General features: G+C 39.1%; 50 protein-coding genes and 2 pseudogenes. 39 read left to right on the plus strand and 13 right to left on the minus strand.

Features of this window, described 5'->3' with window-relative positions; genetic code table 11:
- The first annotated feature begins 227 nt into the window (after positions 1–227).
- The 6 genes and pseudogenes from glk (at position 228) to P20652_RS08750 (ending at position 7456) form a co-directional block, all read left to right on the plus strand.
- Positions 228–1220 (plus strand): glucokinase, encoded by a 993-nt coding sequence (glk, locus tag P20652_RS08770; RefSeq protein WP_008168958.1) that lies wholly within the window; start codon positions 228–230, stop codon positions 1218–1220.
- Between the two features lie 36 nt (positions 1221–1256).
- Positions 1257–2270 (plus strand): LacI family DNA-binding transcriptional regulator, encoded by a 1014-nt coding sequence (locus P20652_RS08765; protein WP_008168961.1) that lies wholly within the window; start codon positions 1257–1259, stop codon positions 2268–2270.
- Between the two features lie 336 nt (positions 2271–2606).
- Positions 2607–4458 (plus strand): annotated as a pseudogene (gene edd / locus P20652_RS18135) (phosphogluconate dehydratase).
- Between the two features lie 33 nt (positions 4459–4491).
- Positions 4492–5112: a bifunctional 4-hydroxy-2-oxoglutarate aldolase/2-dehydro-3-deoxy-phosphogluconate aldolase gene (gene eda / locus P20652_RS08760; protein WP_002959756.1), complete on the plus strand. Its 621-nt coding sequence runs from the start codon at positions 4492–4494 to the stop codon at positions 5110–5112.
- Positions 5113–5121: 9 nt separating this feature from the next.
- Positions 5122–6126 (plus strand): type I glyceraldehyde-3-phosphate dehydrogenase, encoded by a 1005-nt coding sequence (gene gap, locus P20652_RS08755; protein WP_008168964.1) that lies wholly within the window; start codon positions 5122–5124, stop codon positions 6124–6126.
- A gap of 205 nt (positions 6127–6331) precedes the next feature.
- A complete protein-coding gene (locus P20652_RS08750) occupies positions 6332–7456 on the plus strand; it encodes a sterol desaturase family protein (protein WP_008168965.1) in 1125 nt (374 codons plus the stop codon).
- 79 nt (positions 7457–7535) lie between these two features.
- Here the strand turns inward: P20652_RS08750 and P20652_RS08745 are convergent, their stop codons facing one another.
- The 6 genes from P20652_RS08745 to P20652_RS08730 all read right to left on the minus strand — a co-directional run bounded on the left by P20652_RS08745 (position 7536) and on the right by P20652_RS08730 (position 17538).
- On the minus strand, positions 7536–8822 hold the full coding sequence (locus tag P20652_RS08745) for a leucine-rich repeat-containing protein kinase family protein (protein ID WP_008168966.1): 1287 nt from the start codon (positions 8820–8822) through the stop codon (positions 7536–7538).
- A 79-nt stretch (positions 8823–8901) separates the two neighbouring features.
- Positions 8902–9615: a YebC/PmpR family DNA-binding transcriptional regulator gene (locus P20652_RS08740; RefSeq protein WP_008168967.1), complete on the minus strand. Its 714-nt coding sequence runs from the start codon at positions 9613–9615 to the stop codon at positions 8902–8904.
- A gap of 199 nt (positions 9616–9814) precedes the next feature.
- Complete coding sequence (locus tag P20652_RS08735) at positions 9815–11893, minus strand: M13 family metallopeptidase (protein ID WP_008168968.1); 2079 nt, start codon at positions 11891–11893, stop codon at positions 9815–9817.
- 396 nt (positions 11894–12289) lie between these two features.
- Positions 12290–14605, minus strand: coding sequence for a TonB-dependent receptor (locus tag P20652_RS18140; protein ID WP_008168972.1), 2316 nt, complete (start codon positions 14603–14605; stop codon positions 12290–12292).
- A gap of 15 nt (positions 14606–14620) precedes the next feature.
- Positions 14621–15325, minus strand: a complete 705-nt coding sequence (locus P20652_RS19515; RefSeq protein ID WP_008168974.1) for a carboxypeptidase-like regulatory domain-containing protein — start codon at positions 15323–15325, stop codon at positions 14621–14623.
- 431 nt (positions 15326–15756) lie between these two features.
- Positions 15757–17538 (minus strand): ABC transporter ATP-binding protein/permease, encoded by a 1782-nt coding sequence (locus tag P20652_RS08730; protein WP_008168976.1) that lies wholly within the window; start codon positions 17536–17538, stop codon positions 15757–15759.
- Between the two features lie 122 nt (positions 17539–17660).
- Here P20652_RS08730 and P20652_RS08725 point away from each other — a divergent pair, with 122 nt between their 5' ends.
- From P20652_RS08725 to P20652_RS18155, 7 genes are all read left to right on the plus strand, one after another.
- On the plus strand, positions 17661–18122 hold the full coding sequence (locus P20652_RS08725) for a hypothetical protein (protein ID WP_008168977.1): 462 nt from the start codon (positions 17661–17663) through the stop codon (positions 18120–18122).
- Positions 18123–18230: 108 nt separating this feature from the next.
- A complete protein-coding gene (gene secD, locus P20652_RS08720) occupies positions 18231–20069 on the plus strand; it encodes a protein translocase subunit SecD (RefSeq protein WP_008168979.1) in 1839 nt (612 codons plus the stop codon).
- Positions 20062–21006 (plus strand): protein translocase subunit SecF, encoded by a 945-nt coding sequence (gene secF / locus P20652_RS08715; protein WP_008168980.1) that lies wholly within the window; start codon positions 20062–20064, stop codon positions 21004–21006. The genes secD and secF overlap by 8 nt, the downstream gene beginning before the upstream one ends.
- A 181-nt stretch (positions 21007–21187) precedes the next feature.
- The gene (locus tag P20652_RS08710) at positions 21188–21664 is read left to right on the plus strand and encodes a GreA/GreB family elongation factor (RefSeq protein WP_007582643.1); all 477 of its coding nucleotides are present in this window, start codon (positions 21188–21190) and stop codon (positions 21662–21664) included.
- Positions 21665–21987: 323 nt separating this feature from the next.
- A complete protein-coding gene (locus tag P20652_RS18145; RefSeq protein WP_010555056.1) occupies positions 21988–22245 on the plus strand; it encodes a type II toxin-antitoxin system Phd/YefM family antitoxin in 258 nt (85 codons plus the stop codon).
- Positions 22233–22550: a type II toxin-antitoxin system RelE/ParE family toxin gene (locus tag P20652_RS18150; RefSeq protein WP_033017506.1), complete on the plus strand. Its 318-nt coding sequence runs from the start codon at positions 22233–22235 to the stop codon at positions 22548–22550. The genes P20652_RS18145 and P20652_RS18150 overlap by 13 nt, the downstream gene beginning before the upstream one ends.
- Before the next feature lie 197 nt (positions 22551–22747).
- On the plus strand, positions 22748–22957 hold the full coding sequence (locus P20652_RS18155) for a zinc ribbon domain-containing protein (protein ID WP_033017507.1): 210 nt from the start codon (positions 22748–22750) through the stop codon (positions 22955–22957).
- A gap of 273 nt (positions 22958–23230) precedes the next feature.
- On the opposite strand, the gene P20652_RS08705 is transcribed toward P20652_RS18155, so the two are convergent.
- On the minus strand, positions 23231–23569 hold the full coding sequence (locus P20652_RS08705) for a zinc ribbon domain-containing protein YjdM (protein ID WP_008168984.1): 339 nt from the start codon (positions 23567–23569) through the stop codon (positions 23231–23233).
- Between the two features lie 303 nt (positions 23570–23872).
- Between P20652_RS08705 and P20652_RS08700 the strand changes: the two genes are divergently transcribed.
- From P20652_RS08700 to P20652_RS08690, 3 genes are read left to right on the plus strand one after another with little or no spacing between them, the layout of a single operon-like run.
- Positions 23873–25267, plus strand: a complete 1395-nt coding sequence (locus P20652_RS08700) for a RimK family protein (RefSeq protein WP_008168986.1) — start codon at positions 23873–23875, stop codon at positions 25265–25267.
- A 4-nt stretch (positions 25268–25271) separates the two neighbouring features.
- Positions 25272–26384, plus strand: a complete 1113-nt coding sequence (locus P20652_RS08695; RefSeq protein ID WP_008168988.1) for a GNAT family N-acetyltransferase/peptidase C39 family protein — start codon at positions 25272–25274, stop codon at positions 26382–26384.
- Between the two features lie 8 nt (positions 26385–26392).
- Positions 26393–26905: an MgtC/SapB family protein gene (locus P20652_RS08690; protein WP_002960746.1), complete on the plus strand. Its 513-nt coding sequence runs from the start codon at positions 26393–26395 to the stop codon at positions 26903–26905.
- A gap of 54 nt (positions 26906–26959) precedes the next feature.
- Here P20652_RS08690 and P20652_RS08685 read toward each other — a convergent pair whose 3' ends face one another.
- Positions 26960–27970 (minus strand): GlxA family transcriptional regulator, encoded by a 1011-nt coding sequence (locus P20652_RS08685; RefSeq protein ID WP_008168989.1) that lies wholly within the window; start codon positions 27968–27970, stop codon positions 26960–26962.
- Positions 27971–28096: 126 nt separating this feature from the next.
- On the opposite strand from P20652_RS08685, the gene P20652_RS08680 reads away from it, so the two are divergent.
- Together P20652_RS08680 and P20652_RS08675 are read left to right on the plus strand one after the other, a co-directional pair.
- A complete protein-coding gene (locus P20652_RS08680; protein ID WP_008168991.1) occupies positions 28097–30004 on the plus strand; it encodes a beta-ketoacyl synthase in 1908 nt (635 codons plus the stop codon).
- Positions 30005–30185: 181 nt separating this feature from the next.
- On the plus strand, positions 30186–31211 hold the full coding sequence (locus P20652_RS08675; protein WP_008168993.1) for an energy transducer TonB: 1026 nt from the start codon (positions 30186–30188) through the stop codon (positions 31209–31211).
- A gap of 107 nt (positions 31212–31318) precedes the next feature.
- Here the strand turns inward: P20652_RS08675 and P20652_RS08670 are convergent, their stop codons facing one another.
- Entirely contained in the window at positions 31319–31735 is a 417-nt protein-coding gene (locus P20652_RS08670) for an MgtC/SapB family protein (protein ID WP_033017512.1), read from the minus strand.
- Positions 31736–32148: 413 nt separating this feature from the next.
- Between P20652_RS08670 and P20652_RS21355 the strand changes: the two genes are divergently transcribed.
- From P20652_RS21355 to P20652_RS08660, 3 genes are all read left to right on the plus strand, one after another.
- Positions 32149–32739 carry a BCCT family transporter gene (locus tag P20652_RS21355; RefSeq protein ID WP_008168997.1) on the plus strand — a complete coding sequence of 197 codons (591 nt, stop codon included), beginning with the start codon at positions 32149–32151 and terminating at the stop codon, positions 32737–32739.
- Positions 32740–32792: 53 nt separating this feature from the next.
- Positions 32793–33473 carry a BCCT family transporter gene (locus P20652_RS21360; RefSeq protein ID WP_008168998.1) on the plus strand — a complete coding sequence of 227 codons (681 nt, stop codon included), beginning with the start codon at positions 32793–32795 and terminating at the stop codon, positions 33471–33473.
- A gap of 105 nt (positions 33474–33578) precedes the next feature.
- Entirely contained in the window at positions 33579–33917 is a 339-nt protein-coding gene (locus P20652_RS08660) for a hypothetical protein (protein WP_008168999.1), read from the plus strand.
- Here P20652_RS08660 and fghA read toward each other — a convergent pair.
- Positions 33871–34713: an S-formylglutathione hydrolase gene (gene fghA / locus P20652_RS08655; RefSeq protein ID WP_008169001.1), complete on the minus strand. Its 843-nt coding sequence runs from the start codon at positions 34711–34713 to the stop codon at positions 33871–33873. The two genes, P20652_RS08660 and fghA, sit on opposite strands and share 47 nt — an antisense overlap.
- A gap of 66 nt (positions 34714–34779) precedes the next feature.
- On the minus strand, positions 34780–35901 hold the full coding sequence (locus tag P20652_RS08650) for an S-(hydroxymethyl)glutathione dehydrogenase/class III alcohol dehydrogenase (RefSeq protein ID WP_008169003.1): 1122 nt from the start codon (positions 35899–35901) through the stop codon (positions 34780–34782).
- Between the two features lie 135 nt (positions 35902–36036).
- On the opposite strand from P20652_RS08650, the gene P20652_RS08645 reads away from it, so the two are divergent.
- The 7 genes and pseudogenes from P20652_RS08645 to hflX all read left to right on the plus strand — a co-directional run bounded on the left by P20652_RS08645 (position 36037) and on the right by hflX (position 42840).
- Positions 36037–36909 (plus strand): LysR family transcriptional regulator, encoded by an 873-nt coding sequence (locus P20652_RS08645; protein ID WP_008169005.1) that lies wholly within the window; start codon positions 36037–36039, stop codon positions 36907–36909.
- A gap of 147 nt (positions 36910–37056) precedes the next feature.
- A pseudogene (locus P20652_RS18165) lies at positions 37057–38275 on the plus strand (lipoprotein-releasing ABC transporter permease subunit).
- The gene (gene lolD, locus P20652_RS08640; RefSeq protein WP_008169011.1) at positions 38268–38966 is read left to right on the plus strand and encodes a lipoprotein-releasing ABC transporter ATP-binding protein LolD; all 699 of its coding nucleotides are present in this window, start codon (positions 38268–38270) and stop codon (positions 38964–38966) included. Before P20652_RS18165 ends, lolD begins: the two are co-directional and overlap by 8 nt.
- Positions 38956–40200, plus strand: a complete 1245-nt coding sequence (locus P20652_RS08635; protein ID WP_008169013.1) for a lipoprotein-releasing ABC transporter permease subunit — start codon at positions 38956–38958, stop codon at positions 40198–40200. Before lolD ends, P20652_RS08635 begins: the two co-directional genes overlap by 11 nt.
- Before the next feature lie 14 nt (positions 40201–40214).
- The gene (locus P20652_RS08630) at positions 40215–40607 is read left to right on the plus strand and encodes a hypothetical protein (RefSeq protein WP_008169014.1); all 393 of its coding nucleotides are present in this window, start codon (positions 40215–40217) and stop codon (positions 40605–40607) included.
- A gap of 110 nt (positions 40608–40717) precedes the next feature.
- Positions 40718–41191 carry a DUF1456 family protein gene (locus P20652_RS08625; RefSeq protein WP_002960721.1) on the plus strand — a complete coding sequence of 158 codons (474 nt, stop codon included), beginning with the start codon at positions 40718–40720 and terminating at the stop codon, positions 41189–41191.
- A gap of 290 nt (positions 41192–41481) precedes the next feature.
- Positions 41482–42840 (plus strand): GTPase HflX, encoded by a 1359-nt coding sequence (hflX, locus tag P20652_RS08620; protein ID WP_008169016.1) that lies wholly within the window; start codon positions 41482–41484, stop codon positions 42838–42840.
- Between the two features lie 87 nt (positions 42841–42927).
- On the opposite strand, the gene P20652_RS08615 is transcribed toward hflX, so the two are convergent.
- Positions 42928–43374, minus strand: coding sequence for a DUF3010 family protein (locus P20652_RS08615; protein WP_002960715.1), 447 nt, complete (start codon positions 43372–43374; stop codon positions 42928–42930).
- A 352-nt stretch (positions 43375–43726) separates the two neighbouring features.
- Between P20652_RS08615 and thrS the strand changes: the two genes are divergently transcribed.
- The 10 genes from thrS (at position 43727) to P20652_RS08570 (ending at position 54273) form a co-directional block, all read left to right on the plus strand.
- A complete protein-coding gene (gene thrS / locus P20652_RS08610) occupies positions 43727–45637 on the plus strand; it encodes a threonine--tRNA ligase (RefSeq protein WP_008169018.1) in 1911 nt (636 codons plus the stop codon).
- 59 nt (positions 45638–45696) lie between these two features.
- Entirely contained in the window at positions 45697–46257 is a 561-nt protein-coding gene (infC, locus tag P20652_RS08605) for a translation initiation factor IF-3 (RefSeq protein WP_008169020.1), read from the plus strand.
- Between the two features lie 211 nt (positions 46258–46468).
- Positions 46469–46669, plus strand: a complete 201-nt coding sequence (gene rpmI / locus P20652_RS18170; RefSeq protein ID WP_002960713.1) for a 50S ribosomal protein L35 — start codon at positions 46469–46471, stop codon at positions 46667–46669.
- Positions 46670–46684: 15 nt separating this feature from the next.
- Positions 46685–47044 (plus strand): 50S ribosomal protein L20, encoded by a 360-nt coding sequence (rplT, locus tag P20652_RS08600; RefSeq protein WP_002960711.1) that lies wholly within the window; start codon positions 46685–46687, stop codon positions 47042–47044.
- Positions 47045–47419: 375 nt separating this feature from the next.
- Positions 47420–49237, plus strand: a complete 1818-nt coding sequence (locus P20652_RS08595; protein ID WP_008169022.1) for a M14 family metallopeptidase — start codon at positions 47420–47422, stop codon at positions 49235–49237.
- A 1-nt stretch (position 49238) separates the two neighbouring features.
- Positions 49239–49880 carry an MBL fold metallo-hydrolase gene (locus tag P20652_RS08590; RefSeq protein WP_008169024.1) on the plus strand — a complete coding sequence of 214 codons (642 nt, stop codon included), beginning with the start codon at positions 49239–49241 and terminating at the stop codon, positions 49878–49880.
- 107 nt (positions 49881–49987) lie between these two features.
- On the plus strand, positions 49988–50446 hold the full coding sequence (locus P20652_RS08585) for an Lrp/AsnC family transcriptional regulator (protein WP_007375323.1): 459 nt from the start codon (positions 49988–49990) through the stop codon (positions 50444–50446).
- A gap of 126 nt (positions 50447–50572) precedes the next feature.
- Complete coding sequence (locus P20652_RS08580) at positions 50573–52129, plus strand: SulP family inorganic anion transporter (protein ID WP_008169027.1); 1557 nt, start codon at positions 50573–50575, stop codon at positions 52127–52129.
- Positions 52130–52379: 250 nt separating this feature from the next.
- The gene (locus tag P20652_RS08575; RefSeq protein WP_008169028.1) at positions 52380–53456 is read left to right on the plus strand and encodes a sensor histidine kinase; all 1077 of its coding nucleotides are present in this window, start codon (positions 52380–52382) and stop codon (positions 53454–53456) included.
- Positions 53449–54273: a LytTR family DNA-binding domain-containing protein gene (locus tag P20652_RS08570; protein ID WP_008169031.1), complete on the plus strand. Its 825-nt coding sequence runs from the start codon at positions 53449–53451 to the stop codon at positions 54271–54273. The genes P20652_RS08575 and P20652_RS08570 overlap by 8 nt, the downstream gene beginning before the upstream one ends.
- Before the next feature lie 150 nt (positions 54274–54423).
- Here P20652_RS08570 and pyk read toward each other — a convergent pair whose 3' ends face one another.
- Positions 54424–55860 (minus strand): pyruvate kinase, encoded by a 1437-nt coding sequence (gene pyk / locus P20652_RS08565; RefSeq protein WP_008169033.1) that lies wholly within the window; start codon positions 55858–55860, stop codon positions 54424–54426.
- Positions 55861–56237: 377 nt separating this feature from the next.
- Between pyk and gndA the strand changes: the two genes are divergently transcribed.
- Positions 56238–57611, plus strand: a complete 1374-nt coding sequence (gene gndA / locus P20652_RS08560; protein WP_008169035.1) for an NADP-dependent phosphogluconate dehydrogenase — start codon at positions 56238–56240, stop codon at positions 57609–57611.
- Positions 57612–57671: the final 60 nt, after the last annotated feature.

Here is a 57671-nt window from a genome sequence, read left to right on the forward strand (position 1 = left end):
TTTTTGTGTAAATTAACGTATATTTTTATTGATAAATTTATGACACCGGTGTCATAATGTAAATGTTTTATCATTTTGTTGTCAAAACGTATTCGCTGTTTATATATTTTATAGGCAGCATTTTTTACTGTTATAGCTACTTTGAGGTGATAGCTCAAAGTATAAATAACAATGGTATACCATTGTAAAATAATAAGCACGAGTCGCTTAACAAAAGAGATAATACTATGAGCCCAAACGATTCTGTCCAATTTGATCCCATCTTAGTTGCTGATGTAGGCGGCACTAATGCCCGCTTTGCTTTAATAACTGCTTTTAATGAACACACTAACCAATTTGTAATAGAGCACATTAATATATTCCCTAGTGCTAATTTTGGTTCACTTGAAAGTGCGCTTGAGCAATATCTACAAACAGTCTTGCATATTACACCCAAACGCGCATGTTTAGCTGTTGCGGGCCCAATAAAAGCAGGGCAGGTACATTTAACCAATTTAGGTTGGCATTTTAGTGTCAGTGAATTTAAAGCACACTTTAATTTACAGCAACTAGAAGTCATTAACGATTTTGCAGCCTTTGCATATGCGGCTCCTTACTTAGATCCTAAACAAAATGTTATTGTTAAATCAGGTCAAGCTGATAACAATGCAAACATTGGTGTTATAGGTCCGGGTACTGGTTTTGGTGCCGCGTGCTTAGTTAGAACGTCGCAATCTACCGCAGTGTTGAGTTCAGAGGGGGGGCATATATCGCTTGCACCTGTTAACGAGCTTGATAGCTTATTATTAAATGAATTACGTAAAGATCACCCCCATGTTTCTATTGAAACTGTATTTTCAGGCCCTGGCATAACGCATTTATACAAAGCGATGTCTGCGGTTAAGGGTGTGCCAGCTAAAAATTTAGATGCTGCGCAAATCAGTAGTCTAGCAAATAGCGGTGAATGTGCTGTGTGTGATGCAACGCTTAATCAATTTTGTGATTGGATTGGCAGTGTAGCTGGGGATTTAGCCGTTGTTTACGGTGCTTTAGGTGGCTTGTTTATTGGCGGTGGAATATTGCCTCGTATGCAGGCAAGACTTCTAGAGAGCCGTTTTGTTGAACGATTTTCGCAAAAGGGTATTATGTCGCAATACGCAGGGCAAATTCCTGTAACACTTGTAACACAAGATAATATCCCACTAATTGGTGCCGCAGCGTGTTTGCACAACAGCAAATAAGGAGCTTTCCTTGTTCGCATTTGGAAAAATAGAGTGATGAAAAAAGTAACAATAAACAGTGTGGCAAGCCATGCTGGTGTTTCTAAAAAAACCGTCTCACGCGTGTTAAATAACGAGCCTAATGTTAGTGCTGCAACCCGAGAAAAGGTGCTTGCGGTATTTAAAGAACTCGATTACACCCCAAATCCAATTGCACGAGGTCTTGCTCAAAATCGTAGCTTTATTATTGGGTGTCTTTACGATAACCCAAGTAAAAGCTACATTACTCGCGTGCAAACGGGCGCCTTAGAAGCATGCAAAGAAAATAACTATAATTTATTGATACATCCTTGTGAGTTTCGTGGTGAAGCCCTTATAAATAATATTGAGCAATTACTACAGACTTCTCGATTAGATGGCATTGTGTTAACACCTCCTTTTGGTGATTTTGCTGAGTTGGCCTCTTTTTTAAAATCTAAAAAAATACCTTACGCAAGAGTTGCATCGGCTTTACTTCAGGATGATTCAATTTCAGTACGTAGTAACGACGAGCAAGGTGCATTTGAAATTACCGAGCATTTAATTAGTCTTGGGCATACATCAATAGCGTTTATTAAAGGGCACCCCGATCACAGTGCCACGCAACAACGCTTTAAAGGTTACAGGCGTTCACTTGCAAGCCATGGAATAGAGTTTGATGAGCGCTTAGTAGAGGAGGGTAACTTTAGTTATCACTCAGGTGTAGATAGTGCACGCAGTATTTTAGATTTGTGCCCTAGGCCAACAGCTGTATTTGCATCAAACGATTACATGGCGGCAGCGGTATTAAAATTAGCTACCCAGCGCCAATTAAAAGTGCCTGATGACATTTCAATCGCGGGCTTTGATAATGCACCCATTGCACGTCATATTTGGCCTGGTTTAACGACGATTGCACAGCCCGTTGAAGAGATGACTAAACAAGCCGTAACTCAACTTATTTCACACATAGCTCAACCACAAGAACAGCCGTATCAGGTAACGCTTGAGTCACGCTTGATTACACGCGAGTCTACCTCTGCGATAAAATAGTGAGTTAAAAACATTTTCACAGTAGCCCGAATATGAGTGACGCTTATTTGGGCTTTTTTTTGCTCTTAACTTGCTAAAATATACTTTGTGCCTAAAAATCAATTAGGTCATTATTCGGTCATGTTAAAATATTAAACTATTTTTGTTACCCGGGGTTGACACCGGTGTCATTGCTATGCGTTAATACAGTGACACCGGTGTCAGGGCTGTTGTGAGAGGCTCCCTGGTAGCGTACCTTTGAACGGGTAAATCAAAGATGCTCAGTACAGTTATTTACGTGGAGTCTGTAGTTGCTACTGAGCCTTTATCCTCTAACTAATAGAGATGAGTTAAATTATGTTACATCCTCGTATTCAAGAAGTTACCCAGCGCGTTATCGAACGCAGCAAAAATACCCGTCAAGATTATTTAGAACGTATTTCGCACGCAAAAAAACAAACAAGAGTTCGTGCCGGCTTAGGTTGCGGAAATATAGCCCATGTTATGGCTGCATGTAGCAGTGATGACAAAGCGCGCTTAAAGGCTGATGAGCAGCCAAATCTTGCTATTATCAACTCATATAACGATATGCTATCGGCTCATGTGCCATACAAAGATTACCCAGATTTAATTAAAGACATTGCAACAAAATTCGATGCTACAGCTCAAGTTGCCGGTGGCGTTCCTGCAATGTGTGATGGTGTTACGCAAGGGCGTGACGGCATGGAACTTTCGCTTTTTTCTCGTGATGTAATTGCTATGTCTACAGCAATTTCTCTTTCGCACGATGTGTTTGATGGTCGTTTTTTGTTTAGGCGTTTGTGACAAAATCGTCCCGGGTTTATTAATTGGTGCATTGTCGTTTGGTCATTTACCTGTGTTCTTTTTGCCAGCAGGTCCAATGCAGTCAGGTATTCCTAATAAAGAAAAAGCACGTATTCGTCAAAAATTTGCACAAGGTCTAGTAAGTCGCGAAGACTTATTAGAGGCTGAAAGCGCGTCTTACCACAGCGCAGGTACTTGTACGTTCTACGGTACTGCAAACTCAAACCAAATGTTAATGGAAATAATGGGCTTACACCTTCCAGGTAGTTCGTTTATTAATCCTTACACTGAGCTTCGCGATGGTCTTACAGGTAATGCTGTAGAAACAATGCTTAAGCAGCTTACAGATGACAAAGAAAGCCCGTGTTTAGCTGATGTGATCAGTGAAAAAACGATTATAAATGGTTTAGTGGGCCTGCTTTCTACAGGTGGCTCTACTAACCATGCCATTCATATTGTTGCGATAGCAAAAGCGGCGGGCATTCAGGTTACGTGGAAAGATATGTCTGATTTATCAGAAGTTGTACCACTTCTTACACGTATTTACCCTAACGGCTCAGCTGATGTAAACCACTTTCAAGCAGCTGGCGGTATGGGTTTCTTAATGCGAGAGCTAGCAAGCGCTGGTTACTTACATACAGACGTTAAAACAATGCTTGGCGATGGTTTAGCACCATACATGACAGAGCCTCGTTTGGATAAAGACGATAGCCTGATCATAAGCAACTCAACTGGCCCAACTAAAGTTAAATGGGTAGATTGCCCAGCAAACTCACACGATGAAGAAGTACTTCGCCCAGTGAGTAACCCTTTTAGTAAGCAAGGTGGTCTGCAACTTCTAACGGGTAACTTAGGTAAAGCCGTTATTAAAGTGTCAGCTGTTGCTATTGAACATCAGGTTGTTACTGCTCCTGCAAAAGTATTTAGCTCACAAAGTGCTCTGCAAGATGCATACACGCGTGGCGAATTAAACCAAGACTTTATTGCCGTGCTAAAAGAGCAAGGCCCTAAAGCGAAAGGTATGCCAGAGCTCCATAAATTAACGCCAGTAATGGCAACGCTTCAAGATGAAGGCTTTAAAGTAGCCATTGTTACTGACGGTCGTATGTCGGGTGCATCAGGTAAAGTACCAGCTGCTATTCACTTAGCACCAGAGGCAGTAGAAGGCGGCATTATTGCTAAAATCCGAGAAGGTGATTTAGTGACACTTGATGCGCCAAACGGAATATTAAAAGTACACGTTAGCGACGAAGAACTTGCTAAACGTGAAGCAGAACTTAGCCTGCCAAGTGCAACATTTGGTACAGGTCGCGAATTATTTACTGGATTTAGAAATATCGTAAGCAGTGCCGATTTAGGCGCGAGTGCTTTTGGACTTGAATAAATATTAGCCATTCTGGGTAATGAGGAACAAGTAATGAGTATTGAAAAAATCTTAGCATCGGCACCCGTAGTGCCAGTGGTTGTAATCGAAAAATTAGAAGATGCAGCACCACTTGCAAGAGCGTTATATAACGGTGGCTTAAAAGCCTTAGAAATAACACTACGTACACCTATTGCTGCAGAAGCTGTAAAGCTGATGAAAGCAGAAGTACCTGAAGCCTATGTAGGTACTGGTACGGTAGTAGATAAAGCAAGTTTTGATCTTTCGGTTGCCGCAGGTGCAGATTTTATGGTGAGTCCAGGTGTGAGCGATGAGCTTATTGCTTTGGCTAAAACATCAGACATACCATTTTTACCAGGCGCCGCAACTGCAAGTGAAGTTATGCAACTCGCGTCGCATGGTTTTAAGTATTTAAAATTCTTCCCAGCAGAAGCTGCAGGCGGAACAGCTATGCTTAAATCAATCGGTGGCCCATTACCACATATTACTTTTTGCCCAACTGGCGGCATTAGCCTAGCAACTGCACCTAATTATTTAGCGCTTAACAACGTTATTTGTGTGGGTGGTACGTGGATGCTAGATAAACAACTAATTGAAAATAAAGACTGGCAAGCAATTGAAGCGCTTGCTCGCCAAGCAAGTGAACTTAAATAGGAGTCTAAAATGATTAATGTAGCAATTAACGGTTACGGCCGTATCGGTAGAAATGTTTTACGTGCACTGTATGAGTCAGCTCAGAACAGCGAAATTAAAATTGTAGCAATTAACGATTTAGCACCAGCTAACGTTAATGCACATTTAACGCAGTATGACTCAGTTCATGGTCAATTTTCTAAAAAAGTAACACTTGAAAACAACACGATGCTAATTGGCGATGACGTAATTACGTTAACGCAAGAACGCGACCCTGCAAATTTACCGTGGAAAGCACTAAATGTAGATATCGTTTTAGAGTGTACTGGTTTTTTCACTAAACGTGATGACGCTGCTAAGCACATAACTGCAGGCGCTAAAAAAGTAATCGTTTCTGCTCCAGGTAAAGATATGGATGCAACAGTGGTTCATGGTGTAAACAGCGATGTAATTAACGCTGATAGCCAAATCATCTCAAATGCATCGTGTACTACTAACTGTTTAGCACCACTTGCAAAAGCAATTAACGACACCGTAGGTATTGAAAAGGGGAGTATGACAACGATTCATTCTTATACGAATGATCAAAACCTATCTGACGTATACCACCCAGATCTATACCGTGCTCGTAGTGCAACTCAATCTATGATCCCAACTAAAACTGGTGCTGCGGCAGCTGTTGGTTTAGTATTACCAGAACTTGCTGGTAAATTAGACGGTATGTCGGTACGTGTACCAACAATCAACGTATCTTTAGTTGATTTTACGTTTATTACTAAGCGCGATACGACTGCAGAAGAAATCAATGCAATCATGAAAGAAGCGTCAACGGGTTCAATGAAAGATATTTTACAATACAACGAGCTTCCGCTTGTTTCTATCGACTTTAACCATAACCCAGCGTCATCTATCTTTGATGCAACGCAAACTAAAGCCGATGGTAATCTAGTTAAAGTAATGGCTTGGTACGACAACGAATGGGGTTTCTCAAACCGCATGCTAGACCAAGTTAAAGCACTAGGTCAGTACTTATAATTGACCTTGTAAAAGTTTAGCTTTATCCAACCAAGCCACGCATTGCGTGGCTTTTTTGCGTTTGGTTTATCTGTATATTTGCAACTCAGACTATGGAGGGAACTATTTGTATTTTTTATACCCTAAATTTTGTTAATATGTGGGTGTGTAAATCAATGGAATTTCGTTGTATTTAATCAACTCAACGAAGCAAGGAATAATAAAAATGATCAGAGCTTTATCACGAAAGGTATTTCGCACAAACCATCTTCAGATAGGTGAGGGCAACATAAGTGGCTACATAGCCTGTTTTTTAGCAATACTGAGTTGTTTAGGCGTATTAGCGTTTCACTTTCCCGAATACTTAACCACACCAGAACTGAGAAAAAGCTACAGCGTCGACTTTTTACGTCAGCTTATGTTTGCCGCATTATTGGTCTCGGGCAGTTTAGGGCTACTTAACTTTGTACGTAATACCAATAAGCGTTTAGGGGCTACAGCGTGGTTTTTTATTTTACTCGCTATTATGTTTGGCGGACCCAACGTTAAGGTAAACGAGTTTGCCAGCGACACACCTTACATAGGGCTCGATTGGTTTATTTTAGACTTGCTCGGCTCAACACTCATATTTATTGTTATTGAAAAGCTGCTACCCCATCGGAAAGATCAAAAAATATTGCGTAGTGAGTGGCGAGGCGATTTAAACCACTTTTTCGTAAATCATTTAATTATTGGTTTTGTATTACTTGTTACTAACCATTTTGTACATTATGGCTTTGGCTGGGCTGTATCATCTACAGTACAAGGTTATATAGAGCAAACACCCTTTGTAGTGCAGTTGTTTTTAATAATACTTGTGGCCGATTTAATGCAGTATTGGGTGCATCGTGCTTATCACGAAATCCCTTTATTATGGCGCTTTCATGGCGTACATCACAGTGCTAAAGAAATGGATTGGTTAGCGGGCTCTCGCCAACATATACTTGAAATACTTGTAACGCGCAGCTTAGTGCTCACACCCATATTTGTACTTGGGTTTTCACAGCAAATAATTAGTTTATACGTAATAATTGTGGGTTTACAGGCTGTGTTTAACCATGCAAATGTACGTGTTAAATTTGGTTGGCTAAAATATTTTATGGTTACACCACAGTTTCACCATTGGCATCATGCGTCAGATAAAGCCGCGATTGACCGCAATTACGCTGCGCATTTTTCGTTTTTAGATTATGCGTTTGGTACTGCTGTTAAAGGCCAAAAAGAGTGGCCAGAAGCGTATGGCGTAGTCGGGGATTACATGCCGGTAGGTATGCTTAAACAACAGGTTTACCCGTTTAAGCGCACTAAATAAGTTCGGGAAATCCGAATAAACATAAATTAAAAGCGAGCAAGGTGTTACATTTTTCTCGCTTATATTATTAATATTAAACTTATTTTAGCTCTGCTAATAACTTAGTAAATGTAGGCCTTTTATTTAATACAGGTTGCATAGCAAATTTTGCCATATCGGACATTTTAACAAAGAGCTCACTTTGTCTATCATCACCGGTTACCGTGCCTAATAAGTCTTCAATTAAACAGCCCAAAGCTCTTACTTCTATCAACTCTAGTTGCTTTTGTTGATACTCACTTAGCATCGTTAAATTAGTTGCAGCACCAAAATCACCAAATAATACATCAGCATCTTTGTTTATCATGGTGTTATGCGCATAAATGTCGCCATGGCTTACTTTACGAACATGCAAGTGATGTAAGGTACTTACCATTTGCTGTGCAATTTTTAAAATAGCCTGAGTTGAGTAATGGCAATCATCATTAAAGGTATCACGCGTACAGGTTTCAAGGCTTGGAGGCAGGCCTAAATTAGCAAAGCTTTCATCTATTAGCTCCATTACTAAACCTAGCTGATCACTTTGCTCAATGTAGGCAAGTACCTTAATTAAATTAGCGTGATCGCCTGCTTGTAAGCAGCAATTTACTTCATCAAGCGGGTAGCCGTCGCTGGTAATTGCACCTTTAAATAATTTAATCGCTACAGCACTTTCAACAGCTTGCGCTAAATGAATAACGCCCGATGCACCTTGACCAATAACATGACTAAGCGTGTAATCGTCAAGAGGTTTATTTTCTAAGCTGCATTTTGTAAGGCACTGGGCTTTATTAAAATCGTTACCGGCAAACGCAAGCCAAGCAAGTTTAGGCAATTCAAACAGCCAGTCGTCTACGTGTGTTAAGTTATTAGCAGAGAGCCTAACAAGCTCAAGGCTTTTACACTGCGCCATACTACTTGGCAGTTGCTTAAGTTGATTGCCCGCAAGCGCGAGCTTTTTAAGCTGGGTGTAATTACCAAAGTCTTCAGGTAATTCACTTAACGTATTATCGGTGAGTATGAGCCACTCAATATTTTTTGGCAGGCTGTTTAAGGCAAATTCAGAAATTTGGTTACCTTTAAATGCAACCATAATTAAAGTAGGGCATTTAGCCAGCACAGCAGGAATATGCTTAAACTGATTAAATGATAAAAATACACGCTTAAGGTGTGTTAAGCAGGCAAATTCATCAGGTAGTGTTGATAAGTTATTATTTGATAAATCGAGTACTTCAAGCGTGTCTGCTAAGCTAAAAATCTCTTCCGGAAATGTGGTTAGCTCTTCTACTAATTGCAGGCGAGTAGCTCCAACAAGTTTGCCACTTTTAAGCTCTGTAAGATTATTCATATATTTATACCACGTTCTAAAAATGAAAAAGCCAACATAGCTGTTGGCTTAAAGTCGTTCTAACTTAGTAAATCAGGTTTTAGAATTGCGCGTTATGGTAAACGTTTTGTACGTCGTCGCAATCTTCTAACATCATTAAAAAGCGTTCCATAACTTCAACGTCTTCGCCTTCAATCGGCGTTTCAATTTGTGGCACAAAGCTAATTAGGTCTTCGTCAAATTCTGTCACGCCCATTTCTTCAAGCGCTGTACGTGTGTTGTTGTACTCTGTGTGAGGAGCAAAAACAGTAACTTTACCGTCATCTACTTCTACGTCAGTTACATCAACATCAGCCATCATTAATGCTTCAAGTACTGCTTCGTCGTCATCACCGTCAAATACAAAAATAGCAAGGTGATCAAATAAATGTGAAACAGAGTTTTGAGCGCCAATTTTAGCATTTGCTTTGGTAAAACAAACACGTACATCAGCAAAGGTACGCTTGTTGTTGTCTGTTAAACAGTCAACAATAATCATACAGTTACCAGGGCCGTAACCTTCGTAACGTGTTGCTGCGTAGTCTTCACCGCCGCCGCCTTTTGCTTTGTCGATTGCGCGGTCAATAACGTGTGCTGGTACTTGGTCTTTTTTAGCGCGTTCAATCAAACGACGTAATGATAAGTTACCATCTGGATCTACACCGCCGTTTTTAGCACAAATATAAATTTCTTTGCCGTACTTAGAATAAACTTTAGTTTTAGCACCCGCAGTCTTAGCCATTGAATCTTTTTTGTTTTGGTAAGCTCTTCCCATCTGCGTTTCGCCTTAATATATGTAAATAATAGAATAAAATTATAATGAGTATTCTAAAGGTAAATGCATTCAAGGGCTAGTAAGTATTAAAGTAGATTAAAGCTATGACGTTTAAAAGCATCTAAGCTTAAATTTTATTTAATAAAAAAGGCAACCGGGATAACAGGTTGCCTTATGAAGTATTAAAAGTATGTGTTACCTACCAAATACGTACACGCTCATCTTCAGGAAGGTATAACGCATCGCCTGGTTTTACATCAAACGCTTCATACCATGCATCGTGGTTACGTGGTGCTTGTGCTCTAAAGCGACCTGGCGCATGTGTGCCACCACGAAGTTGGTTAAGCATACTTTGCTCAGTACGTTTTTCTTTCCATACTTGTGCCCACGCAAGGAAGAAACGTTGATCGCCAGTAACACCGTCAATAACAGGCGCTTCTTTACCATTTAAACTTAGCTTGTACGCGTGATAAGCCATCGATAAACCACCTACATCACCAATGTTCTCGCCAAGGCTATTTCGACCATTAACAAAGTTACCTTCAATTGGTTCGTATTTATTGTACTGCGCAGCCAGTTGATCGGCTTTTTCTTCAAATGCAGCGCGATCAGCATCGGTCCACCAGTTACGTTGAATGCCATTCTCGTCTGATTTTGAACCTTGATCGTCAAATCCATGACCCATTTCGTGACCAATTACAGCGCCAATACCGCCATAGTTTACAGCCGGATCGGCATTTGGATCGAAAAACGGTGGTTGTAATATCGCAGCCGGAAATACAATTTCATTAAATGAGCTATTGTAGTATGCATTTACGCGTTGTGGCGTCATGCCCCAGCGGTTACGGTCTGTTTTTTGTAGCTCTTTTTCAACACTTTCTGCGTGGAAAAACTCACGCATGTTTTTCACATTACCAATCAAATCGTTTTTAGTAATGCTTAAACCATCATAAGACTGCCAAACATCGGGGTAGCCAATTTTTGGTACAAATGCAGCCAGTTTAGCGCGCGCATTTACTTTAGTTGCATCGCCCATCCATTCTAGATTATCAATACGTTCACCAAGGGCAGTACGAAGGTTTTCAACCAGCTCTGACATTTGTTGTTTTGACGACTCAGGGAAGTAACGCGCTACGTATATTTTACCAATAGCAAAACCAAGCGAACTTGTGCCTGACATTTCACTTATTGCACGTTTCCAACGAGGGCGAGGTTCTTGCTGTCCGTTTAGTTCTTTACCAAAAAAAGCAAAGTTAGTATTAAATACGTCTTCTGATAGTAAACCTGCGTTACCGCTAATAGCGTGATACGTTAGGTAGTCTTTCCATACTGCAATATCTTCTTGATTGATTAGCTCAATCATCGCTTTTATTGGCTCAGGCTGAGACACATTTAACTGAGGTACTTTATAACCTGTTTGCGCAAAGTATAAATCCCAGTTAAAGCCAGGATAAGCAGTACTTAAATCGGCACGTTCAATTTGGTTTAGCGTTAAATCGCGATTACGACGCTTTTCACGCGGCCAATGGCCTTGTGCAATTTTGGTTTCAAGAGCAAGAATAGCTTGAGCACGCTCAGCGGTATTTTCGACTCCTGCAAACTCAAGCATGTCAGCAATGTGAGCAACATAAGCTGCACGGGTTTTAACAAAGCGCTCAGCGTCTTCAAGGTAGTAAGAACGATCTGGTAAGCCTAAACCACCAGCACCTAGTGACATTTCATATTTGTTAGGGTCTAGGCGATTAAACCACATGCCGCCACCCAAAGGGGCTTTATTACCGGTTAACCAAGACTTACCAAACATCTCAGCTAAATCGTCAGTTGACGATATATCACTAATTTCACTTAACAATGGCTTGATTGGCGTCATGCCTAATTTGTTAAGTGTTTCGGTATCCATATACGCATTGTAAAAGTCAGCGACGAGTTTTTCTTCTGCGTTTAAATCTTTACGCGCCGCTATTTCTTCAATAATAGCTTTAACATCGTCTTCACTGCGCTCAGCTAATCCTGAAAATGCACCATAGCGGGTTTTATCTGCAGGCATTTCGTAGTTGTCATACCACGTGCCGCTGGCATACATAAAAAAGTCATCGCCTGGTTTAACGGCTTCGTTACGCGCTGTTAAGTCAACACCAAAACTTCCTAGCTCTGCTTTTTCTGATACTACAGCCGTGGCTACTTTAGATTGTTGCTCGTCTGTTTTTGTTGTTTGCGGCTCTGAACAACCGGTAATAAATGAGGCAGCTAATGCTGCGGCAATTAAACTCTTTTTCATTACTTACTCCTGAGTATCACTGATTGAATAAAAGCAGCAGTGAATCATTTTTATTATTACGAATATTTAACTTATCGATTGTTATTGATATTAATCAGACAAACAAACCTTTTGAGGTGAATCACCACAGCGCTCGATAAAACTAATATAGAAGAAAAGAGAAAGGTTAATAGGCGCTATAAAAACTATTGCACATTATTTATTTTTTGTTGCAGTACTTCATGCGCGTATATTCTCCGAGGAGTGTAAGTAACTAAATACGCCCAATAGGTTCTTCCAATTTGAGCAAATAATAGTGGAGAGTCAGTAATGGTAGAGAGGCGCTGAGCAATATTGATGATCAAAAAAGCACTAACTAAATTAGTGCTCTGGAAGGTTTAAATAATAATATATTTATTAAAAATTATACCTAGCGGTAAAGCGAACACTTCTAGGAGCCTGATAACCTGTTGGTGCTAGGAAGTTTGGATTTACATCGTCACTACCCTGAGATAAATCTTTTGTTTGATTATACTCAGTAACTTTATCAACATTAAACAAGTTAAATACATCAACTTTTAAAGTAAGTTTACTATCGGCCCAATCTGGAACATAAGTAACACCGGCATCAAGCATATAGCTCCAGTCGCTTGTTCCATAATCACCACGATTAGTTAGCTCACCACCACAATAAAAGCTAGATGCACCGTAGCGCTTGAAGTTAGGTTCATCATAAACGGTAGAACCGTCACCTTTTTCCATGTCATCGGTTGGAATGTAACCATTACAACTAAGTGGATTGCCTGACATAATATTCATATTTGCAGTTAATGTAATTTCTTCTGATACTTTATAAGCACCATATGCTTTAAACTGGTGGCGACGGTCATTAGGTAAGTATCCATCAGAACCATCTTGGAATTTTTTATGGTCAAAATCTTGAGTTGCACCTGCATCTTCTTGACCTAGTGTTGAATTTACATAGCCTTCAATATTACCTTCACTTTTTGAATATACGTAAGAAATATTTGTATACCAACCATCAGCAAAAGCCCTTTCTAATGTAAACTCCAGGCCTTTATAACGTCTTTTGTACTCAGGGAGATCAAAGTATTCATTTGAAACTGTTTGCTCTGTTACTTCTCCATCTCCGTTAAGATCCATAAATACTTTCAGATCTTTGCCTGGATTTATTAGTAAACAACCAGCGGTAGAACTTACATCAAAACCACCATCTGGAGTTACCCAACCATTTGCTTCATTTGCAACAGGAATTCCTTCAGCTTCAGCCCATTTAAAGAACCCGTCGTGGGCACACATATCATCCATACCATCTTTAACTTTCCGGTACATAAACTTCACACCAGCAGTCCAATTATCAGAGATTTGCTGCTGATAACCAAGAATGAATTCATCTTGATGCATCGGGTCTAAATCAGCGACAGCGATTGTTCTAGGGTCTGGTATTTGAAGGTCGGTATAACCAGTACCAATTTCAGCACCTAGGTTTACTGGTTCTCCTGTCGCAGGATCAAAACCATCAACATAATAAAAATACTCTGAAGATGACTCTAAACGTGTTGCTCTAATATTTGTGTTACCAGCAATAGGTATATAATAACGACCTAAAGTACCATAAAGCTTTTTAGATGAATCACCGTCAATATCCCAAGAAAAGCCAGTTCTAGGTGCTATTAAATCATCAGCTTCTACAAACACGTCACCATTTGCAGCGTAGTTAGTAAATGTTTCATTGCGAACACCAAAGTAAAGAAGTAGATCATCAGTTACTTGCCAGTTATCTTCAATATAGAAAGCCGTATTTTCTACTTTAAAACTACCTGATTGAGTGTCATTAGTACGGACACGAACAGCTTTAGTACCAAGAGGAAGGTCTACACCATTTATACCTGTTGATGAATAACCACTATCACTAACATCGATGTAGCGGTAGTAGTTATTACCAGTATATGAAGAGCCTATTGTAAACGAAGTATACTCTTCGTTGTTGTAACCGACCCTAATATTATGATCACCTAAAGTATAATCAAAATCAATTTTATAACTGTTACGTTCATCTCGGTCCGATTCAGCATCGAGTGCACCAATTGTAGTTTGTGATGGGTTAAAGCAACCAACATTTTTACGGGCGGAAAATGAAACTCCAAAAGTATCATAAGCTAAAGCACATAATGCTGCGTCAGGATCTGGATTACGTGGGTTCTTATTTTCTTCTTTATTTTCAAGTTCGCCGTACATAAGACTTAATGAAAGATTATCTGATATGTGACCATTATAATTTATAATAAATATGTCACCGCCATTTTCTTCCGTATAACTAGATGATTCGGTGCCATGCTCACCTGTGTAAAATTGATCTTCTGGATTATAATAAAATGTTCTATCGATTTCAGTTTCATTTTGGATGTAAGTACCAGAAATAATATGGTTATCGGTAATATACCAATCTAGAGTTACGATGCCATTTGGGTTTGTTACAGAACGGTTATTACTAGTATCTCGATTATAATAATCTCGATCATCGTCCTGAAACTCCACGTTAGCATATACAAATAGTGTATCTTCAATTATTGGACCACCAACCGAGAAGTTATAACTTAGATTGTTTCTATAATTGTCTGAGTTATATCCAGCATATACAAGGTCGTCAGAGGGCGTACGGTCAATAGTATCTATCCCAGGCTCTCTTAAGCTGTCTGGTGAATAATACACAGCAGCACCAAACTTTCAGTCGTTGGTACCTTTTTTAGTTATAACATTGGTTATACCACCTAGTGAACGACCAAACTCTGCACCGTAGCCACCTGTTTTTACTTGTGTTTGACTAATTGCGTCAAAAGGTAATTCAGCAAAGCTCAATAAAGTACGTAAGCTAGTAACATCAAATCCATTGATATAAAAACCATTCTCCCCCACGGATGACCCACCGAAAGAAGGCAAATTACCAAAGTCGTCATCGCCAGCAACGGTACCAGGCGTTAACAGTGCAATCGATGTAGAATCTCGACCGATTGGTAACAACTCAACTTGTTCTTGAGTGAAAACCATAGTCGATTCAACGGAGCTTGTATCGATAGCGCGTATTTTCGAACCAAAAACTTGAATTACCTCAGTTTCCTGATCAAAAAGTACAGAACTGCCAGTCCCTAGTGTTACTAAAATTTCACGTGAAATTCCGTTGCTACTTGTTACTGTATACTTCCCTGTGGGTACATCTTTAAAATTGAAACGGCCATCAGTACCAACAACAACATCACGGCTCAACCCTGTCTCTTTGTTTTTGAATGTAACTGTTGCGCCAGTTTTGGCCTGACCGTATATCGATCCAGATGTATTCGATGCAGCTAGTGCAGTAGGAGCTGTTATCAAAATTGCAGTTGATACAGCTAACGCAGATAAAGAGTGCTTAAATTGCTGATTAATTATTTTCATTTCCATCCCTTGATTTAATCTAATTATGTTATTGACTTTGTACCTATGTTAAAATAGGTACATTTAAATTACCTTTTATTAACTTAAAGTGCAATAATTTAAATTGTTGCTAATTTGAACTCTGACTTTTAGTTTAATAAAATAATCTGGGTTAAAATAATCATAAAGATAGACTTATTATAAAGAAACTAAAGGGGGATATTTGCTCTATAAAGTAGAGTAGTAAGGTCGAGTCTATTGGGTTTTAAAGGTAGATAGCGCCTAAACTATTAAGTAACTATATAAAAGTACAAAATATCTTTATATATTTACTGAGTAACTGATTTGAAATTGTTGTCGCTGTTTAATTGATAAAATCAATTGAGGCTATAACTACCCTAAGGTACAAATAATTAAACTCTTGACTGAAATTAGTTAATTGGTTTTTCTGATTAATAGCTTTTTTGTTGTAGTTCCCACATATGTGCATATTCTCCCGTGAGTGCAAGTAACTCATCGTGCTTACCTTGCTCAATAATTTGTCCCGCTTTGAGCACAATGATGGTGTCTGCATCGGTAATAGTAGAAAGGCGATGTGCAATAACAATACTCGTATGGTTACTGGCAACTTCACTCATTGCTGCGAGTATTGCTTGCTCAGAATGAGAGTCGAGTGCAGATGTTGCTTCATCAAAAATTAAAATAGGAGACTTTTTCAAAATAGCGCGCGCGATGGCAATACGCTGTTTTTCGCCGCCAGATACTTTTAAACCACGTTCGCCAACCAGCGTTTTATCGCCTTTATCGAGTGTTGCTATAAAGTCTTTTAAATGCGCCATTGCAATGGCTTCATCAATTTCAGCATCGCTTGCTGATGGTCTGCCGTAAGCGATATTTTCACGAATCGTGGTGTTAAAAAGCACAGTATCTTGCGGGACGATAGCAATGGCTTTTCGTAAACTATTAAGTGTAACTGAGTTTATGGCTTGATTATCAATGCTAATTTCACCGGCGCTTACATCATAAAAACGATAAAGCAGTCGCGCTAATGAGCTTTTACCAGCACCACTGGCACCAACAATAGCTACTTTGCTGCCCGCTTTTACACTAAAGCTAAGGTTATTAAGAATAGGGCGATGCGCATCGTAACTAAAACTTACATTATTAAATGTTATTTCACCTTGGCTAATATTGAGCTCTTTTGCATTGAGTGCATCGGTTATTTGTGGTTTTTTGTTAAGTAGCCCAAGCATATTTTCAAGGTCGGTTAGGGCGCGTCTTATTTCGCGGTACACAAAACCTAAAAAGTTAAGTGGTAAAAATAGCTGAATCATATATGCGTTAATCATTACTAGTTCACCAATAGAGAGTGTACCTGCAACTACTTCGGTTGAGCCCAACCACATTAACGCGGTAATAGCACAAGCAATAATAAGTGCTTGACCTGAATTAAGCGCGAGCAACGACATTCTATTTTTTAAACGGGCTCTTTCCCAGTTTGCTAAAAATGTGTCGTACGTTTTTGCTTCAAACTGCTCATTATTAAAATACTTTACAGTTTCATAATTAAGCAGGCTGTCTATAGCACGGGTATTACTTTGATTGTCGGCAGTGTTTGCTTCGCGAATAAAGCGGTTTCTCCACTGGGTAACCACCACAGTAAAGGTAATATAAATAGCGACTGCTAATAATGTAATAAGCGCAAACCAAACAGAAAACAATGTGCCAAAAATAATCGCAACGGTTAGTATTTCAAACAAAGTAGGCACAATGTTAAACATTAAAAAACGCATTAAAAAGCTTAACCCGCTAGTACCGCGTTCTATATCGCGGCTAATGCCGCCGGTTTGCCTGTCTAGGTGAAAGGCAAGCTCAAGTGAGTGCAAATGCTTAAATACTTTTAAACCAATATCACGCATAGCGTGCTCGGTAACGCGAGAAAATACAGCATCTCTTATTTCACCTAAAAACACGCTAGCAAAACGCAGTGCACCGTACATCAATAACAACAAAGCGGGAATAACTAACAGTGGGTTAATCGACTTATCTACAGAGTCTATTATTTCTTTTAGTGCCCAAGGCATTAAAAGTGTGGCACCTTTTGCGCCTATAAGCGCCATAAGTGCAATAAAAACACGGCCTTTAAATTTTGTAAGGTAGGGCCACAGTGTTTTTACACTTTGGCGTAAATTCATGGCGTCTGGTCGTTTTTCACTGCTTTGTCTGGGGCGCATTAAAAGTCTCAGTAAAATTAAATTAAATAGTAAATAGTAAATAGTAAATAGCTAAGGGTTATTGTATTTCAAATACTAGCCCTTATATACTACGCATCCCTTATTTTAGTTTTAAAACGTGAATGTTTAAATTTAGAGTGTTTTTAACTGCCTTTTTGCTACTTGCTGCACTTTTTAGTGTGCAGAGCAATGCTATGAGCGCCTCACAAAATTTAAATATGACTGTTAGTACGCAGGTTTCGCTTACTGATATTGCCGATTTAACTAAAATACAGCCTATTAGTAAGTCTGCAGATACTGCGCAGCATAAAAAAACGCATCAAACCGATTTTGACGCGCACCAACCAAGGTTAATTGCCAATAATTCATCAATGTTTTTGCACACTGTTCAAAGTGAGCCAGAATACGATGTGATTTTTGAATTTTTTGCTCAAAATCTTGTTAGACATATATTCTTACCACCAAGAGCGGTTAATCCTATACAGCCTTGGTATACGCTTGTAACTAATAGTAAAAAGTCGCGCTTGAGTGGCTGGAAAGACGTTAACTTACTCTACAGAGCTGTAACTACCTACCACGCTTAATTTTCTTTATTTAATTTTATTAGGTTTTAACTTTTAAAGTTTTAGCCTGCAGATTAATTGTGCTTTTAAAAAGTACGTTGCTAGCTTTGCTGGCAATAAGGATTCAACATGTTAAGTTTTAAAAAAGATAAAAAGCCGTCTTCGGCTAAGTTCAAATTAAGCTATATAGCCATGCTAATAGTATTGGTTTTATTAGCTATCAGCGCATTACCAAACCTATATCCAAATAAATCGTGGTTGCACGTAAGTAATACGCCGCACAGCGAAACGCAATCTTTACCGAGCACTAAAACGCTAGTTACTTTTTTAAATAAACAAGGGCTAGAGGTTGAGCAGGGTTTAGATAAGCAATCCACTATTAATATACTTTTAAACGAGCCAACTAAAAGCGCTCAGGCGCAAGCGGCTATAAAAGCGCAATATCCAAACACGCAAGTTAAAATTGTTGAGCATGCAACCAGCCCAACATGGTTACAAGATTTTGGTTTATCACCAATAAAGCTGGGCCTTGATTTAAATGGCGGTGTGCTATTTGTACTAGACGTAGATTTAGATAAAGCCGTTGATGAGCAGTTAGTCAGTGCGTATCAACAAGCTAAATCAATCATTATTAAACAAAAAGCACATGGCGTAAAAGCGCAACAAACTCAGCACGGGTTTGAAATAAACGCATTGCCTAATGCAACTGACAAGTTAACCCCTGTTATTGAAGAGCTAAAAAGCCGATTTGCTAATTTAGCCGTTGTAACAAGCAATAACGGCAGCGTTAAAACTGCCAAATTTAGTTATTCAGAGCAAGGCCGCAGCAGCTTTGATAAAGAAGTAATGGGGCAAACACTTACAACCCTTCGTTCGCGTATTGAAGAGTTAGGCATTACCGAAGCAGTAACACAGCAACAAGGTAAGTACCGCATTCGTATAGAGCTACCGGGCGTGCAAGATCCAACCGAAGCGAAGCGTATTATTGGTGCAACCGCATCACTTGGTTTTTATCAATTAAAAGAAATAGGCGGGCAAACATTTAATATGCAATCGGGCGGAACGATAAAGCTCGATCCTGTGCCAATTTTTACAGGGGACCATATTAATAATGCAAACATAGGCCGCGACGATTGGGGTAAACCACTGGTACAACTAAGCCTAGACGGCCAAGGTGGGGATGCAATGTCGGCGTTTTCAAAAGCCAATATTGGTAAGCCAATGGCGACGGTTTACTCTGAGTATTCTCAAAACGCTAAAGGCGAAGTCGTTAAAAAAAGCGAAGTTATTAATGTTGCCAATATTGCTCAGCATTTAAGTTCGCGTTTTAGTATTACCAACATGAAAAGCCAACAAGCTGCAGCCGATCTGGCATTGCTATTACGTGCAGGCTCGCTTACCGCGCCCGTTACAATTGTGCACGAACAAACAATAGGGCCAAGCCTCGGCCAAGAAAACATTAGTAATGGATTAGCCGCGCTTATGTTAGGCATGGGTATTACCCTTGCATTTATGGCGCTTTGGTATCGCCGTTTAGGCCTTATTGCAAACGTAGCACTTATATTAAATTTAACGTCGCTTGTGGGCTTAATGTCATTATTACCAGGGGTTGTGTTAACGCTTCCGGGTATTGCAGGCTTGGTATTAACCATAGGTATGGCGGTAGACACTAACGTAATAATATTTGAACGCATTAAAGAAGAACGTCGCCAAGGCCGTGCACCATATCAAGCTATTCAAGAGGGTTATAAACAAGCCGCAAATACAATATTTGATGCCAATATAACCACCATGATCACCGCACTTATTTTATATGGCATAGGCTACGGGCCCGTTAAAGGTTTTGCCATTACACTCGCACTGGGGCTTTTAACGTCTGTATTTACAGGTGTGTACGTATCAAAAATATTAAGCCAAACGTTGTATTTAAAAATAGGTAAAAAAGCAGGAGTAAAAGCACATGCTTAACACTTTTTTGAAAGGTGAGGCGGGCACTCGTTTACGCTTTATGGGTATGCTTTTAAGCGCCATATTAGTGCTGCTATCAGTATTTTCGCTTACGCAAAAAGGTCTAAATTTTGGCCTAGATTTTACTGGCGGTTATTTAACTGAGTTTACAACCAGCCAAAGTGTTGAGCTAAAAGAGCTTCAATCGTTTATTGCTAAAAATCACAACGGTGAGTTTGAGCTAACCGCGCAAGGTAATAGTCATTTTCAATTAAGAGAAGCGCCAAGTGCATCAACTACATCAACAACAGCTAATAGCCCTGATTGGCAAAGCGCTGTTACACAAAACGATGATATAAACGCACAGGTATTATCGTCAGCTTATATTGGCTCACAAGTGGGCGATGAGTTATTTGATCAAGGCTGTTTAGCAATGTTTGCTGCAATGATTGCGGTAATGATTTACCTTGCAGTGCGTTTTGAATGGCGCTTAGCACTCGGCTCTGTGGTTGCGCTAGTGCACGATTTAATACTCGTTCTTGGATTGTTTTCATTATTACAAATTGAATTTAACCTAACCGTACTAGCAAGTTTGCTGGCTATTATTGGTTACTCACTTAACGACTCAATAATAGTAGGGGATAGAGTACGCGAGCTTTTACGTGTTCAATCAAACAATGTACTTAGCCCAGCGACTATTATTAATAATGCGATTAAAAGTACGCTAACACGTACCTTAATAACGTCGGGTACCACACTTGCAACGGTTGCGAGCGTTTGGTTGCTTGCAGGTGCACCACTGCAAGGTTTTGCTATTGCATTATTTACCGGCATTGTAGTGGGTACGTTCTCGTCTATTTGTATAGCGGCAACCTTGCCGGAACTATTGGGCTTAAGCGCTAAAAACTACGAAGTTAAAGTAGATGCCCACACGCAAACATTATTAGATATGCCATAAGGTTTTTAATAAAACACAAGCAAAGAGCTGCACCAACCAACGGCTCTTTGTTAGTTTAATGCAAATTTAAGCCCCGCTAGTATTCCCACCAAGCTTGCGGGGTTTAAAACAATGGTTTTAAGCCCCGCAAAAATGTTAAACTAGCTGCCTTATTTTTACAGCCTGTATTGTACTAATCCCCATGAATAAAACCCACGTTATCGAACATCTTCGCTTTGCGCTAGAAGCGCAGCTTACAACAGCAAAAGTAGCGGCAAAAACTGCGCACGACACCGCCACACATGAAGAAAACATAGCCGAAAATAAATACGATACTCTAGGGCTCGAAGCCGCTTATTTAGCACAAGGCCAAGCCCAGCGCGTAAACGATTGCTATAAAAGCATAGAATTGTTCGAACCTGCCTTTAACGAAAAACCAACCGACAAAATAGCTATCGGTTCGCTGGTATGTTTAGAAGATGATAACGCAGCCCAAAAATGGTTTTATTTAGGCCCTGCAGCTGGTGGTTTAACAGTAAACGTTAAACAGCACGCAATTGCTGTTGTAACACCCGGCGCACCAATGGGTAAGCAGTTACTAAATAAACAGATTGATGATGAAATTACGTTAACAATTGCAGGTAAAGCCCACGAATATGTGGTGGTAGAGATTTTATAAAGCTTTGGTTTTTTAAGAGAACACCATCTGACAAAGCTATGCCAACGTAATAATCGCTTATTTATATTCATAAATTAATTGTCGGATGGCATGGCTCCGCCATTTATCCAACCTACAGCTATGTTTTTATAGCGTAACGTGGTGTGTATTTCAATTTCTACAAAGGCATATAATGAGAAGTACCTAATAGTTTAAAAGTGAGCAGGGTTGACGTTAGGTGCTCCCTTTTTGATTGATTTTAGTGGTTATACAGCCTCGTTAGTTGTATTTCCCAAGTTGGCTACTCGGTGCTACTATAGTGATACATTTGTTTGGGGATTATTATGAGAGTAGAACTAGTAACAACATTGAAGCGTCAAGCAACGAAGATATTATCTGAACTTCATTCCTCTAAAGAACCTGTGTTGATAACTGAACATGGACAACCATCTGCATACTTAGTAGATGTTGATGATTATGAATTTATGCAAAAGCGTATGCAAATTCTTGAGTCTCTTGCAAAAGGAGAGCAGGCAATAAGTCGTGGTGAAACCATGTCGAATGTTGAAGCTAAAGATAAAATGAATAAATGGCTGAAATAATTTGGACTAATCCAGCTTTGGATGATCTTAACGATATCGCTGAATATATCGCATTAAGCAATTTGCAGTCAGCGAAAAAATTGATTTCCAAAATATTTGAAAAAGTTGAACGTCTCGAACTCTTTCCTGAATCAGGTAAAAAACCAATTGAGTTAGCTAACCTAAATTATCTTGAACTGGTCGTGAATCCTTGTCGTATATTTTACAAAAAAGATAACGATAAAGTATATATTTTGCACGTAATGAGTCAAGAACGAGACTTACGAAAATTTTTGTTGCTAACGCAATACACAGCTAGCAAATAGGTAATCCCTGAGTGAAATTAGTATGAACCCATACTAATTATTATAAAAAGTAATTATTAAAAAGCCATCCAAACATCTATCAAAATTCCAACTTAACCAATATAAGAACTAAATTTTGGTTTGTTTATTAAAAAAATTGCTACACGCGTTCGTTAAGTGTCTAATATACCATACATAAATAATATGGAGGTTGAAATATGAGACATAACAATTGGTCTTGCGCTAAGTGTAATAATAACGAATTTGATACCGGTGAAATAAGAGTTTCGGGTGGCTTTTGGTCAAGAATTTTTGATGTTCAAAATAAAAAGTACACCGCTGTGACATGCAGTCGATGTAGTTTTACTGAATTTTATAAAGGTTCATCATCAACACTTGGTAACGTATTTGATTTCTTTACTGGGTAATCAAAGCTTAAAAAGCACTTTAACTGAAATGTAAACTGATCAGTTCAAGAGATACCTCCTCATTAAGGTGAGGAGGTTAAATGCTTAAACACACCTAAGCGATAATTTGCCTTATTAAATGTATGGTGGACCTTTAGATATACACCAACTAATAGCAGTTAAACAAAATCTATTTCAGGCGCTAATAATAGTTTTCAATAACAGACTATATGGCTTGGATGAATTTATTTTTATGATTTTTCATCTAACATCCTATACTTTAAATATCCAATTTTAGGTAGCTTTTTTCACAAATTTTGCTGTTACCATCATTTCGCCAATGCCTTCTACTTTACAATCGAGTTCGTGATCTTTTTTATCAAGCACTCTTCTAACTACCGCTTTGGTGCCAATTTTAATTACTTGCGAGCTGCCTTTAATTTTTAAATTTTTGGCTACTGTCACTTTGTCGCCATCACTTAGCACAGTACCGTTGGCATCTTTTACACTAATAGCGTCTTCATCGTTTGTATTATTTGGGTTCCACTCATGAGCGCACTCTGGGCAAACAAGCAGTTGTTGGTCTTCGTAAACATATTCACATTGGCACTTTGGGCAAGCAGGCAGCGACATTTTTAACTCTCATAAGGTGTTGTTTTGCGTATTTTAATCTGCATTAGGTGGAAAATATAGTTAATCAATATTTTTCATCTTCACGCTAAAAATATCTCGTTTGTGCGTTTTTAAAAAAGGGCATATAAAGCACATGTCGCTTAAGCAATTTAAGCGCTAACTCGTACAGTAGGTACCTGTTAAAGCACCCATCATATTAAGTGATTCGCGCAATGCCCACTTAGTACGATGGGTGTTTCTATTTATAATGCTTAGTATTTTACTAAGCATGCTTTTTATATTTTGACTTAACTAGGAAAAGTCGTGTTTAAAACCTTAATTGTGGTTGATAACAACGAGCAAACGCTTGCTCAATCGTTCGAAAATGTAATTACGTTTAATACCTACTTACGTGATTACCCAAAACATAACGAACCAAAAACACGCATTATTAATCTGTGCGACTCAAGCCAATACTTGAGCAAAGGTTACTATTGCTCGTTACTTGCTGAGGCGCGCAAACACCAAGTTTTACCCAGTGTAAAAACCATTAATGCACTTCGTAGTGGCCAAGCTCCTATGTTAAATGTGGGCCAAATAGATGGCACACTTTATTTTGGTAATGCCCAAAACGATTTACAATCAAAAGCGGCAAAGTCGGTATTTAAACAATACCCAACGCCTATTTTATTTGTTGATGAACAAGGCTTATTACAACAAGGCTCGATGTCGTCTTTAAACGAGCAGCAGTACAGCGAATTTGTAGCCAAGCTAGATAACTTTACTAAAACGCAGTGGCGTATTAGTTCGGTGCAACGTCGTTTTAGATGGGACATGGCAATACTTGTTGATCATAACGAAAAAGTACCACCGAGTGATAAAGACGCCATTGCACGCTTTATTAAAGCAGCGGCTAAACACGGTATTTATGCACAAGCATTAAGCTTTGACGAAATTGACAATATTGCCCAGTTTGATGCGTTATTTATTCGCCAAACTACAGCGATTGACCATCCAACGTATCGCCTTGCAAGCAAAGCGCAAAGCCTGGGTTTAGTGGTTATTGACGATGCTGAGTCTATTTTACGTTGTTGTAATAAAGTGTATTTACACGATGCATTTAATTATCAAAAAGTGCCAAGTTTAAAAACGGTTGTAGTGGCTGATCAAGCAAATGAAACGCTTGAGCAATTAGAAGAAGCGTTTACGTATCCGCTTGTTTTAAAAATGCCTGAAGGGTCGTTCTCAAAAGGTGTGTTTAAAGTTTCAAACCGTGATGAGCTTGCCGCTAAGCTTACAGAGCTGTTTGAGTTTAGCGCATTAGTGCTTGCACAAGAGTACATGTATACCGAATACGATTGGCGAGTGGGTGTGTTAAATGGCCGTGCAATTTATGCATGCCGCTATTTAATGGCGCGTAACCATTGGCAAATTTATAACCACGACGCTAAACGGTTTTTCTCTGGTGGCTTTGAAACGTTACCAACCTTTGAGTTACCAAAAGCGGTGTTAGATGCAGCATTAAAAGCATGTAAAACAGTGGGTAGGGGTTTATATGGCGTAGATGTTAAAGAGCATCAAGGCAAAGCATATGTACTTGAAGTAAACGATAACCCAAGTATTGATCACAAAGTAGAAGACGGCTATTTAGGCGATGAGCTATACATGATCATTATGGATGAGTTTAAACAACGCTTAGAAGCTCGAGGTCGTGGGTAATAACATGAGCAACCTTGTTATTCGAAAGGCGCTTAGCAGTGATTTAAATGCACTGATTGACGTTGAAAACGCTTGCTTTAATAACGATAAATTGAGCCCGCGTAGTCTAAAACGGTGGCTTAGTGCAAAACACGGTATTTTACTCGTTGCCCAAAATGGCGAGAAAGTATGCGGATATGGATTAGTGTGGTGCCATAAAGGGACGCGTTTAGCGCGTTTATATTCGCTTGCTGTTTTACCCACAATGCAAGGTAAGGGCGTTGCAAAAGCACTGCTTACTAGCCTTGAAAAAGAAACGTGTGAGCGTGGGCGTATTTACCTTCGTTTAGAGGTGGCTGTAAATAACGAAAGCGCGATTGGGCTTTATAAAAGCTTGGGTTACAGAGTGTTTGGTCAATACAGCGATTATTACGATGACCACAGTGATGCCCTACGAATGCAAAAAAACATTCGACAAACAAGTGAGTTAAAAGTGGCACGTTTAACGCCGTGGTATCAGCAAACTACCGAGTTTACTTGTGGGCCTGCTGCGCTATTAATGGCAATGGGTGCACTTGAGCCTACAACTGAGCTAACTCAATCACATGAGCTGGCACTTTGGCGTGAAGGTACCACCATTTTTATGACATCGGGCCATGGTGGTTGCCATCCGTTTGGTTTGGCACTTGCCGCTAATAAGCGTGGTTTTAAAAGCGAGGTAATGGTAAATACCACAGAGCCTTTGTTTTTAGATGGCGTACGCAACGAAAACAAAAAAGTGGTACTTGCCACAGTGCATCAGCAATTTGTAGATGGTATTGCACAGGCAAATATACCGCTTACGCATAAAGATGTAGAGCTTGAGCATATTGAGCAGTGGTTAAGTAAAGGCTTTAGTGTGCTGTTATTAATTAGTACATACAGTTTTGATGGTAAAAAATCACCACATTGGGTGTGTGTTACGCACCTTGATGAGCACTGCGTGTATGTTCACGATCCATTTTGTGAGCCTGGTAACGATAAACAGCTCGCAATAGATTGCCAGTATGTACCTATTGCACGAAGTGATTTTAGTAAAATGTCAGCGTTTGGTAGCCAACGTTTAAGAACGGCGTTGGCTATAGCTAATAAAATATAAGGTTAACAGTGACTTTTTTAGATTTAATTGATGTAGCCCCGTATTCGTGGGCAGCTATTGGTACTGCGGCTTTTTGTGGTGCTATTATTGGTATAGAGCGCCAGTTGCGCGGCAAACCTGTCGGTATTCGTACATCAGCCCTAATAACCTTGGGTACATATTTGTTTTTATCCACTGCGTTTAATTTACAAGGGGATGTAATAGATCATTCTCGTGTAGTGGGGCAAATAATTACAGGTATTGGCTTTTTAGGGGCAGGCGTTATGCTCGCAAAAGATGGTGCAGTAGTGGGCGTAACCTCTGCTGCAACCATCTGGGTGCTTGCATCAATAGGCGTTATGATAGCGACCGAAAACCTTGGCGCTGCAATAAAACTCTCGGTGCTAGTGGTCGGTATTTTATACGGTGTTGACGTACTTGAGGCTAAATTTAAAAGCTTAAGTAAAGGTGTACACACTAAAGTAAAAAACTATCAAAAGCGCTATTATCGAAAAGAATTTAACGAATCAGAACGCCACTAAAAGTGGCGTTTTTTAGTGCTATTGAAATTAGTACTATTTGAACAAGCACCATAATTAGCCAAATAATTTTCTCCTAACTACTTTTCTGTAGCCACTGGGTGTTTGGCTTAATACTTTTTTAAACACGCGGGTTAAATGCCCTTGGTCGTTATATCCCACTTCTAAAGCCACTTCTTGAATTGATAAATTTGATGATGCTAATAACTCTTTCGCACCTTCTACGCGTAATTGTTGCCAATACTCAATAGGGCTTTGATTAGTTGCGGCTCTAAAACGGCGGGTAAAAGTACGGTAGCTCAAGCTAAATTGGGCAGCGACTTCTTGCAGGTTTAACTCGGTAGCTAAATTGGTTTTTAGCCAAAATTGAATTTGTGCAATTAGCTCGTCGGGGTGACGATCAACTGCACCCTCGAGATAGCGTTGATCTTCGTAGGGTTTACGTATTTCGTGCGAAAAGTTTCGCTCTACATGTTGAGCGGCGGCTTTTCCATAGTACTGACTAATAATATGTACGATCACATCTGCAAGGGCATTAAGGCTTGCTACGGTGTACATGCGTTCTGACTGGGTTATAAAAAAGTCGGGTTTTAAACGCACTAACGGGTAGTCGTGGCTAAATTGATTGGCGTAGTGCCAATGGGTGGTAGCAGGGTGCCCATCAAGTAAGCCAGCCTCAGCTAGTAAGCAGTTGCCAGTGCCTACACCAATTATATGGCTGCCTGCGCTAAAGCTCTCGCTTAGCCAATCAACTACGTCTTGATTTGTACGCACTACAGGGCGCGGGTTTCGCCAAATTCCGGGCACTATAATTAAATCGCTGTAGGGGGCGTTAGTTGTTATGCAATCAGGAATTATCGCAAGGCCTGCGCGAGTGGGTATAAATTCAGCATTTTTAGCCACTAAATTTATAGCAAGCGGTCTAAAACTTTGCTTATCAATATGGCCTCTAGCAAAGGCTTCGCCGGCTCTTAGCATCTCAATAGGCAGCGTTAAACTAGTCACTAATAAATGCGGATAAACCGCTATAGCAATGTTTAATGGTGGATTAGTGTTTTTTTCAGTCATATAAATGCTCCGACCAGTACATTTTGGCCTTTTGTGCTGAATATTTGGCTATTAAAGCACAATGTGTGGTGCATAATCCATTTAAACTGCGTGTTCTCCTTATAACACGTTTCTAAAAGGTAAATTATGACTGCATTACCCGTAATAGTAGGCATGGGTGGCATTAACGCCGCTGGCCGTACTTCTTTTCATCAAGGTTATCGCCGTATCGTGTTAGATAGTTTAAATGCTCAAGAACGCAGTGAAACATTTTTAGGCCTGGCCACACTGATGAATCTAGTAAGCGTTGTAAACGGCCAATTACAAGATACACAAGGTAATAATGTTGAGCAAAGCGACATAGAAGCACGCTTTGGTGAGCAAATTATTGCTGGTACTCTTATTCGTAAAATTGAAAAAGAACACTTTGATGCCGATGCCACACCGTGGCAGCAAAAAATGACGCTAAACGCATCAAGCGATAACGCAATTGTGTTTGAAACTCGCGCTCGCGACTTACCGGTACCTGTTCCAGCTAGCTGGCAAGTTGAAGAACTTGAAGGCAAAAAAGTAAAAGTAACTATTGCAGCCGACTTAGATGTTAAGCATGACTCAACACGTGATAATCCAATTAAATCTGCAGGGCAATTTCCGACTGGGTTTGATCCGTCTGTTATGTATAACAGCCGCTATCAGCCTCGTGGTTTGCAAGCGACTATTTTTGCAGCTACCGATGCGATTAAATCAACAGGGCTTGATTGGCAGCATATTATGAATAGCGTAGAGCCAGATAAAATTGGTACCTATTCAGCATCGGTAATTGGCCAAATGGACGACAAAGGCCTAGGCGGTTTAGTAAAGGCGCGCCAACAAGGCGACCGTGTTAGCACTAAGCAGTTAGCACTGGGTTTAAATACAATGTCGACCGACTTTATTAACGCGTATGTTACGGGCAATGTAGGGACTACGTTTTCGACCTCGGGCGCCTGTGCTACGTTTTTATACAACTTACGTGCAGCGGTTAACGACATACAGGCAGGGCGTACACGCGTTGCGGTTGTCGCAAGTGTTGAATGTGCTATTACACCAGAAGTGATTGAAGGCTTTGGTAACATGAGCGCGCTTGCTAACGTTGAAGGGCTGCGTCGTTTAGATAACTTATCAAATGATGAAGAACCAAATTACCGAAATAGCAGCCGCCCATTTGGCGATAACTGTGGCTTTACATTAGGTGAAGGCGCGCAAGTTGCTATTTTAATGGATGATGCTTTAGCCCTTGAGTTGGGCGCTGATATTATGGGCAGCGTGCCGGATGTGTTTGTAAATGCAGATGGCGTTAAAAAATCAATTACGTCACCTGGCCCAGGTAATTATATTACCATGGCAAAATCAGTAGCACTTGCTAGCAGCTTATTAGGTAAAGAAGCACTACAAGAACGTAGCTTTATTTTAGCCCATGGTTCTAGTACACCGCAAAACCGTGTAACAGAGTCTTTGATTTATCATAAAGTGGCACAAACGTTTACTATTAATAATTGGAAAGTAACAGCGCCAAAAGCCTATGTTGGTCATACTATAGCTCCTGCAAGTGGCGACCAATTAGCGATAGCTTTAGGTGTATTTAGCCATAATATTATGCCGGGTATTACCACAATTGATAAAGTGGCTGATGATGTTTACACCGATCATCTTGATATTCGTAATAGCCATTACGAATGCGCCGATATGGATATTGCTTTTATAAATTCAAAAGGCTTTGGCGGTAACAATGCAACAGCTACCGTACTTTCACCAAAAGTAACAATGCAAATGCTCGCTAAGCGCCATGGCGATGAAGTTATGAGTAGTTACGCGCAGAAAAACGTGGCAATTAAAGCCGCGCAACAAACGTATCAAGCTCAAGCTGATTTAGGCCAATATGAGCTTATTTACCGCTTTGGCGACGGACTTATTGACGACAACGACATTGTAATAGACGAGCAAAGTATTCAGTTACCTGGCTTTGAAAAAGCAATTACGTTTAGCACAACAAATTCCTATCAAGATATGTTTTAAGCACACATACTTGTTAGCAAGGCGCTTTTTAAGCGCCTTTTTTAATGCCTCAAATATATTTATCTATTAAGTTTTTTCTAAGTGAAGCTCATTAAATGAACTATTTTTTTGTATTTACACTTGCTTTTATGTCGATCGTTTGTTTCTATTATATAAACACTATCTAGGATGGATAAAACTGATGAAAAAACTAATATTAGCGCTTTCTTTAACTTCTGCTTTTACTCAACTCTCTGCGTTTGCTGACGACTTTGTCCCTGCAGAGGTGATTAATAAAAACTACGATCAGCTCACTAATACTTCTTCGCGCGCTTCGAGGTTAGAGGGGATTAATTTGAGCAGTTACGTGGTTGATAAAAGCGGGCAGGTTAGCGATATCGAAATTGTAGCTTCAGCTGGTCAAAAGAAATATCAAAGAGAAGTAATGGACTACGTGTCTAAGCTCAACTATAAAAGTGCAAAACTAAATGGCGAGACTATACCTGTAGCAAAAACCATTACTGTAAGTTCGCAAAATTTACATATTAATTTTTCAAACGATAAAGCGTCTCGCGGCTTTTTTAATGATTATGAGCAAGCTAGTAAATTAATTGATGAAAAGAAATACGATGAAGCTAAAAGCCGTATCGATGAATTAGAAAATGAACATACAAAAAATACGGTTGAGATTGTTTTGCTTGCATGGCTTAAAAGCCAGCACAGTTATTTTGTGCAAGATTGGAAGAGCTTTGATCAGCATATCTACGAAGCGTTTTTATTTAGAGAAAATCTACCGGATCAAATTCAAAAACGTGTGATTAAAAACGCTTTACAGTGGTTTATATCAAAACAAGATTATGTACGTGCTTATGATGCAATAGATGCACTAGGCAATATTGAATCCATAACCTTTACAGAGCAAAACAAGGAACAGTTGTTAACTCAAGTGAACGATATTTATAAAAACTCGGGAGATATTGAGCAACAATTTAGTTTAGCTTCAGAACAAGCTGTAATGCCTATGATGTCGAAGTCTGAAGTTAAATTAGAATCAGAATTACCACTGAGCAAAGTGCAACTTAGATGCGAAAACAAAGTCGTTGACTATGACACTAATACAATTGATAAAATTGTTATTTCGAAAAATGATTTGCGTTGTGGATTATTAATAAAAAGCGCTCAAGCACAAACAATTACACTTAAGCAAAGCGGTGAAAGCTTTTTATAAAAATTGTAACTCCCCACATATAAATTATGGGGAGTTATTGCATTAATAAGTCTTGGCTATTTAAACAATGCATTGGAATTTTGCTGCAATACTTATTAAAAAAACAGTTACTTAAACTTTTTTACATACCTAAGCGTTATAAAATTAATAATGGCAAGTAAAATGGCTATTTCGTAGCGGCTGTACGCTACGGCTATACCAATTAAACCCATATTCCAAATACTTGCTGCGGTTGCTGTGCCGGAGGTTGATTTATTATTTTTCAAAATTGCGCCACCGCCAATAAAACCAATGCCCGTAATGATGCCTTGCAATATTTTTGATTGAGCTTCTGCGCCATCTAAAACCGACATAGCAATTAATGCATACCCACACGATGCAACAGCAACAAGAGGAAAGGTACGAAGGCCTGCGCCATCATTACTTCGCTCTCTGTCGTAAGCCATGGGTAGTGCAAGTAGGTATGCAATACCTAAGTGTATTAAATTATCGATGATTTCATTCCACTGTAAATCAATTTCCATTATTGAGCCTGTGCTGGTTAACTTTGTTAATAATAAGCAAAAAGCAAGCCATGGCATAAATGACCGTTAATCAATGAGTTATTGTTAATACCTGTATTTAACAAGAATTATTGAGGAAACTTTTACATGTTTTTATTACTATTTTACGCAATAGTTAATTTGATCTGAGTTTTAAAGCCCCGTATTCTTTTATCCAGACTAAAAGACACCTATGTGAATCTCTTGCCTTTAAATAAAACATTAAGCACACCCACTAAGCTTGAAAAAACAGCCTTACTATTTTGCGTTGGGTTATCTGTTATTGCTTTTTTATTTCCTGAATTACTCACAGAGCACTTACAACCCGCTATTAATAAAATTTTAGGTTATTTAGGGTCGCCATTTTTTATATTGGTAAACCTGTTACTTTTTCTGTGATAGCTATTGCTATAAGCCCATTAGGGCAACGAAAAATAGGAGGAGTACAAGCACTTGTTGAGTTTAGTACCTTTGGTTGGCTTTCTATGTTGTTTGCAGCAGGAATGGGCTCAGGACTTATATTTTGGGGAGTAGCAGAGCCTGCACTACACACGGTTAATTCGCCTTTAAAGCAAAGCTTGTATCCTAACAATCAAACAAGTGGTTTGGCACTTACACTAGTTAATTGGGGCGCGCATGCATGGGCACTCTATGCAGTATTTGGCTTGGTATTAGGTGGGCTTACTCGCAATAGTGGTAAAGCGGGCGATATTAGCGCTCCTGTGATCAGTGCAACTAAAAGCGTTATTAATCGGGCTTGGCAGTTACAGCTGAGCTTTAGCATTAAATTAATTGCCATACTTGCAATATTTTTTGGTGTCGTGGGCACAATTGCTAATTCAACTTTATTACTGCGTAAGGGGCTCGAGCTTGAGTTAGGGCTTGAGTCTGCTTTATTTTCGGGGTTTATTATTATTTTTTTAATTGCGCTGCTTTATACCATTTCTGCAAAGTTGGGGCTTAAAAAAAGGAATTCAAACTCTTAGTAAGTTTAATGTGTTTTTAGCTATTTTCACTTATAGCATGGCTATTAATTTTTGTGCCCATAAAGCCAATTATAGACATAGCAATAGGCGGTACATGGGATTACATTCAGCTCATAACCACAGGAACATGGCAGTTTGAAAGCGTACTTAATGACCCAGCATGGGCAACAGGTTGGACATACAATTACTATTTTTGGTGGTTAGCTTGGGGTCCGTTTGTTGGTGTGTTTTTGGCAAAAATTAGCCAAGGACGGCCGGTTTGGCAATACATTTTAGGTGTCGTATTTGTACCAACCTTTGTGACTATTATATGGTTTAGTGTGTTTTCGGGCTCTGCAATTGCGTGGGAACAAACGCACAATGCAGGCATTTTAGTGGCTATTAAAGCCGATTATACGCAAGGGCTGTTTGTATTCTTCGAGCAATTAGGGTGGCAAGGCGGTTTATTAATTTGGTCAAGTTTATTGCTTCTACTCATTTTTGTAGCCACATCGGCAGACTCAGCTATTTTGGTTATTCGCCAATTAAGTGGTGCAAGTGATGCTCAAACATGGAGCTTGTATGCTTGGTCGTTTGCACTAGGTTTATGCGCTTTTGTTTTGTTAGTACAAAACAATGAACCATTAAACAGAAGCGTTGCTATTATTGGAGCGCTTCCTTTTTTAATTATATTTATGTTGCAATTAATTGGTTTTATTAAAGAGTTTACAAATGAACTAATCAATGAAGAATAAGTATTCATTTAAATATGCCATTATCCTTAACACATTTTTACAGAGTTATTTTAAAAAAAGGCTAAAATTAAGGTATTAGCCAGTAGTTAGCATTCAGGATGAATTATGCGTATTTTAGTTATTGTTGTTTTTTTACAAAGTTTACTCGGTTGTACCGCTGTAGGTGTATTGCTTGATAATTCAGCACGCTCGGGTAGTAGCTCTACAAGTTCCGGTACTTTTGTAAAAGACGAAGACGGCTTGAGTTTCTCAAAAATGGGTTACGCAGTTGACTCCGCTATAGTGCAGTTTGTAAAAGATGAGAGCAATCCAAAACAAACATGTAGGCAAGTAACAAAGAGTTTAAAAGAGTGTGTAGATGTTGAGGGATCTAATCTACACACTAACGAATCTCACTCTAAGCAGTTAAAAACTGATGATGAAATAATAAGTGTTGGTCAATAAAGCTGCTTATAAAAAAGTAGCTATGATCGTAGCCTGCTTGCATTTCAAGTGTAAGCGGGTAGCCTTTTTTATCTGCAATAGCGACTAAGTTTTCTGGCTTAAGTTGCTCTTGTAAAAAGCCATCAGCATCACCTTGACTCAGTAACATGGGTAAGTAATGAGCTTGCTCTGCGTTTTTCATCAGCTCGCAGCTGTCGTATTGCTTCCAAAGCGCTTTATCATTTCCTAAATAACCAGTAAATGCTTTTACACCCCAAGGGCATTCAATCGGATTTACAATAGGGCTAAAAGCCGAGGCACTTACAAACGCAGTCGGGTTTTTAAGTGCAACCATTAATGCACCGTGCCCGCCCATAGAGTGACCGCTAATTGCTTTTGTGCTTGTTATTGGAAAATGTTGTTCTATCAATGCTGGTAATTCGTTTACAACATAATCGTACATATTAAAATGGGTGTTGTAAGGCGCTTGCGTGGCATTCACGTAAAAGCCTGCACCTTGTGCAAAGTCGTAGCTGTCTTCATTGGGTACATTTTCGCCACGCGGGCTGGTGTCAGGCGCTACAATAGCAATACCCAGCTCTGCTGCTTTTTTAAATGCACCGGCTTTTTGCATAAAATTTTCGTCGGTACAGGTTAAACCTGATAACCAATAAAGTACCGGTACTTTATTTGCTTCACTTGCGCCTGGTGGCAAAAATACGGCAAAGCGCATAGTGCAATGTGTACTTTGCGAGCTATGAGTATATTGTTTATGCCAACCGCCAGACACTTTTACACTTGAGATGTTTTCTAACATACTTAATCCTCAAAAGCCGTAAACTTAAAAGTATTACGGCTTATTATTAAACGTGCTTAGCAGTTATTAGTAATGAATGACTGTACGAATGCTTTTACCTTCGTGCATTAAATCAAACGCTTCGTTAATATCTTCAAGGCTCATTGTGTGAGTAATAAAGTCGCTAAGAGCAAATTCACCTGCCATGTAACGCTCAACAATGTCAGGAAGTTGTGAACGGCCTTTAACGCCACCAAATGCACTACCACGCCATACACGCCCAGTTACTAGTTGAAACGGACGGGTTGATATTTCTTGGCCTGCACCCGCCACACCAATAATTACTGACTCACCCCAACCTTTGTGGCAACACTCAAGCGCTGAGCGCATCACGTCAACATTACCAATACATTCAAACGAGTAGTCAACGCCGCCGTCTGTCATTTCAACAATTACTTCTTGAATTGGCTTGTCAAAATCTTTTGGATTAATTAAATCAGTTGCACCTAGTTTTGTAGCTAAGTCGAATTTAGTAGTGTTTATATCAACACCAATAATACGGCTTGCGCCAGCCATTTTTGCGCCAATAATTGCAGATAAACCAATACCACCTAGGCCGAATATAGCAACGGTGTCACCAGCTTTTACTTTAGCTGTGTTGGTTACCGCACCCATACCGGTTGTTACACCACAGCCTAGTAAACAAATTTCCTCTAAAGAAGCTTCTTTGTTTACTTTAGCGAGTGAGATTTCTGGCAATACAGTGTACTCAGAGAATGTTGATGTACCCATGTAGTGATAAATTGGTTGGCCGTCTTTAAAAAAGCGTGTAGTGCCGTCAGGCATTAGGCCTTTACCTTGTGTTTCGCGCACTGCTGAGCACAAGTTAGTTTTACCTGAAGTACACATTTTACATACGCCACATTCTGCAGTGTATAAAGGAATAACATGATCCCCAACTTCAACACTCGTTACGCCTTCGCCAACAGCATAGACAACACCAGCGCCTTCGTGACCTAAAATAGCAGGAAATATGCCTTCAGGATCTTGGCCCGATAATGTAAATGCATCGGTATGACACACACCTGTAGCGGTAATTTTTACCATTACTTCGCCTTTTTTAGGCATCATTACATCAACTTCTTCAACGCTAAGTGGTTGATTAGGGCCCCAAGCAATGGCCGCTTTTGATTTGATAAATTCAGACATGTGTTTTATTTCCTTTAATGAGCTATTCAAAAAATAATAGTAGACCCAATTTACTTGGGGAATGGGGTTATTGTATTTGTTTCTCAAATAATGATAATCTCGATTTTATTAAAACACCTTTACAGTATGGTAATAATGGCGCGTTGGAATGGAATAGATGAATTTATAGCGGTTGGTGATGAGGGCAGCTTTACTGCGGCTGCAAAAACGCTTGGGCTTTCGGTTGCCCATATTAGCCGACACGTTACAGCGCTTGAGCAACGTTTAAATACGCAACTTTTAACCCGTACTACTCGTAAAGTGGTGTTAACTAATGAAGGTGAAGTGTATTTACATCAAATAAAGCACTTACAACACGCTATGGATGAAGCAACTCAAGGTCTTGCTATTCAACAAAGCTCCCCTAAAGGAAAAATAAAACTCACCGCACCAGTTATGTACGGAGAGAGCTTTATTATGCCCATAGTACATAATTTCATGAAGGATCATCCCGAGGTCGAAGTTGTTGCTACACTAAGTAATGAGCAAGAAAACTTGTTAGAGGGCGGTTTTGATTTAGCCATAAGGCTTGGGCACTTAAAAGATTCGAGCTTAAAGGCGCGTAGGTTAAGTGCGCGGCGTTTTATTATGTGCGCGGCACCGCAGTATTTAACTCGATTTGGTGAGCCGCATACTTTAGGCGAGCTAAACAGCCATGAATGTTTAATTGGTAATAGCAGCTACTGGCGCGTAAACGAAAATGGGCGCGATAAACACATTAAAATAGCGGGGCGATTACAGTGTAATAGTGGTTGGGCGCTGGTGGATGGCGCAAAAAAGGGGCTCGGTATTGTTCAACTCCCAGACTACTACATAGAAAACGAAATTAACTCAGGGCAATTAGTGCCTATTTTAACACCCTATCAACCACAGCAAGAAGGAGTATGGGGCGTGTATCCACCAAGACAGTTTGTGGCCACTAATGTACGGGTATTGCTCGATTATTTAGTTAAAGGGCTGAAAGCTTAACCGCGAGTTAATGGTTAAGTACATATTGCTTTAAATATAGCCAAGTATCAGATTTTTAAATTATTTCTTACATTTTACGCCATACCCAAAGGCACTTTTTTCGTGCTACTATTGCTCAATACTTTTACAATAATTGTTAAAAATAATATGTTTCAACCGGTTAGCTTATTTATAGGGCTTAGATATAGTCGCTCCGCTAAAGGAAATGCGTTTATATCGTTTATTTCGTTTTTTTCTATTGCTGGTATCGCTATTGGTTTAATGGCATTATTTACGGTAAGTAGTGTGATGAACGGGTTTGAAAATAGCCTAAAAACAAATATGCTTGGACTTATTCCGCATGTTGAAGTTAGCGCAGGTAAACACACTACCACTCAAATGAGCACCCTCAAAACCGACCTAGAACAATCTCCTTATGTTGATAATGTAAGCTTATATCGCCACGGCGAAGCTATTTTGCAAACGAATAAAGACTTGCACGGTGTTTTACTACAAGGCCTTCATAACGACAGCGGTTCTTTGTATAAAATTACCGAATAAAATAGTACAAGGCGATTGGAAAACCGTATTAAATAAAAATTACAGCATTGCTATAAGCCGTTATTTGAGTCGTAAATTAGGCGTTAGTGTGGGTGATAAGCTTCGCGTTATTATGCCTAATGCTTCAACATATACACCTCTTGGGCGAGTACCCAGCCAGCGTTTATTTAAAGTTGCCGCAATATACGAAACCGGATCTGAGATAGATATGGCACTTGCGTTTACGAGTGGCGCTTCGCTACAACGGGTGTTAAAGCTGGATAAAAACACCGCCCCAAATTTAAGTGTTTCATTGCACGAACCTTTCGAACTAGATGAATTTATTGAAGCAAGCCAACGTATTTTAAAAGATTACAATTACAGTGATTGGCGCAGTACCCAAGGTACTCTATTTGCAGCCGTTGCTATGGAAAAGCGCATTATGTCTATGTTGCTTGCCCTCATTGTATTGGTGGCTGTATTTAATATTGTATCGGCATTAACCATGATGGTAAGCGAAAAACAAGGTGAAGTGGCCATACTACAAACGTTAGGTTTAACACCTTCGCAAGTGCAAAAAGTGTTTATGGTGCAAGGCTTATATAACGGCGTAATTGGTACCGCAATAGGCGCATTTTTAGGTGTAATATTTAGTTTATATATAAATGAGCTACTTGCATTAGTGGGCTTAAACTTATTGGCGGGTATAGAGCTTCCGGTAAAATTTGATATTTTGAGTTTAGTAATAATAGCGTTTGCCAGTATTGCTATGAGCTTTTTAGCTACCTTATATCCTGCGCGTAAAGCCGCAAAAGTAAAACCAGCAGAGGTATTACGTTATGAATGATTTAGTAATTAGTTGTGAAAATTTAAGTAAGGTTTATCAAGATGGCAGCAACCAAGTTGAAGTATTAAAAGGCGTTGATTTAGCGCTGCAGCAAGGTGAAATGCTCGCTATTGTGGGGAGTTCTGGCTCTGGTAAAAGTACGCTTTTACACATACTTGGCACATTAGATACCGCAAGCTCAGGTAGCGCTAAAATTAAAAACCAAGAAGTTGCAAAACTTTCGCGAACAGAGCAAGCCGCATTTAGAAACCAAAATTTGGGCTTCATCTATCAATTTCATCATTTATTAATGGAGTTTAGCGCAGTTGAAAACGTGGCTATGCCGTTATTAATTAAAGGCTTGAGTGCAAATGAAGCCAAAGTTCAAGCGCTCGATATGCTCGAAAAAGTAGGCCTTGCACATCGCAGCTCGCATAAACCGTCTGCGCTTTCTGGTGGAGAGCGCCAACGCGTGGCTATTGCCCGTGCACTGGTTACAAAACCTGCGCTTGTGCTTGCTGATGAACCAACCGGTAATTTAGATAAACAGAATGCGATTAAAATTTACGATTTAATTAATGAGCTTAACCAAAGTTTAAACACCAGTTTTGTGGTAGTTACACACGATTTAGAACTTGCCGATAAGCTAGGCAAAATAGCTCATTTAGACGATGGAAAACTAGCTATTAAAGAGTCGCAGCATGTTGCTTAGTGCATTTTTAAGTAAACGTTTTAGAGCCTATTCAGGCCACAAAGATGAAAAAAACGGCTTTGTTAGTTTTATCGCTAAAGCGTCGACTATTGGTATTTTAATAGGTGTCGCGGTTTTAATTGTGGCGCTGTCGGTAATTAATGGTTTTGAGCAGCAACTAGTACATAGATTGCTAAGTGTTGTGCCGCAGGTTGAATATGTAGCACCAAGTAGACCCATTGCAAATTGGTCGCAAAAGGTTGAGGATTTACAAACACAACCTCACGTAACAGGGGCTGCGCCGTTTATTGCCGTTAACGGAATGGCGCAATATAAAAGCCAGCTAAAAGCGATAGAAATTCGGGGTGTTGAGCCATCGCTCGAGAGTAATGTATCGGCGGTAAACCAGTTTACCAGTGGTAAATTAGTCAGTCAGCTAGGCCTTGACGATGTAATTTTAGGTAAGCAAATAGTAAAACAGTTAGACGCCAAAGTAGGCGATAACATTACATTACTTATTCCGCAAATTAGTCAAAAAGGTCAATCATTATTAGCGCCTAAACGCGTAACACTTAACCTTGCAGGTGTTATAGAAATGGGTGGACCGATTGATAGTACTGCTGCATTTATACATCTTAACAAAGCACAGCAAACATTGGGTTACGATGAAACCCAAGTAACAGGGCTGCGTTTAAGTGTTGATGATGTGTTTTCGGCGCATCAAATAGCGCTAAAAGTGGGCCAAACTATTGCCGACTACGTGTATATTTCTAGTTGGTTTAGAACCCAAGGCAGCCTTTATCAAGATATTCAAATGGTACGTACCATTGTTTATATTGTGGTGTTTTTAATTATTGCTGTAGCCAGTTTTAATATTGTATCCTCCTTGGTGATGGAAGTACGCGAAAAACAAGGCAATATCGCAATTTTAAAAACCATGGGCGCGAAAGATAGTACTATTTTAGCCACCTTTGTAATGCAAGGCTTAATGCAAGCATTCGTAGGCGTGGCACTAGGGACACTAATTGGCGTAGTATTAGCGCTTAACATAAGTGAGCTTTTTACGTGGATAAGCCAATTATTTGGAGCCAATCCACTTGAGGGCGTTTATTTTATAGAGTTTTTACCAAGTAAATTAGTACTTGAAGACATTGGTATTACAGTGATTGTTACGTTTGTGCTTGCGATACTTGCCACTATTTATCCTGCATGGCAAGCAACGCGCGTAGATCCTGCCAAAGTGCTTGGTAATTAGTAAAAGGGTTTAACATGCGAGCCAGTTACAGTGCAATGCACTTTGTTTATGTGCAATGGCTAAAAAAACGTTCACAATCAGCAAGTGGCGCAGATGGCGTTTTTGCCTTTTCGCTTATTTTATTATTAAATTGTATTATGCTAGCTGGGGTGTTTTCCCCGCATTTAATGGACACCATAACAAGTGTGTCTCGTGTGATAGTGTGCTTAATTGGCATTGTTTTATTGTTAGGGATTGCAATGTTGAATGGGCTTTATTTAGGAAGCGGTAGCAATTATATCAATAATGTAAAACGCGCCTTTAGGGCTAATTCTAAAAAACGCTACTTTGTAGCAATGATAATTTGGTTATTTGGCTCTATTATTTTGGTATTTCCTTTATTAGCACTAAGGTTTGTTTATCCTTAGCGTTAACAGTAATAAACAATAGGGCACTATAACGAAACCTGTTAAACTAGGCGCTTATTTAAAATTAAGCAATAACTGCTTGGTTGCTATACCTCACTTTGGGATTTACTTTGACTAATAACGATATTTTACGCCGCATTCGCTACACTTTTAACTTAACTGATACTGCTATGGTCAATGTTTTTGCATCAGCAGAGCATACGGTCACTAAAGAGCAAGTAATTGCATGGTTAACTAAAGAAGGTGAAGAGGCTTTTACCCCAATAAGTGATACTGAGTTTGCTAGCTTTTTAAATGGGTTTATTAATACCCAACGTGGCAAACGCGAAGGTGAGCAACCAGAGCCTGAGAAAAAGCTAAACAATAACATCATTTTTATGAAGCTACGCATTGCTTTAAACATGAAAGCAGAAGATGTTATAGCCACACTTGCACTTGTTGATTTTGACTTAAGTAAGCACGAGCTAAGCGCATTTTCTCGTAAAGTAGATAACAAACATTACCGTGTTTGTAACGATCAAATATTACGCTTGTTTTTAACAGGCGTGCAAAAACAGCACCGTCCAGAAGAGTCTGCTGAGTAACTGGTTTAGCTAATTAGCTTTTAGTGAATGGGCTTTTGGAGTGCAATATTGCATTGCGAAGCCTATCAATTTTTACACATCTCACCCTTATCTGTTTAGCGTATTTCTCTTAATAAAATTATATTTACTTCATGTAAAAATTTGCGCAATTATTCTTATTTAAGCTCTATTAAGCTATCAATTACATTGGTAAATTATAACGCTATAAAGCAAGACTATAACAGCGAAGGAACTACTCACTTTCGAATGAAATATAGGTTTGCACTTAGGTGCATTAACACAAAAAAATTATGCAACTAACCGAAAAATCATCACTTCCAAACGCCTTACTTATCTCTATTAGTACACCGCAATTTAAGGGGGATGAAGCAACAGAATCGCTTGCAGAACTTGCACGCTTAGTAACTACTTTAGGGTTTAAAGTAGTGGGTACACAATCACAAAAGCAAAGCTCTACACAAAAAATTAATGTACTGGGCTCAGGTAAATTAACAGAAATAGCACACCTTACCGGCAATAAAGGAATGGTTGGAGATGAGCAAGAAGATGATATGGATGATTTGGTTGATGAAGAGTCATTCCCAGAAATATCATCAGAGATCCCATCCGACGAACTTGATTTTGCCTGCGCGGATGTAGTGGTTTTTGACTGTGACTTAACACCTTCTCAATTACGTAACGTTGAAAATCAGTTAGGGGTTGAAGTATTTGACCGAACTGGCATTATTATTGAAATATTTAGCCGCCATGCGCGTACTAAAACTGCAAAATTACAAGTTGAAATTGCTCGCCTTAATTATGTCGCGCCGCGACTTCGTGAAACATCAACTGGTGATAAAGAACGCCAAATGGGTAAAGGTGCGGGTGAGACTACACTTGAGCTAAATCGCCGTAAGGTGCGCGATCAGTTAGCAGAATTAAAGCGTGAGCTTGTTAGTGTTCAAGATGTAATGATGGACAGACGTACGCAGCGCTCTGAGCTATTCTCAGTGGCTTTAATTGGATATACCAATGCGGGTAAATCGTCAATGATGCGCGCAATTACAGGTAGCGATGTGGAGGGTGAAAACAAGCTCTTTGCTACCTTAGATACTACTGTTCGTGCGTTATATCCAATTACGCAGCCTCGTATACTTGTTTCCGATACGGTTGGCTTTATTAAAAAATTACCTCATGATTTGGTTGCTTCATTTCACTCAACGCTCGCTGAGGCACATGATGCGTCGTTACTGTTGTATGTTGTAGATGCTTCAGACCCTTCTTTTCGCTCACAACTTGAAGTAGTACATAAAGTACTGGCAGAAGTTGGAGTTGAAGGCAGTAAAAAGTTATTAGTACTTAATAAGTCAGATCAATTAAGTACTGAGCAACAACAAATACTGATGGATGAGTATCCTGATGCAATGATGACATCGACTCGCAACCCAGATGATATTAGTAAGTTACATAAGTACATTGTCGGTATAGCTCAAGAGGACATGATTGAAGAAGATATAATTATACCTTACACAGCAAAAGGTATAGTCGGTGAAATTCGTTCAAGCATGAGTGTTGTTAAAGAAGAGTATGAATATAGCCATATTAAATTAACAGTGCGCTCAAGTGCGATTGATTTAGAGCGTTTAAAAAAGAGTATGATGAAATTATAGCAAACTAAGTGTTTCATAAAAGCTAATGTTTTTTACAAAAAAACGCGTCTTACAATGTAAGTACGCGTTTTTAAACGAGTAATGAGTTTACATTTCGTCGCTGCGGTATGTTTTTTTCATGATGTAAACGTAAGCGTTTACAAAAGCATTTTCTTGATACTTTTTAAGGCCTGTTTCTTCAAAATCAATAGGGATAGGGTTGCGTTTTAACTGCTCTTTAACTTCAGTTGTAGTAAATAAACGTACATCTAAGTTGTCGATTAATTGAATCGCAGTTTCCATTTTAAAGCCTTTTGCACTGCCAGCAAATTTACCTTTAGGCTGACGCTCACGAATTGCAACAGAATCAATTTGGTAATCTTGCATTAGTTTTGCAAAATCGAATTGAAATTTACGCATTACTTCAGTGTCGTTACCGTTACCTAAGGTAAAGCGTGTTTGGCGCACATCGCGAATATCAAATACGTCATTATCTTTACTTAAAATACAAAGTAGTACATCACTACCGGTAATTTCTACACCACATGTTCTCATGTCTATTCTCTAAAATAACTTAATTACGCAGTATTATACGCAACGCACATTAAAATGCGAGTGTGGGTATAGTTAGGTGCGTAATTAATACATTGATGCTTTTATATTTTAATAAAATGATTTTTTTGCTTTAAAAGCTACATTTTGTGGATAAAACGGGTGGATTTCCCCCCTTAAAACTTGTAATTAAATGCGCGGCACGCGACAATATATCTTTGTAGTTGAATAGACTCCTCATCTACATATATTAGTCAATGCTTATTCGTAAAAGCGTTGTCGAGTCATTCTCATTTAATTTATTAAAAATACACGTGATACATTGTAGGTGTCACCACTGTAGCAAGGATTTATAATGCCAGTTATTACTCTTCCAGACGGAAGTCAACGTAGTTTTGAAAACCCTGTAAGCACGCTTGATGTTGCAAACGATATTGGTCCTGGTTTAGCTAAAGCGACCATTGCGGGTCGTGTTAATGGCGAACGTGTTGATGCATGTGATAAAATTTGTGAAGATTCTCGTCTTGAGATCATTACCGCTAAAGACGATGACGGTCTTGAAATCATTCGTCACTCTTGTGCTCACTTAATTGGTCATGCAGTTAAGCAACTTTTCCCAGACGCAAAAATGGCAATTGGTCCTACCATTGATAACGGTTTTTACTACGATATCGATATGGAACATTCATTATCACAAGATGATCTTGAAGCAATTGAAAAGCGTATGTTGCAACTTGCAAAAACCAACTACGACGTAGTGAAAAAAACAGTAAGCTGGCAAGAAGCACGCGATACATTTGAAGCGCGTGGCGAAACATACAAAATAGAAATTCTGGACGAAAACATCGCTAAAGATGACCGCCCAGGGTTATATCATCACGAAGAATATGTAGACATGTGTCGTGGACCTCACGTTCCTAACATGAAATTTTGCCAAAACTTCAAAATAATGAAAGTGGCGGGTGCATATTGGCGTGGTGATTCAGAAAACAAAATGCTACAACGCATTTACGGCACAGCGTGGGGCGATAAAAAGCAACTTAAAGCGTATTTAAAACGCCTTGAAGAAGCTGAAAAACGCGATCATCGCCGTATTGGTAAAGCGCTTGATTTATGGCATTGGCAAGAAGAAGCGCCAGGCATGGTATTTTGGCACAACGATGGTTGGAGCATTTACCGCGAGCTTGAAGAATTTGTACGTGAAAAGTTACGCGAATATGAGTACGAAGAAGTAAAAGGTCCAATGATGATGGACCGTTCACTTTGGGAAAAATCAGGTCACTGGGAAAAATATTCAGAAGCAATGTTTACCACTGAGTCTGAAAAGCGTGAATACGCGATTAAACCAATGAACTGCCCAGGACACGTGCAAATCTTTAACCAAGGTTTAAAATCGTACCGTGATTTACCACTTCGTATGGCTGAATTTGGTTGTTGTCATCGTAATGAACCATCAGGTGCACTACACGGTTTAATGCGTGTACGTGGCTTTACACAAGATGATGCTCACATTTTCTGTACCGAAGAGCAGATAATGGACGAAGTGTCAGCGTGTATTAAGATGGTGTATGATACATATGAAACATTCGGATTTGAGAAGATTGTGGTTAAGCTATCTACTCGCCCAGAACAACGCATTGGTGAAGACCATATGTGGGATAAAGCAGAGCTTGCCTTAGCCGAAGCACTTAAGCTAAACGATATTGAATTTGATTATCTTCCGGGTGAAGGCGCGTTTTATGGTCCGAAGATTGAATTTACTTTATACGATTGTTTAGACAGAGCGTGGCAGTGTGGTACAGTGCAATTAGACTTTGCATTACCGGGTCGTTTAGGCGCTACTTATGTAGCAGAAAATAACGAGCGTCGTACACCTGTAATGATACATCGTGCTATTTTAGGTTCTATTGAACGCTTTATTGGCATTTTAACTGAAGAGTACGCTGGTTTATTCCCGACGTGGCTTGCACCAAAGCAAGTGGTAATTATGAATATTACCGATAAACAGGCTCCTTATGTTAAAGAAGTTGTACAAAAATTAAATAAACTTGGAATTAGAGCCGCTGCTGACTTGAGAAATGAGAAGATTGGCTTTAAAATCCGTGAGCATACACTGAAGCGTATTCCATATTTACTTGTTGTTGGCGATAAAGAAGTTGAACAGCAAGAAGTAGCAGTGCGTACTCGCACAGGTGAAGACCTTGGCAAATTTAATGTTGATGATTTTGTAGCTAAAATTAGTGAAGAAATTAAAAATCGACAGTAAAAATCGAGCGTGTAAGGCATTAACAAACAGCCAACTACACGCTTATATTATTGATATTCTTGGAGGAACGTACTATTAGAGGCGGCAAGAAAGGGCAACAAACAGCCCAAAAAAATCGTATTAACGAAGAAATTACAGCGCAAGAAGTTCGTTTAATTGACATTGAAGGCGAACAAGCTGGAATTCAGTCATTACAAGACGCGCAAACTATGGCCGATGCAGCGGGTGTTGATCTTGTTGAGATCAGTCCAAACGCTGAGCCGCCTGTTTGTAGAATCATGGACTACGGTAAGTTCATCTTTGAAAAAAGTAAAGAACTGAAAGAGCAGAAGAAGAAGCAAAAGCAAATCCAGATTAAAGAAATCAAATTCCGTCCTGGTACGGATGAAGGTGACTATCAGGTTAAGCTTCGCAACTTAGTTAAGTTCTTAGAAGGTGGCGATAAAGCTAAAATAACCATCCGCTTCCGTGGTCGTGAAATGGCTCACCAAGAAATTGGTATAGAATTATTAAACCGTATCAAAGGCGATTTAGAAGCTCTTGCAGTAGTTGAGTCTTTCCCAAATCGTGTTGAAGGCCGCCAAATGGTTATGATGATGGCGCCTGTTGCTAAAAAATAATTTTTAAGCGATAATACGCACCGAAATTAGCTCAGGTCTGCAAGCAATATGCGAATATTCACCTGAGTTAACCGGTCTTAAAGTAAGATTGCGGCATTTATGTTGGGTCTTCACCGGAACATGGCAGTAAGTTAGGCCTAAAAGTGGAGCTATAGAAATATATCTCACGCCTGCTTACTAATTTAAAAGCAATACAATTGGAGTTATTGCAATGGCTTATAAGCTAAAAAGTCACAGTGGCGCTGCTAAGCGTTTCAAAAAGACTGCTTCTGGCGGTTTCAAGCGTAAACAAGCGCATCTTCGTCATATTCTGACTAAGAAAACTTCTAAGCGTAAGTTACACCTACGTCCTAAGATGATGGTTCATAAAAATGACCATGGTCTAGTTTCACGTATGTTACCGTTCGCTTAATAGGGGTTTTTAGAAATGGCAAGAGTTAAACGCGGCGTTGTCGCACGTGCACGTCACAAAAAAGTTTTAAAACAAGCAAAAGGTTATTACGGAGCACGTTCACGTGTTTACCGCGTAGCTTTCCAGGCTGTTACAAAAGCGGGTCAATACGCTTACCGTGACCGTCGTGCGAAGAAACGTACTTTCCGTCAATTATGGATTGCACGTATCAATGCTGCTTCACGTCAAAATGGTCTGTCTTACAGCCGTTTTATCAATGGTCTTAAAAAGACTTCTGTAGAAATCGATCGTAAGATCCTTGCAGATATCGCTGTTTACGACCAAGTTGCATTCGCAGCGCTTGTAGAAAAAGCAAAAGAAGGCCTAGCCGCTTAAGCTTTTTTATATAAGTATTAAAAAGGAGCCTATGGCTCCTTTTTTTGTGCCTGTAATTTAGTAACTTAAACCAATGAGTAATACCAATTCGCTTAATTAAATGATCTATTTTGTGGGCGGAAAAACGTGTTGATAGCTAGGCAAAAAATTCGCTATTTAGTTGTTCGCAGGTAGCGACACGTTTAGCCCCGCAAAATGATTAAGTATTATTGCGGATTGGTATAATACTTAATAATGTTATAAAGCCTAAAAACACAGGTGTGAATGAGTGAAATGTATTTGGCTGCATTTTTTTGTTGAATCACCGCAGTTTCCTCATTGTAAAAAATTTAGTTGATATAATTTATATAATTAAGGCGTTTTTTAGAGAATTTTATGTTTGCAAGTTTACTAATTTTATCTGCAAGTGTGGCGTATGACGCACACTTACCACCACTCATTGAGTGGCAAGGAAAAAGCGAAGAGCTTTTACAAAAACAAGGGCCGTTAACTACTGACTTTGAGTTATCAGCAGGTGAAGCGTCGCCCGATTATGCAAATACAATGGCATTTGTAGATAGGTTAGTTGCTGCAAACCCTACTCAGTTTCAATCACAAACCATTGGCTATAGTAATAGTAAGCGTGCAATAAAAATGCTAATTGCCAGTGAGCAAGGCTTTTTTGAAGCAAGGCAAATGGCTAATAGCACTAAGCCAACTATTTTTATTCAGGCAGGAATACATTCTGGTGAAATAGACGGTAAAGATGCCATGTTTATGCTGCTTAGAGATATAGCGACGGGTAAGCGCCGTGACATTTTAAAAAAGGTAAACATTTTATTTATTCCTATTTTAAATGTAGATGGCCACGAACGTAGCAGTGCATTCAATCGTATTAATCAAAGGGGCCCTGCAAAAATGGGCTTTAGAACAAATGCTAATAACCTTAATTTAAATCGTGATTTTACTAAATTAGATACCCCAGAAGTTAGAAGTGTTTTAAAGGTTATTAACGACTACAACCCAAATTTATACATTGATGTACACGTTACCGACGGCGCAGATTACCAATACGATGTGACTTATGGTTACAATCCGGTATTTTCGAGCGAGTCGCCTGCGGTATCTGATGCATTAAACCAGTTTTTTAAACCTCTCATTGACGATACGCTAGCGAAGCAAGGACACACGCCAGGACCACTTGTTTTTGTTATGGATAAACGTGACTTTAAAAAAGGGTTAGCGGGCTGGGTTGCTACGCCACGTTTTTCAAATGGTTGGGGGGATTTAAAGTCATTGCCGACTATTTTAGTCGAAAATCATTCATTGAAGCCTTACAAGCAACGTGTATTAGGGACTTACGTATTTTTAGATGGTGCTATTACTGCGCTATCAAAGCACAGTCATGAATTAGCTAATGCAGTAAAAAAAGAACAAGAATTTGTTCCTAAACAATTAATTGTAAAGCGTGGCTATGCTAAACAAGCAGATACTATAGCACAGTTTAAAGGTATTGAATATTCATCAAGCATGAATCCACTTTCGGGTCAAAATGAAGTGAAGTACTTAGGTAAAGCACATACATATACTGACTTACCTATTTATTGGCAAAAAGATGTACAACATACAGTTGAAGTACCTAAAGCTTTTTTTATTCCGCCTGTATATCGCAATATAATTAAGAAACTAAAGTTACATGGTGTCTCTATTAATAAACTTGAAGGGGCAAACACACAACCTTTGAAAGTTGCAAAGGTGGCAGACTACACGTTTGATAAAGCACCATTTGAAGGGCGTTTTAGAGTATCAGCAACTTTTGATTACGTCCCTGCTATAAATGTAGATTTAGATGGTTGGTATCAAGTCAATACTCAACAAAAAGCAGGCGAATTAGCGGTTCATTTATTGCACCCGGAAGCCCCTGATTCATTTTTTGCTTGGGGTGAGTTTAATACTATTTTTCAGCGTACCGAGTACATGGAAAACTATGCGCTAATTCTGTATGCACGCCAAATGCTAAAAGATAACCCAAAGCTTGCGCTTAAGTTTAATGAAAAACTTAAAGATAAATCATTCGCGAGTGACGCAGAGGCACGATTAAACTGGTTATATGAGCAAAGTCCATTTTATGATGAAGCGTACTTAAAGTATCCAATACTTATGTCATTCGAAGAAGAAGTTGTTATTCCAGATCAAAAAAGTAAAGAAATTTAATATGGAAATCATAACTATACCTGTCACTGCATTTGCACAAAATAGTCGTATTATTTGGTGTAATGAAACTAGGCAAGCGGTAGTCATAGACCCAGGTGGCGACCCAGATAAAATAGCAGCAGCCCTTAATGAGAATAAACTAACATTAAGTGCTATTTGGTTAACGCACGGGCATTTAGATCATGTGGGTGGGGCTGATATTTTACGTGATCAATTTAACGTACAAATTATTGGCCCACAAAAAGATGAGTACTTTTGGTTTGAAAACTTACCTATGCAAGCACAAATGTTTGGATTTAAACCCATTGAACCGTTTTATCCGGATGTTTGGCTAAACCATAACGACACCGTGAGCGTAGGTAAACTTAGCTTTTTAGTGAAATATTGCCCGGGGCATACACCCGGTCATATTGTGTTTTACCAACCAGACTATGAGTGCGTTATTGTCGGTGACGTTATTTTTAAAGGCTCAGTAGGGCGAACTGATTTTCCTAAGGGGAACAGTGAACAACTTATAGAGTCTATTAAGACGCATATTCTAACCTTACCTGATAATACTAAAATATTGGCAGGGCATGGTAGCGACACTACGGTTGGATTTGAAAAACAAACAAATCCTTTTGTGAGTGGTCAGTTTGGTTAAGTTATTTATTTGAAGTTTAGCAAACTGGATAAAAATTAAAAATAAGCAGACTGAGTTTTAAAATGGTTGTATAATTTAACCAGTTTATTTGATAAATAAGAAATAAAATGTCTCTAAATCACGTAGATCGCCAAATATTGGCACTTTTACAACAAGATGCTAGTTTATCAACCGCAGAAATTGCAGATAAAGTAGGCTTGTCTCAATCTCCATGCTGGCGTCGAATTGCCAAGCTAGAACAAGATGGTTATATAAAAAGCAAAGTGGCTCTTTTAGATGAGAAAAAACTTGGCTTTGATATGCTTGTATATGCACATGTGCGTTTATCAAATCATGGTAAAAAGAATCTTGCTGAATTTGAAAAACTTATAATGAGTTATGATCAAGTAACAGAATGCTACACCATGGCCGGTACTATGGATTTTATGCTACGCATAATTTCACAAGGCATAGAAGGATATGAGCATTTTGTACGCGATAATTTACTAAGCTTAGAATATGTACAAGAAGTACATTCTAATGTAACAATGACGTGTGTAAAACGTAGTACATCTCTTCCTTTATAAAAGCACTTCTTTAAAAGCTAAACCTCTTTTAGTTTAGCTTAACCACATATGACAATTGTTAACTGAGCGCTAATTTGTTAGAATTTAGCGCTTTTTTTATACCCATTACACCATTTGAGGAACTCAATGTTTAACTTACTCAGTAGGGCGCCTAGCTCTGCTAAAAACGATATTCTATCTGGATTAACTGTGGCGCTAGCCTTAGTGCCAGAAGCTGTTGCGTTTGCCTTTGTTGCAAATGTAGAACCTTTAGTTGGTCTATATGCCGCGTTTATCGTTGGTTTAATTACGGCTATATTTGGTGGCCGCCCTGGTATGATTTCAGGTGCAACCGGTGCACTAGCTGTTGTTATGGTAAGTTTAGTGCTTGATCATGGTGTCGAGTACTTATTTGCGACTGTACTGCTCATGGGCATACTGCAGATACTCGCGGGTGTATTTAAACTTGGTAAGTTTATCCGCATGGTTCCTCATCCGGTAATGCTTGGTTTTGTAAACGGCTTAGCTATTGTTATTTTTCTTGCTCAGTTAGGTCAATTTAAAGTGCCTGATGGTATGGGCGGACAAGAATGGATGACGGGTAACCCGTTGTATATTATGCTTGGTTTAGTGGCTTTAACCATGGCTATTATTCAGTTTTTACCTAAACTAACAACGGCTGTACCCTCTACATTAGTCGCTATTATTACAGTGACCGCTTTAGTCATTGGTTTGGATTTAGAAGCGCATACCGTAGTTGATTTCTTAAAAGGAATGACAGGCGACGAAGCTGCAACAATTGCAGGCGGTTTACCTGAGTTTCATATTCCTATGGTACCGTTTACTTTCGAAACGCTACAAATTATTTTTCCTTATGCACTTATTTTAGCGGCTATTGGTTTAATTGAATCATTATTAACGCTTAGCTTAATTGACGAGATTACAGAAACTCGCGGTCACAGTAATAAAGAGTGTATAGGCCAAGGCGCTGCAAATATTACTTGTGGTATGTTTGGTGCAATGGGTGGTTGTGCAATGATTGGTCAATCAATGATCAACATTAACTCAGGTGGCCGTTCTCGCTTATCGGGTATAAGTGCTGCATTGATGTTGCTTGCGTTCATCATATTCGCTTCAAGCTTAATTGAGATGATCCCACTAGCTGCACTTGTTGGTGTTATGTTTATGGTTGTATTAGGTACGTTTGAATGGGCAAGCTTTAAAATGATGAAGCGTGTGCCTCTATCAGACGCGTTCGTAATAGTACTTGTATCGGGTGTGACGGTTATTACCGACTTAGCGATTGCAGTATGTGTAGGTGTTATTGTATCTGCATTAGTATTTGCTTGGCAGCATGCTAAGCACATATACACAACGAACTATATTGATGAAGAAGGCGCTAAAGTATATGAGTTACATGGCCCGCTTTTCTTTGGTTCAGTTAAAAACTTTGCAGAGTTATTTGATGTTAAAAATGACCCTAAAAATGTAATTGTTGAATTTAAACACAGCCGCGTATCTGATCACAGTGCAATAGAAGCAATTGACACACTTGCTGATAAGTACACAAAAGCAGGTAAACAACTTCACTTACGTCACTTAAGTAAAGACTGTACGCAGTTGCTGCACAAAGCACGCGATTTGGTTGAAGTGAATGTGATTGAAGATCCAACATACAAAGTAGCATCAGACAAACTAGCTTAATTTACACAAAGCTATTTATATTTAAAAAGCGAAAGGTGAATAACCTTTCGCTTTTTTAGTGTATCTACTATTTGTTTGCGGTAAGACTCTTAAAAAGCAAGGTAGGCTGTAGTGCTATGCAAACTCATAAATCTATATAATAAGATTAACTAATTTTATTAAAATTAGCTCTACATAGGTAAAATAATAAAGAATAACAAGCACCTATTTTATGGAATTAGTCTTTAACTATACGGAGTAAACATCTATTTTGAACTGGCAATCTTTAGTCGATAACAGACAACGCTTTTTTTGGCTTTTGCAAATCGCAGGCTGGATTGGTTATGCGTTAGTAAATTATATTGGCTCTAAAGTATTTGAAATGCGTGATATATACGTATTTGTTATTTTATTAAATGCTTACGCTGGTTGCTTAATGACAGTACCGCTTAGGTATATTTATCGTAAAATTTGGAATTCCTCGCCTTGGGTATTAATGATTGTGGTATTTGGTGCCTCTTATGTAACGGGTACTTTATGGGCTGTCGTTCAAAAATTTAATTTGTGGGAAATATACCGCCATGGTTATAGACCAGAGGAGTGGTTTTATTACCTGCAGCAAGGCTTAGATTCTGTATATATTATTTTATGTTGGAGTGGTTTGTACTTTGGCGTTAAATATTATCAGTTACTACAAAGTGAGCGACAAAAAGCGTTAAAAGCCACAACTATGGCACACGAAGCGCAATTAAAAATGCTTAGGTATCAGCTTAACCCCCATTTTTTATTCAATACACTTAACGCTATTTCTACTTTAATTTTGGTTAAAGAAAACAAAGATGCTAACTTAATGGTAGCAAGGTTAAGTGACTTTTTACGGTATACATTAAATACCGATCCGATAAAAAAAGTACCGCTCGAGCAAGAGCTACATGCGCTCATGCTTTATTTAGAAATAGAACGTGTACGTTTTGATGAGCGATTAAAGGTAAATGTAGATATAAGCGAGCAAGCTAAAGAGGCTTTAGTACCGAGCTTAATTTTGCAACCTATTATAGAAAACGCGATTAAATATGCTATTGCCCATCTAACAGAAGGTGGAGTAATTGATATCAAAGCACAAGTATTTGCGAATGAGTTATTACTAGAAGTGGGCGACAACGGCCCAGGTACTGACATACTCGATGGCCAATTAGTTAACGCTCAAGGCGTAGGTGTCGCTAATACCAAAGATAGATTAAAAACGTTGTATGAAAATAATTATTCGTTTGTATTATCACATAATACGCCAAGTGGATTAAAAGTTAATCTGCGAGTACCTTTTGAGAAGGCTGTGAAAAATGACTAAAATAAAAACACTTATTGTTGATGATGAACCGTTAGCACGAAAAGGTTTAGCGGTAAGGCTCGAAGAATACTCTGATATTGAAGTGATTAAATTGTGTAGTTCAGGCGCTGATGCAATTGAAATGTGTCAAAGCGAGAAAATCGATTTGGTTTTTTTAGATATTCAAATGCCAGGTATGAATGGCTTTGAAGTAGCAAGAGCCCTTAGCGAAAGCTCAAAAGCATTACCAGCGATTGTATTTGTAACGGCCTTTGATCAGTTTGCTGTAAAAGCGTTTGAAATTCATGCTCTCGATTACATTTTAAAACCCGTTGATGATAACAGACTAAAACAGGCGGTAGAAAAAGTGCATACCTATTTAAAAACACAACAAGACAACGCCCATAAGAAAAAACTAGCGAGTTTTGTAGCCGGTATTACTGGTAATAACTGTGAAGAAATACTTAAGAAATTAGCCACTGGTGATAACCTAGCAAACAGACGTTACCCAGAATCACTTGCTGTTAAAGAGCAAGGTGAAATTATTCGTGTACCAGTAGCGACTATCCAATGGGTTGATGCAGCAGGTGACTATATGTGTTTACACTGTGAAGACGGACAAACGCATATTCTGCGTAAAACAATGAAAGAGTTAGAGCAAGAGCTCGACCCTCAGTTATTTGTGCGTGTGCATCGCAGCGCAATAGTAAATACAAAACAAATTAGTAAACTGGTTACACAAGTAAGTGGTGAGTATTTATTAGTACTTGAAAATGGCCAAGAATTAAAAGTGAGCCGCAGCTACCGAGATAAGGTTAAAGCGGCATTAGCAAGTTAAAGCCAACGCTTTTATTACAGGCACAAAAAAATGCGAGCTAAGCTCGCATTTTTATATTTAACATTTAATTATACCAATTGCGTTAAATAAGTAATCTATTAGAGCGCTATTTAATGCGATAGAATAATCATGTTTCTAATAAAATTGGTATTATGCAACAGTTACAATTTTCATTGTGTTAGTTGCACCCACAGTTTCCATTGAGTCACCGTGAGTAATAATTACGGTATCGCCAGACTGTAAAGACCCTTGAGAAACTAAAGTATCAAGTGCGGCTTTTACCATACCGTCTTTTTCAGTTTTTGTAGAATCAAAAAATACTGGGTAAACACCACGATAAAGTGCTGTTTGGCCTAATGTACTCGCATGACGTGAAAGAGAGTAGATTGGTAAGCCTGAGCTGATACGCGACATTAATTTAGCCGTGCTTCCAGATTCAGTGAGTGTGATGATTGCTTTAACAGAATCTAAGTGATTTGCTGCATACATAGCAGAAAGCGCAATTGATTCAGCATTATTAGAAAAACGGCTATCTAAACGGTGTTTAGAAACATGCGTTTCTTTTTGAGATTCTGCGCCTAAACAAACACGTGCCATAGTCGCAACTGTTTCTTCAGGGTAATCACCTGCAGCTGTTTCAGCTGAAAGCATAACGGCATCTGTTCCATCAAGAACAGCATTTGCAACATCCATAACTTCTGCACGTGTAGGCATAGGGTTATCGATCATCGATTCCATCATTTGCGTCGCTGTTATTACAGTACGGTTTAATGAACGAGCACGACGAATAATTAGTTTTTGCTTGCCCATAAGAGCCGCATCACCAATTTCAACACCTAAATCACCACGAGCAACCATTACAGCGTCAGACGCTAAAATAATATCATCAACAGCTTCTTGCGTTTCAACGGCTTCAGCACGCTCAATTTTAGCAAGTAACTGTGCTTTTGAACCAGCAGCTTCAGCAAGTGAGCGTACGTAGCGCATATCGTCGCCACTGCGTGGGAATGATACAGCAATGTAATCTACGTCAATTTCAGCGGCAGTTATTAGATCTTCTTTATCTTTTTCAGTAAATGCAGGGGCAGTTAAACCACCACCTAAACGGTTAATACCTTTATTGTTAGATAAAACACCGCCAACAGTGACTGTACAATGCACTAAATGCCCAGCTACTTCATCAACACTTAATTGAATAAGGCCGTCATTTAGAAGTAGTAAATCGTTAGGGCTTACATCGTTAGGTAATTCTTTATAATCAATACCAACAGAGTTTATGTCGCCTTCGCCTTTTTCCATTTTTGCATCAAGGGTAAATTTTGCACCCACAGCAAGTGTTACTTTACCTTCTTTAAAAGTAGAAACGCGGATTTTAGGGCCTTGAAGGTCAGCAAGTATAGCAATATGTTTGCCTAATCTTTTTGCAATATCACGTACGGCTTGTGCACGGTCTTTATGATCTTGGGCAACACCATGTGAGAAGTTTAAACGTACTACGTTAGCCCCAGCGATAATAATTTTTTCTAAGTTGTTATCTCTATCGGTAGCAGGTCCAAGGGTAGCGACTATTTTCGTGCGTCTTAGCATCAATTTCTCCTGTGTGCTTGGTGAAAGCATGTTGACGTTATTTTGTTGACTTAAAATATTTATATTAAAATAAACTATTTTAGTTATGTGCAAACTTCAAAGGTTTGCCACTATTTTATACAAAACTATTGTGTCATCATTATGACACCGGTGTCAGAATGCGTCAATGATCTTAATTTCAATTAGCTTTGCTTTTAGTCACCCCGAGACCATTGATGTTTGATATAATTAGGCTGCTTATTTATTTTTAATAAAAAAGCATGTTGTATTAACTCATAATTAGTGCTTTATGGCTGTATGAGTGTAGTGCACGCGGTATTATTTAATTTATACACTGAATTTTCTAACCAAATAGTTGTTACCGAGGAGGACACTAGATGCAAGTTGCATTAGTAGGGTTAGGCGTTATGGGAAAAAATCTTGCCCTAAACTTGATTGAAAAAGGGATAACGCTAGTCGCTTACGACAAAAACCCACATGCGGGTGAAGAGTTACTAAGTTGTGCTAAATCTCAAGGCATGGCTGACAGGCTTCACATTGTCTCTGATTTGAGAGACATGGTAAGGCGTTTAGAGGCACCTCGTTCCATTTTATTACTTGTTCCTGCTGGTGAATTAGTTGATACAGTTTGTAATGAACTTGTAGAGGCCGGCGTTAACTGTGACGATATGATTGTCGATTGCGGTAATAGTAATTATAAAGACGGAATAACGCGTAAACTTAAGTACCAAAATAAATTTGAATTTGCCACTATGGGAATTTCTGGCGGTGCAGAAGGTGCTCGCCATGGTCCTGCAATGATGGCAAGTGGTTCTGAAGGTGGTTGGGAGCGTATTGAGCCATGGTTTGAAAAAGTAGCTGCGAGCTATAATGGCGACTCGTGTTTTGCACGTGTGGGTCAATCAGCAAGTGGTCATTTTGTAAAAATGGTTCACAATGGTATTGAATACGCACTTATGCAACTTATTGCAGAAGTGTACCAATTACTTCGTTTAGGCACTAATCGTTCTCCAAAAGAAGTGGCTGAGATATTTAATGACTGGTCAGAAGGTCAATTAAATAGTTATTTACTGTCTATTTCTAGCCACATATTGTCACTTGAAAATCATAATAATGTACCGCTTGCGGACTTAATTGATAATAAAGTTGGCGCTAAAGGCACTGGTCTTTGGACTGCGCAAAATGCACTAGAACTTGGTATTGCTGTCCCTTCACTTGTTGCTGCTGTACAAGCTCGTCATTTAACTAATGCATGTAATACAACGGCTGCACAAGAAATGACGTATGCATCTAAATCAACTAATAAAGTCGAAATTGATTTAGAAGAGCTTAAAGAAGCGTTCTTACTTGCAAGTTTACTTGCGTATCGCCAAGGTTTAGCGCTAATTAAAGGTGCATCTCGTACTCATCAGTGGAAAGTTGATCTAGCTAAAACGCTTCAAACGTGGCGCGCTGGTTGTATTATTCGTGCTGATTACCTCGATAGCGTTGCACAAGGTGTTGAATTTATTGATACCCTTGAGAAAGAGTCTAACTCTTTACGCAAAATTACCGGCCAAGCAATAATGACTGGTTTAGCATTCCCTGTATTGGGTGCTACTCAAACGTATTTAGCAACATTAACTACACCGAGTAATGGGCATTTAGTTCAAGCCCAGCGTGATTACTTTGGTGAGCACGGCGTTAAAACACATAGCGGTGAAACATGCCATTTAACTGACCTAGTAGATATCGACGCTAAAGTTAGATAATAAAAAGTTGTTTAAAACGATAAAGGCACGCTATTTAGCGTGCCTTTTGTATTTTAGGCG

This window comes from Pseudoalteromonas sp. BSi20652, assembly GCF_000239855.1.
In the GTDB taxonomy this organism is placed as follows: Bacteria; Pseudomonadota; Gammaproteobacteria; order Enterobacterales; family Alteromonadaceae; genus Pseudoalteromonas.

Coding starts and splice junctions, on each gene's coding strand:
- P20652_RS08615 (WP_002960715.1), bottom strand. CDS start 43,374: ATGAGAACATGTGGTGTAGAAATTACCGGTAGTGATGTACTACTTTGT.
- P20652_RS18150 (WP_033017506.1), top strand. CDS start 22,233: ATGGCTGAAATAATTTGGACTAATCCAGCTTTGGATGATCTTAACGAT.
- P20652_RS08645 (WP_008169005.1), top strand. CDS start 36,037: ATGGCGCGTTGGAATGGAATAGATGAATTTATAGCGGTTGGTGATGAG.
- P20652_RS08670 (WP_033017512.1), bottom strand. CDS start 31,735: ATGGAAATTGATTTACAGTGGAATGAAATCATCGATAATTTAATACAC.
- P20652_RS08680 (WP_008168991.1), top strand. CDS start 28,097: ATGACTGCATTACCCGTAATAGTAGGCATGGGTGGCATTAACGCCGCT.
- thrS (WP_008169018.1), top strand. CDS start 43,727: ATGCCAGTTATTACTCTTCCAGACGGAAGTCAACGTAGTTTTGAAAAC.
- P20652_RS18145 (WP_010555056.1), top strand. CDS start 21,988: ATGAGAGTAGAACTAGTAACAACATTGAAGCGTCAAGCAACGAAGATA.
- P20652_RS08710 (WP_007582643.1), top strand. CDS start 21,188: ATGAATAAAACCCACGTTATCGAACATCTTCGCTTTGCGCTAGAAGCG.
- P20652_RS08660 (WP_008168999.1), top strand. CDS start 33,579: ATGCGTATTTTAGTTATTGTTGTTTTTTTACAAAGTTTACTCGGTTGT.
- P20652_RS08650 (WP_008169003.1), bottom strand. CDS start 35,901: ATGTCTGAATTTATCAAATCAAAAGCGGCCATTGCTTGGGGCCCTAAT.
- P20652_RS08725 (WP_008168977.1), top strand. CDS start 17,661: ATGTTTAAATTTAGAGTGTTTTTAACTGCCTTTTTGCTACTTGCTGCA.
- P20652_RS08590 (WP_008169024.1), top strand. CDS start 49,239: ATGGAAATCATAACTATACCTGTCACTGCATTTGCACAAAATAGTCGT.
- glk (WP_008168958.1), top strand. CDS start 228: ATGAGCCCAAACGATTCTGTCCAATTTGATCCCATCTTAGTTGCTGAT.
- rplT (WP_002960711.1), top strand. CDS start 46,685: ATGGCAAGAGTTAAACGCGGCGTTGTCGCACGTGCACGTCACAAAAAA.
- rpmI (WP_002960713.1), top strand. CDS start 46,469: ATGGCTTATAAGCTAAAAAGTCACAGTGGCGCTGCTAAGCGTTTCAAA.
- P20652_RS08570 (WP_008169031.1), top strand. CDS start 53,449: ATGACTAAAATAAAAACACTTATTGTTGATGATGAACCGTTAGCACGA.
- P20652_RS08695 (WP_008168988.1), top strand. CDS start 25,272: ATGAGCAACCTTGTTATTCGAAAGGCGCTTAGCAGTGATTTAAATGCA.
- P20652_RS08685 (WP_008168989.1), bottom strand. CDS start 27,970: ATGACTGAAAAAAACACTAATCCACCATTAAACATTGCTATAGCGGTT.
- hflX (WP_008169016.1), top strand. CDS start 41,482: ATGCAACTAACCGAAAAATCATCACTTCCAAACGCCTTACTTATCTCT.
- P20652_RS19515 (WP_008168974.1), bottom strand. CDS start 15,325: ATGAAAATAATTAATCAGCAATTTAAGCACTCTTTATCTGCGTTAGCT.
- pyk (WP_008169033.1), bottom strand. CDS start 55,860: ATGCTAAGACGCACGAAAATAGTCGCTACCCTTGGACCTGCTACCGAT.
- P20652_RS08705 (WP_008168984.1), bottom strand. CDS start 23,569: ATGTCGCTGCCTGCTTGCCCAAAGTGCCAATGTGAATATGTTTACGAA.
- P20652_RS08580 (WP_008169027.1), top strand. CDS start 50,573: ATGTTTAACTTACTCAGTAGGGCGCCTAGCTCTGCTAAAAACGATATT.
- P20652_RS08675 (WP_008168993.1), top strand. CDS start 30,186: ATGAAAAAACTAATATTAGCGCTTTCTTTAACTTCTGCTTTTACTCAA.
- P20652_RS08750 (WP_008168965.1), top strand. CDS start 6,332: ATGATCAGAGCTTTATCACGAAAGGTATTTCGCACAAACCATCTTCAG.
- P20652_RS08630 (WP_008169014.1), top strand. CDS start 40,215: ATGCGAGCCAGTTACAGTGCAATGCACTTTGTTTATGTGCAATGGCTA.
- P20652_RS08735 (WP_008168968.1), bottom strand. CDS start 11,893: ATGAAAAAGAGTTTAATTGCCGCAGCATTAGCTGCCTCATTTATTACC.
- P20652_RS08765 (WP_008168961.1), top strand. CDS start 1,257: ATGAAAAAAGTAACAATAAACAGTGTGGCAAGCCATGCTGGTGTTTCT.
- P20652_RS08730 (WP_008168976.1), bottom strand. CDS start 17,538: ATGCGCCCCAGACAAAGCAGTGAAAAACGACCAGACGCCATGAATTTA.
- secD (WP_008168979.1), top strand. CDS start 18,231: ATGTTAAGTTTTAAAAAAGATAAAAAGCCGTCTTCGGCTAAGTTCAAA.
- P20652_RS08740 (WP_008168967.1), bottom strand. CDS start 9,615: ATGGGAAGAGCTTACCAAAACAAAAAAGATTCAATGGCTAAGACTGCG.
- P20652_RS08745 (WP_008168966.1), bottom strand. CDS start 8,822: ATGAATAATCTTACAGAGCTTAAAAGTGGCAAACTTGTTGGAGCTACT.
- eda (WP_002959756.1), top strand. CDS start 4,492: ATGAGTATTGAAAAAATCTTAGCATCGGCACCCGTAGTGCCAGTGGTT.
- P20652_RS08635 (WP_008169013.1), top strand. CDS start 38,956: ATGTTGCTTAGTGCATTTTTAAGTAAACGTTTTAGAGCCTATTCAGGC.
- lolD (WP_008169011.1), top strand. CDS start 38,268: ATGAATGATTTAGTAATTAGTTGTGAAAATTTAAGTAAGGTTTATCAA.
- P20652_RS18155 (WP_033017507.1), top strand. CDS start 22,748: ATGAGACATAACAATTGGTCTTGCGCTAAGTGTAATAATAACGAATTT.
- gndA (WP_008169035.1), top strand. CDS start 56,238: ATGCAAGTTGCATTAGTAGGGTTAGGCGTTATGGGAAAAAATCTTGCC.
- gap (WP_008168964.1), top strand. CDS start 5,122: ATGATTAATGTAGCAATTAACGGTTACGGCCGTATCGGTAGAAATGTT.
- secF (WP_008168980.1), top strand. CDS start 20,062: ATGCTTAACACTTTTTTGAAAGGTGAGGCGGGCACTCGTTTACGCTTT.
- P20652_RS08595 (WP_008169022.1), top strand. CDS start 47,420: ATGTTTGCAAGTTTACTAATTTTATCTGCAAGTGTGGCGTATGACGCA.
- fghA (WP_008169001.1), bottom strand. CDS start 34,713: ATGTTAGAAAACATCTCAAGTGTAAAAGTGTCTGGCGGTTGGCATAAA.
- P20652_RS08585 (WP_007375323.1), top strand. CDS start 49,988: ATGTCTCTAAATCACGTAGATCGCCAAATATTGGCACTTTTACAACAA.